Origin of the sequence: Bradyrhizobium sp. AUGA SZCCT0176 (assembly GCF_018130145.1) — a bacterium.
Classification (GTDB): Bacteria; Pseudomonadota; Alphaproteobacteria; order Rhizobiales; family Xanthobacteraceae; genus Bradyrhizobium.
Window position 1 is genome coordinate 113,661 of sequence record NZ_JAFCMB010000012.1, and the last position, 57,671, is coordinate 171,331.

General features: G+C 59.3%; 47 protein-coding genes and 4 pseudogenes (1 of these 51 only partly in view). 27 read left to right on the forward strand and 24 right to left on the reverse strand.

From position 1 onward, the window contains the following. Positions 1-251 precede the first annotated feature (251 nt). Both JQ600_RS25075 and JQ600_RS25080 read left to right on the forward strand, forming a co-directional pair. Positions 252-503 carry a hypothetical protein gene (locus tag JQ600_RS25075; RefSeq protein ID WP_212392059.1) on the forward strand — a complete coding sequence of 84 codons (252 nt, stop codon included), beginning with the start codon at positions 252-254 and terminating at the stop codon, positions 501-503. Further along, complete coding sequence (locus JQ600_RS25080) at positions 484-2,034, forward strand: long-chain fatty acid--CoA ligase (RefSeq protein WP_212392060.1); 1,551 nt, start codon at positions 484-486, stop codon at positions 2,032-2,034. Before JQ600_RS25075 ends, JQ600_RS25080 begins: the two co-directional genes overlap by 20 nt. A gap of 110 nt (positions 2,035-2,144) precedes the next feature. Here the strand turns inward: JQ600_RS25080 and JQ600_RS25085 are convergent, their stop codons facing one another. Together JQ600_RS25085 and JQ600_RS25090 are read right to left on the reverse strand one after the other, a co-directional pair. Then, positions 2,145-2,354 (reverse strand): cold-shock protein, encoded by a 210-nt coding sequence (locus tag JQ600_RS25085; RefSeq protein ID WP_192735591.1) that lies wholly within the window; start codon positions 2,352-2,354, stop codon positions 2,145-2,147. A gap of 175 nt (positions 2,355-2,529) precedes the next feature. Next, positions 2,530-3,294 (reverse strand): helix-turn-helix transcriptional regulator, encoded by a 765-nt coding sequence (locus JQ600_RS25090; protein ID WP_212392061.1) that lies wholly within the window; start codon positions 3,292-3,294, stop codon positions 2,530-2,532. 246 nt (positions 3,295-3,540) lie between these two features. On the opposite strand from JQ600_RS25090, the gene JQ600_RS25095 reads away from it, so the two are divergent. The 3 genes from JQ600_RS25095 (at position 3,541) to JQ600_RS25105 (ending at position 8,871) form a co-directional block, all read left to right on the forward strand. Then, positions 3,541-5,763, forward strand: a complete 2,223-nt coding sequence (locus JQ600_RS25095; protein ID WP_249136087.1) for a marine proteobacterial sortase target protein — start codon at positions 3,541-3,543, stop codon at positions 5,761-5,763. A gap of 118 nt (positions 5,764-5,881) precedes the next feature. Continuing rightward, positions 5,882-6,451, forward strand: coding sequence for a class GN sortase (locus JQ600_RS25100; RefSeq protein ID WP_212392063.1), 570 nt, complete (start codon positions 5,882-5,884; stop codon positions 6,449-6,451). A gap of 197 nt (positions 6,452-6,648) precedes the next feature. After that, the gene (locus JQ600_RS25105; protein ID WP_212392064.1) at positions 6,649-8,871 is read left to right on the forward strand and encodes an acetate--CoA ligase family protein; all 2,223 of its coding nucleotides are present in this window, start codon (positions 6,649-6,651) and stop codon (positions 8,869-8,871) included. Positions 8,872-9,039: 168 nt separating this feature from the next. Here the strand turns inward: JQ600_RS25105 and JQ600_RS25110 are convergent, their stop codons facing one another. Then, positions 9,040-9,801 (reverse strand): trypsin-like serine protease, encoded by a 762-nt coding sequence (locus JQ600_RS25110; RefSeq protein WP_212392065.1) that lies wholly within the window; start codon positions 9,799-9,801, stop codon positions 9,040-9,042. 114 nt (positions 9,802-9,915) lie between these two features. Between JQ600_RS25110 and JQ600_RS25115 the strand changes: the two genes are divergently transcribed. The 4 genes from JQ600_RS25115 to recQ all read left to right on the forward strand — a co-directional run bounded on the left by JQ600_RS25115 (position 9,916) and on the right by recQ (position 14,933). Next, positions 9,916-10,548 carry an HAD-IA family hydrolase gene (locus tag JQ600_RS25115; RefSeq protein ID WP_212392066.1) on the forward strand — a complete coding sequence of 211 codons (633 nt, stop codon included), beginning with the start codon at positions 9,916-9,918 and terminating at the stop codon, positions 10,546-10,548. Positions 10,549-10,656: 108 nt separating this feature from the next. After that, positions 10,657-11,607 carry a MoxR family ATPase gene (locus tag JQ600_RS25120; RefSeq protein ID WP_212269384.1) on the forward strand — a complete coding sequence of 317 codons (951 nt, stop codon included), beginning with the start codon at positions 10,657-10,659 and terminating at the stop codon, positions 11,605-11,607. Between the two features lie 5 nt (positions 11,608-11,612). After that, on the forward strand, positions 11,613-12,989 hold the full coding sequence (locus tag JQ600_RS25125) for a VWA domain-containing protein (protein WP_212392067.1): 1,377 nt from the start codon (positions 11,613-11,615) through the stop codon (positions 12,987-12,989). Positions 12,990-13,070: 81 nt separating this feature from the next. Beyond that, the gene (gene recQ / locus JQ600_RS25130; protein WP_212392068.1) at positions 13,071-14,933 is read left to right on the forward strand and encodes a DNA helicase RecQ; all 1,863 of its coding nucleotides are present in this window, start codon (positions 13,071-13,073) and stop codon (positions 14,931-14,933) included. A 15-nt stretch (positions 14,934-14,948) separates the two neighbouring features. On the opposite strand, the gene JQ600_RS25135 is transcribed toward recQ, so the two are convergent. After that, positions 14,949-15,962 carry a 1-aminocyclopropane-1-carboxylate deaminase gene (locus JQ600_RS25135; RefSeq protein ID WP_212269381.1) on the reverse strand — a complete coding sequence of 338 codons (1,014 nt, stop codon included), beginning with the start codon at positions 15,960-15,962 and terminating at the stop codon, positions 14,949-14,951. 160 nt (positions 15,963-16,122) lie between these two features. Here JQ600_RS25135 and JQ600_RS25140 point away from each other — a divergent pair, with 160 nt between their 5' ends. After that, on the forward strand, positions 16,123-16,587 hold the full coding sequence (locus JQ600_RS25140; protein WP_212392069.1) for an Lrp/AsnC ligand binding domain-containing protein: 465 nt from the start codon (positions 16,123-16,125) through the stop codon (positions 16,585-16,587). 24 nt (positions 16,588-16,611) lie between these two features. Here the strand turns inward: JQ600_RS25140 and JQ600_RS25145 are convergent, their stop codons facing one another. The 3 genes from JQ600_RS25145 to JQ600_RS25155 all read right to left on the reverse strand — a co-directional run bounded on the left by JQ600_RS25145 (position 16,612) and on the right by JQ600_RS25155 (position 20,469). Then, a complete protein-coding gene (locus JQ600_RS25145) occupies positions 16,612-17,880 on the reverse strand; it encodes a S1C family serine protease (RefSeq protein ID WP_212490134.1) in 1,269 nt (422 codons plus the stop codon). Positions 17,881-18,058: 178 nt separating this feature from the next. Next, positions 18,059-19,051: a tripartite tricarboxylate transporter substrate binding protein gene (locus JQ600_RS25150; protein ID WP_212392070.1), complete on the reverse strand. Its 993-nt coding sequence runs from the start codon at positions 19,049-19,051 to the stop codon at positions 18,059-18,061. 155 nt (positions 19,052-19,206) lie between these two features. Further along, positions 19,207-20,469, reverse strand: coding sequence for an MFS transporter (locus JQ600_RS25155; RefSeq protein WP_212392071.1), 1,263 nt, complete (start codon positions 20,467-20,469; stop codon positions 19,207-19,209). A 187-nt stretch (positions 20,470-20,656) separates the two neighbouring features. On the opposite strand from JQ600_RS25155, the gene JQ600_RS25160 reads away from it, so the two are divergent. Continuing rightward, entirely contained in the window at positions 20,657-21,679 is a 1,023-nt protein-coding gene (locus JQ600_RS25160) for an MBL fold metallo-hydrolase (protein WP_212392072.1), read from the forward strand. Between the two features lie 6 nt (positions 21,680-21,685). Continuing rightward, on the forward strand, positions 21,686-23,074 hold the full coding sequence (locus JQ600_RS25165) for an MFS transporter (protein ID WP_212392073.1): 1,389 nt from the start codon (positions 21,686-21,688) through the stop codon (positions 23,072-23,074). 952 nt (positions 23,075-24,026) lie between these two features. On the opposite strand, the gene JQ600_RS25170 is transcribed toward JQ600_RS25165, so the two are convergent. Further along, complete coding sequence (locus JQ600_RS25170; RefSeq protein ID WP_212490135.1) at positions 24,027-25,682, reverse strand: recombinase family protein; 1,656 nt, start codon at positions 25,680-25,682, stop codon at positions 24,027-24,029. A 131-nt stretch (positions 25,683-25,813) separates the two neighbouring features. Between JQ600_RS25170 and JQ600_RS25175 the strand changes: the two genes are divergently transcribed. The 7 genes and pseudogenes from JQ600_RS25175 (at position 25,814) to JQ600_RS25195 (ending at position 30,562) form a co-directional block, all read left to right on the forward strand. Then, positions 25,814-26,014, forward strand: coding sequence for a hypothetical protein (locus JQ600_RS25175; RefSeq protein WP_212390669.1), 201 nt, complete (start codon positions 25,814-25,816; stop codon positions 26,012-26,014). Positions 26,015-26,593: 579 nt separating this feature from the next. Continuing rightward, positions 26,594-27,709, forward strand: a complete 1,116-nt coding sequence (locus tag JQ600_RS25180; RefSeq protein WP_249136090.1) for an acyltransferase family protein — start codon at positions 26,594-26,596, stop codon at positions 27,707-27,709. 178 nt (positions 27,710-27,887) lie between these two features. Continuing rightward, positions 27,888-28,592 (forward strand): hypothetical protein, encoded by a 705-nt coding sequence (locus JQ600_RS25185; RefSeq protein WP_212390667.1) that lies wholly within the window; start codon positions 27,888-27,890, stop codon positions 28,590-28,592. Positions 28,593-28,805: 213 nt separating this feature from the next. Further along, positions 28,806-28,946 (forward strand): annotated as a pseudogene (locus JQ600_RS37625) (methyltransferase domain-containing protein); the annotation flags it as partial. Between the two features lie 33 nt (positions 28,947-28,979). Next, positions 28,980-29,318, forward strand: coding sequence for a hypothetical protein (locus JQ600_RS25190; RefSeq protein WP_249136076.1), 339 nt, complete (start codon positions 28,980-28,982; stop codon positions 29,316-29,318). 518 nt (positions 29,319-29,836) lie between these two features. After that, positions 29,837-29,998: pseudogene (locus JQ600_RS37630) on the forward strand (phage integrase central domain-containing protein); the annotation flags it as partial. Positions 29,999-30,013: 15 nt separating this feature from the next. Continuing rightward, positions 30,014-30,562, forward strand: coding sequence for a tyrosine-type recombinase/integrase (locus JQ600_RS25195; protein WP_409410667.1), 549 nt, complete (start codon positions 30,014-30,016; stop codon positions 30,560-30,562). A 316-nt stretch (positions 30,563-30,878) separates the two neighbouring features. Here JQ600_RS25195 and JQ600_RS25200 read toward each other — a convergent pair whose 3' ends face one another. Both JQ600_RS25200 and JQ600_RS25205 read right to left on the reverse strand, forming a co-directional pair. Then, positions 30,879-31,664, reverse strand: a complete 786-nt coding sequence (locus JQ600_RS25200; RefSeq protein WP_212390662.1) for a hypothetical protein — start codon at positions 31,662-31,664, stop codon at positions 30,879-30,881. Between the two features lie 39 nt (positions 31,665-31,703). Next, complete coding sequence (locus tag JQ600_RS25205) at positions 31,704-32,333, reverse strand: hypothetical protein (RefSeq protein ID WP_212390661.1); 630 nt, start codon at positions 32,331-32,333, stop codon at positions 31,704-31,706. 441 nt (positions 32,334-32,774) lie between these two features. Between JQ600_RS25205 and JQ600_RS25210 the strand changes: the two genes are divergently transcribed. Continuing rightward, complete coding sequence (locus tag JQ600_RS25210; RefSeq protein WP_312011071.1) at positions 32,775-35,750, forward strand: adenylate/guanylate cyclase domain-containing protein; 2,976 nt, start codon at positions 32,775-32,777, stop codon at positions 35,748-35,750. Positions 35,751-36,022: 272 nt separating this feature from the next. On the opposite strand, the gene JQ600_RS25215 is transcribed toward JQ600_RS25210, so the two are convergent. Together JQ600_RS25215 and JQ600_RS25220 are read right to left on the reverse strand one after the other, a co-directional pair. Next, the gene (locus tag JQ600_RS25215; protein WP_212390659.1) at positions 36,023-36,883 is read right to left on the reverse strand and encodes an SDR family oxidoreductase; all 861 of its coding nucleotides are present in this window, start codon (positions 36,881-36,883) and stop codon (positions 36,023-36,025) included. Between the two features lie 126 nt (positions 36,884-37,009). Beyond that, positions 37,010-38,668 carry a tetratricopeptide repeat protein gene (locus JQ600_RS25220; protein WP_212390658.1) on the reverse strand — a complete coding sequence of 553 codons (1,659 nt, stop codon included), beginning with the start codon at positions 38,666-38,668 and terminating at the stop codon, positions 37,010-37,012. A gap of 483 nt (positions 38,669-39,151) precedes the next feature. Between JQ600_RS25220 and JQ600_RS37635 the strand changes: the two genes are divergently transcribed. After that, on the forward strand, positions 39,152-39,673 hold the full coding sequence (locus JQ600_RS37635) for a septal ring lytic transglycosylase RlpA family protein (RefSeq protein ID WP_212390657.1): 522 nt from the start codon (positions 39,152-39,154) through the stop codon (positions 39,671-39,673). A 126-nt stretch (positions 39,674-39,799) separates the two neighbouring features. After that, positions 39,800-40,323 (forward strand): annotated as a pseudogene (locus JQ600_RS25230) (amidohydrolase family protein); the annotation flags it as partial. 719 nt (positions 40,324-41,042) lie between these two features. Here JQ600_RS25230 and JQ600_RS25235 read toward each other — a convergent pair. The 3 genes from JQ600_RS25235 to JQ600_RS25245 form a co-directional block, all read right to left on the reverse strand. Further along, positions 41,043-41,213, reverse strand: coding sequence for a hypothetical protein (locus JQ600_RS25235; RefSeq protein WP_212390656.1), 171 nt, complete (start codon positions 41,211-41,213; stop codon positions 41,043-41,045). 104 nt (positions 41,214-41,317) lie between these two features. Further along, positions 41,318-42,748, reverse strand: coding sequence for a citrate transporter (locus tag JQ600_RS25240; protein ID WP_249133683.1), 1,431 nt, complete (start codon positions 42,746-42,748; stop codon positions 41,318-41,320). A gap of 247 nt (positions 42,749-42,995) precedes the next feature. Continuing rightward, complete coding sequence (locus JQ600_RS25245; protein ID WP_212467971.1) at positions 42,996-44,003, reverse strand: ABC transporter substrate-binding protein; 1,008 nt, start codon at positions 44,001-44,003, stop codon at positions 42,996-42,998. 568 nt (positions 44,004-44,571) lie between these two features. Between JQ600_RS25245 and JQ600_RS25250 the strand changes: the two genes are divergently transcribed. Further along, positions 44,572-44,946, forward strand: a complete 375-nt coding sequence (locus JQ600_RS25250) for a hypothetical protein (protein ID WP_212000754.1) — start codon at positions 44,572-44,574, stop codon at positions 44,944-44,946. 334 nt (positions 44,947-45,280) lie between these two features. Here the strand turns inward: JQ600_RS25250 and JQ600_RS25255 are convergent. The 6 genes and pseudogenes from JQ600_RS25255 to JQ600_RS37640 all read right to left on the reverse strand — a co-directional run. Further along, positions 45,281-45,514 (reverse strand): annotated as a pseudogene (locus JQ600_RS25255) (IS110 family transposase); the annotation flags it as partial. A gap of 113 nt (positions 45,515-45,627) precedes the next feature. Further along, positions 45,628-46,095: an MAPEG family protein gene (locus tag JQ600_RS25260; protein WP_192739743.1), complete on the reverse strand. Its 468-nt coding sequence runs from the start codon at positions 46,093-46,095 to the stop codon at positions 45,628-45,630. A gap of 30 nt (positions 46,096-46,125) precedes the next feature. Then, positions 46,126-48,036, reverse strand: coding sequence for an adenylate/guanylate cyclase domain-containing protein (locus tag JQ600_RS25265; protein WP_212390654.1), 1,911 nt, complete (start codon positions 48,034-48,036; stop codon positions 46,126-46,128). A gap of 234 nt (positions 48,037-48,270) precedes the next feature. Next, complete coding sequence (locus JQ600_RS25270) at positions 48,271-48,804, reverse strand: hypothetical protein (RefSeq protein ID WP_212270005.1); 534 nt, start codon at positions 48,802-48,804, stop codon at positions 48,271-48,273. A 25-nt stretch (positions 48,805-48,829) separates the two neighbouring features. After that, positions 48,830-49,177, reverse strand: a complete 348-nt coding sequence (locus tag JQ600_RS25275) for a hypothetical protein (RefSeq protein WP_212270006.1) — start codon at positions 49,175-49,177, stop codon at positions 48,830-48,832. A 396-nt stretch (positions 49,178-49,573) separates the two neighbouring features. Continuing rightward, the gene (locus JQ600_RS37640; protein ID WP_249136077.1) at positions 49,574-49,984 is read right to left on the reverse strand and encodes a hypothetical protein; all 411 of its coding nucleotides are present in this window, start codon (positions 49,982-49,984) and stop codon (positions 49,574-49,576) included. Between the two features lie 1,160 nt (positions 49,985-51,144). On the opposite strand from JQ600_RS37640, the gene JQ600_RS25280 reads away from it, so the two are divergent. Both JQ600_RS25280 and JQ600_RS25285 read left to right on the forward strand, forming a co-directional pair. Beyond that, entirely contained in the window at positions 51,145-51,651 is a 507-nt protein-coding gene (locus JQ600_RS25280; protein ID WP_249136078.1) for a hypothetical protein, read from the forward strand. A gap of 784 nt (positions 51,652-52,435) precedes the next feature. Beyond that, the gene (locus JQ600_RS25285; RefSeq protein WP_212490136.1) at positions 52,436-52,759 is read left to right on the forward strand and encodes a hypothetical protein; all 324 of its coding nucleotides are present in this window, start codon (positions 52,436-52,438) and stop codon (positions 52,757-52,759) included. Positions 52,760-52,789: 30 nt separating this feature from the next. Here JQ600_RS25285 and JQ600_RS25290 read toward each other — a convergent pair whose 3' ends face one another. After that, positions 52,790-53,272: a hypothetical protein gene (locus tag JQ600_RS25290; RefSeq protein WP_212392161.1), complete on the reverse strand. Its 483-nt coding sequence runs from the start codon at positions 53,270-53,272 to the stop codon at positions 52,790-52,792. A 1,010-nt stretch (positions 53,273-54,282) separates the two neighbouring features. On the opposite strand from JQ600_RS25290, the gene JQ600_RS25295 reads away from it, so the two are divergent. Both JQ600_RS25295 and JQ600_RS25300 read left to right on the forward strand, forming a co-directional pair. Further along, complete coding sequence (locus tag JQ600_RS25295) at positions 54,283-54,522, forward strand: hypothetical protein (RefSeq protein WP_212490137.1); 240 nt, start codon at positions 54,283-54,285, stop codon at positions 54,520-54,522. Between the two features lie 33 nt (positions 54,523-54,555). After that, the gene (locus tag JQ600_RS25300; protein WP_212270011.1) at positions 54,556-54,846 is read left to right on the forward strand and encodes a hypothetical protein; all 291 of its coding nucleotides are present in this window, start codon (positions 54,556-54,558) and stop codon (positions 54,844-54,846) included. 704 nt (positions 54,847-55,550) lie between these two features. Here the strand turns inward: JQ600_RS25300 and JQ600_RS25305 are convergent. Then, positions 55,551-56,735, reverse strand: coding sequence for a cytochrome P450 (locus JQ600_RS25305; protein WP_212490138.1), 1,185 nt, complete (start codon positions 56,733-56,735; stop codon positions 55,551-55,553). A gap of 442 nt (positions 56,736-57,177) precedes the next feature. Continuing rightward, positions 57,178-57,671, reverse strand: partial view of an ABC transporter substrate-binding protein gene (locus tag JQ600_RS25310; RefSeq protein WP_212490139.1) — the 3' portion only. The gene runs 409 nt beyond the window's last position; 494 of the gene's 903 nt are visible here — the last part of the coding sequence; its start codon lies beyond the right edge, outside the window — the gene reads right to left on this strand; its stop codon occupies positions 57,178-57,180.

The following is a 57,671-nucleotide window of genomic DNA, read 5'->3' on the forward strand; positions in this document are numbered from 1 at the left end:
CTCCAAGGGGGTGACGGCGACAACGAGCCCGGCCCGACCGGGGAGAGCACGATATAAGCCGTAAAGCCATTGCGCAGGGAATGTCGGATGCCTCCGCTGCCCTGTATGTTCGTGTGCGCACTTTTTTGCACAGTTTGCACACGAGACCGCGGGTGCAGCGCGCACCCGGCATTCCCTGCACCCTCTGTTTGGAGGGTTAAGGAAATTCGATAGCAAGCCTCGGTCGCTTCGCGACGCGAGATCGCGAAGGTGTGTCTTCCGTCATTGCGAGCGAAGCGAAGCAATCCATTCTTCCTTTGCGCGGCGAGATGGATTGCTTCGTCGCTACGCTCCTCGCGGTGGATGGAGCCCGTCGCCCGCCCGAATCGCCCCACCCCAGCCACTCCACGCAAGACAACATCCCCTATGACCGCTCATCTGCTAAACAGAATGCCATCAAGCAAAACCAGCGGCGCAAGAACCGCGCGACGTCAGGAGGAAACCTTGTCCGTCCGCTATTATGACTGGATCGCCCATTTCGGCCGCCGCACGCCGGATAAAATCGCGGCGATCGACCTCGCCAGCCAGCGCCGGCTTTCCTATGCGGAGTTTGATGCGCGAATCTCGCTGCTCGCCACGCATCTGCGCGACAAACTCAAGATCGCGCGCGGCGACCGGGTCGCGGTGCTGGCGCTGAACACATCAGATACGCTGGAAGTGCAGTTCGCCTGCTTCCGGATCGGCGCCGTGTTCCTGCCGCTCAACACCCGTCTCACGGTTCCCGAGTTGCAGTACATTGTCGGCGATGCCTCGCCAAAAGTCATGATCCACGACACCGATCTTGCCGAGGTCGCGCTATCGGTCGCCAAACTCTGCAACGTTTCATCGGCACTGCTGCTCGGTCCCGGCGGCTCCTATGAGGCGGCGATCGCGGCGTCAAAACCGCTCGATCGCGCGGAGATGGTTACGCTCGATGACATCTCGACCATCATGTACACCTCGGGCACCACGGGCCAGCCGAAGGGTGCGATCATCACCCACGGCATGACGTTCTGGAATTGCGTCAATCTCGGCGGCCCCGCGTATATCTCGCCGTCGTCGGTGCTGCTCACGGTGCTGCCGCTGTTCCACACCGGCGGGCTGAATTGCTACACCAATCCCGTGCTGCACGCCGGCGGCACCGTACTGATCATGCGCGCGTTCGATCCTGCTGTTGCACTCCAACTGATTAGCGACCCGTCTCACCGCATCAACCAGTTCTTCGGCGTGCCTGCGATCTACCAGTTCATGTCACAGCATCCGTCGTTTGCTGCGGCCGATTTCAGCCGGCTCGTGATCGGCGGTGTCGGTGGCGCACCGATGCCGGTGCCGCTGTTGAAGATATGGGAGGCCCGCGGCGTCGCCCTGCAGCAGGGTTACGGCATGACCGAGACCAGCCCCGCGGTGCTGACGCTCGACAAGGAGGACGCCGCGCGCAAGGCCGGCTCCTCCGGCAAGCCGGTGCTGCATACGGAGGTGCGGATCGTTCGCCCTGATGGGTCAGACGCCGATGTCGGCGAACTCGGTGAACTCTGGGTCAAGGGACCGAACGTCACGCCGGGCTACTGGAATAGGCCGGACGCCAATCGATCATCCTTCACCGACGGCTGGCTGCACACCGGTGATGCCACGCGCGTCGACGAAGAGGGCTTCTACTACATCGTCGATCGCTGGAAGGATATGTACATTTCCGGCGGCGAGAACGTCTATCCGGCCGAGGTCGAGAGCGTGCTGCATCAGTTGACGGCCATTGCCGAAGCCGCCGTGATCGGCATCCCGAACGAGCAATGGGGTGAAGTCGGCATGGCGATCGTCGCGATCAAGCCCGGCCACACGCTTTCAGCCGACGAAATCCACGCGCATTGCCAGGCCAATCTGGCGCGGTTCAAATGCCCGCGGCTGATCGAGTTCGTCGATGCCCTGCCGCGGAACGCAACCGGGAAGATTCACAAACCCACATTGCGAAGTAATTTCAGCGTGTCGAAGCCGACCGACAAGGAGGCCATTGCCTCGTGATCGCGCCGACAAACGAAAAGCCCGCCGGTTCATCACCGGCGGGCTTTTGTCTCAGAGGCTGATTAGAGGATCCCAGTACATCCGTGGTAATCCGTAATCAGCGACAACCTTTAGTCGACGCGAAGGTTCTCAGCGCTGGTCTTGCCGCGCATCGGGTCCTTCTTCGCTTCGAACGAGATCTTCTGACCTTCGTTGAGCGAGCTCAGGCCTGCGCGTTCGACAGCCGAGATGTGAACGAACACGTCCGTTCCACCATCGTCGGGCTGAATGAAGCCAAAACCCTTGGTCGCGTTAAACCACTTAACTGTTCCGGTAGCCATGTAACTATCTCCAAGATGCGCAAATGCGCTTTGCTCACACGACCTCCGCGTGAGCTTGATCCGATTTCAACGATGTCTTGGGGATGGGCCGGTGTCGGCGTAGTCAACAAGGCAAACGACAATTCGAATAGGTGGGATATAGGCGACGATTGTGGCAAATACAAGGGCGCAACAGTTAACCGGGTAAAAACATGGCAAACGGCTCGTCGATTGTTCGTCGCAGACGTTCGCGATACAGCGCATAATTGGCATTATCGGACGAAATGCGCCCAAAACTCGGGTTTGCGACCATCTTGATCGGCACATACGCGATCGGAGCGGCAATCGGCGTCAGCATGGAGCCGCGCCCCGCCAGCAGCGTGGTGATGATGCCGTACATTTCGCCAGAAATGGCCACGCGCGCCACCGTGATCAGACGATGCTGACCGTTCCGGTTGGTGACGAGATAGATGTGGCCGGACTGGTTCGGCACCGCGACTTCGCCGAATTGGGTGTACAAGGCATCCTGCCGCTCGCCTTCGTGGAACACGAGCGACGAGGCCGCATCACTCCAAACAATCTCGGTACGGTAGGCGAAGATCGCGTCCTTGTCGCCGAACGACGGCCGTATCGTGACATAGGCGCCTTCAATCCACGCCACCGCGCGGCGCGAATAGGCGCCCAACCCATCCGGCGCGATGTCGCCATTGACCGGCGCGGCCGGCGCCGGCGCGTCAGGCGTCTTGCGCAGGGATACGCCGAGCGCCTGTTCGAGCCGGACCGTGGTCGCGAGCGTGAACGGACGGCGGCCCCCGAGCACCTTCTCCAGCGTCGAAAGACTGAGTTTTGCGAGCTCGGCCAGCGACTGGCGGGAGATGCGGCGGCGGGCGATCTCTTCCCGAATGGTATCGGCGATCTGCCGGCTTTGTTCGGCGGAAAGCTGCTTGTCCGGCGTCGGCATCGTCACCCCTGTTCGGCCTGTTTGGGCAGTCTACCAGACGCACAATCCATCACAAACCCGCACAAAGCCGCCCCTGCCGTGGCGCACGGCGCTGGCGTCGGGCTGAACAATGCCGATCATTCCGCTCGCGCCAGTCAGCGCGTTACCGGAGATTCCTTCCCACGACGAACACGTCGCACGGGAGTGAAGGAAATGACGATCTGCGGTGAAATCCAGCCCGACAGGCGTGCGCGCCTGTCGCGCAAAATGCGCGTAATACTGTTCTTCGCCTTTGAAGGCGCCGCCGCACTCCTGATCGGATTTGCGGCCTTATTTTTGAGTTTGCCGGCCTGGTCCGCCGAGCGCACGCAGACCGCCTTTCTCAAGCCAGGCGACGCCCGCTCCGGCTCGCTGCTGCTGAAGACCGAGGACGGCTACGCCGACGCCTCGCGGCTCGGCATCGATGTCGATATCACCGTGTCCGGCCCCACCGTCCGCGCCCGTGTCACGCAGGTTTTCCGCAACCCGACGCAAGACTGGGTCGAGGCGGTCTACGTCTATCCGCTGCCATCCGGCGGCGCCGTCGATACGCTGAAGATGGTGGTCGGCGACCGCGTCATCGTCGGCGACATCAAGGAGCGGCAACAGGCCCGCATCATCTATGAGCAGGCGGCACGTAACGGACAGAAGGCGGCGCTGACCGAACAGGAACGGCCGAACATCTTCACCAATTCGGTCGCCAATATCGGTCCCGGCGAAACCGTGCTGGTGCAGATCGAGTATCAGGAACCGGTGCAACAGAGCGGCAATGAATTCTCGCTGCGGCTGCCGATGGTGGTGGGGCCGCGCTACAATCCCGCACCCGTTGTGCAGAGCGTCGACTTCCGGCCCGGTGGCGGCGGCTGGGGCGCCAGCAAATCCGATCCGGTGCCGGACCGCGACCGCATCTCTCCGCAAGTGCTCGACCCCGCGACCAACGCGCCAGTCAATCCGACCACCATCACCGTGCGGCTGCAGGCCGGCTTCCCGCTCGGCGAGATCAAGAGCCATCATCACGCCATCAAGACCGAAAGCCCCGACGGCAGCACGCGCATTATCAAGCTCGCCGAAGGCGCGGTGCCTGCGGATCGCGATTTCGAGCTGACCTGGAAGCCCGCCGCGGAGAAGGCGCCGTCGGTCGGCCTGTTTCGCGAACATGTCGGCGGCAATGATTATCTGCTCGCCTTCGTGACGCCGCCTTCGGTCGAACAGAACGACAGGAAGCCGCTGCCGCGCGAGGTGATCTTCGTGATCGACAATTCCGGCTCGATGGGCGGCGTCTCGATCATCCAGGCCAAGGCCAGCCTCACTTACGCACTCGCCCGCCTGCAACCCACCGACCGCTTCAACGTGATCCGCTTCGATCATACCATGGAGATGCTGTTCCCGGCCTCGGTGCCGGCTGACCGCGAGCGTGTCGGTCAGGCCACCGCGTTCGTCGGCGCGCTGCAAGCCAATGGCGGCACCGAAATGGTGCCGGCGATGCGCGCCGCGCTCAGCGACACGGCCGCCGGCGGCGATACCAACTATGTCCGTCAGGTCGTGTTCCTGACCGACGGCGCGATCGGCAATGAGCAGCAATTGTTCGAGACCATCAACGCGTTGCGTGGCCGCTCGCGCATCTTCATGGTCGGCATCGGCTCCGCGCCAAACACCCATCTGATGACGCGCGCCGCCGAACTCGGCCGCGGCGCCTTCACCCATATCGGCTCGGTGGAACAGGTCGAGGAGCGCATGCGCGGGCTGTTTTCCAAGCTGGAGAATCCCGCGGTGACCAACCTCACTGCCAAATTCTCCGATGCTGCGGCCGACATCACGCCGTCGGCGATCCCGGACCTCTACCGCGATGAGCCGCTGATTCTTGCCGCCAAGCTCGACAAGCTGGCCGGCTCGGTCGAGATCAAGGGCCGGATCGGTGACCGTCCGTGGGTGGTGACGCTTCCGCTGGCGAATGCGGCCGAGGGCAAGGGCCTGTCGAAACTATGGGCGCGGCGCAAGATTACCGATGCCGAAGTTGCGCGCACCACGCGGCAGGAGAGCCCGGAGGATGCCGACAAGACCATCCTCGCGCTCGCACTCGATCATCAACTGGTGACGCGGCTGACCAGTCTCGTCGCGGTCGACAAGACGCCGAGCCGTCCCGAAGGCGAACCGCTGAAAGTCTCGGAACTGCCGATCAACCTGCCGGCCGGTTGGGATTTCGCCAAAGTGTTCGGTGAACGCCCGCTTCTGCCGGTCACGCCGATGGAACGTCGCGCCGAGGCCGGCGAGGCCAGGGTTCAGGTTGCGGCATTGAAACGCGCGGCCCCTGCGGTCACGGCGGCGCCGAGCACGGTCCAGCTCCCGAAGACGGCGACCGACGCCGAGCTGAAAATGATCCTGGGTGTGATCTTCCTCATATTCAGCTTGGTCCTGTTCGCGTTCAATCGGCGCCAGGCGTTGATCCCCTGACGCCCCCTTGACGGAGGAGGCCCCCCAAGCTCCTCCCGAATGCGCGCGCGGCCCTCCGTCCCCCAGGGTCGCGCGCGCGACTTTTTTCGAACCGTCATTGCGACGAGAACACCGAAGAATGCGCCGCTTCATCCTCCCTCTCCTCCTCGCCGTCACCGGCCTCATCCTGTTCGGCCAGGGCGGCTACATCCACGCCAAGGCGTTGTTCGCGCAAATCCTGCTCGAGCGCGCCTTCACCGAAACCATCGCCACCGGCCGCGAAACAAAACCGTGGTCATGGGCGGACACCTGGCCGGTGGCCCGCATCGAAGTAAAGCGGATCCATGCCAGCACCATCGTGCTGGCGGGCAGCAGCGGCCAGGCGCTCGCGTTTGGGCCGGGTCATGTCGAGAACACGCCCGATGCGGGCGAGCGCGGCGTGGCGGTCTACTCCGCGCACCGCGATACGCACTTCCGCTTCCTGCAAAATGTCGTCATCGGTGACGAGATCGACGTCACGCGCCGCGACGGCAGGAAATTCCGATATCGCGCGGATTCGACCTCGATCGTTCGTTTCGACGCTTCGGGCATCGATCCGTTGCGCGACGGATATGAGCTGGTGCTGTCGACCTGCTGGCCGTTCGAGGCGTTGACGCCGGGGCCGGATCGCTATCTCCTGCACGCCACCTTGATCGGGCCTGTTCCCTGAGTTCATCCGCCCGTCAATCCCGGGGCGACGATGAATACTCCGCCTGCCGGGATATCGTGCGCTGTGCGAAGGGCGCTATCGGGCCAACGCGTGTTGCCACCCTCCTCAAGTCTCAATAAAAAGAATGAAAACGCATGGCCGAAGCGATCGCACGATCGCCGTCCGCCAAAGGAAACAACAAGGTAAGGGCACGCTCCATGGAAGCTCGGGTAGTCAACGCGTCGCATTCGGCCGAAAACTGGTCGCCCTCGTCCGACGCCAGCGACATCGTCAAAAGCATCCATGCGATGCTGCACCCGCGCAACATCGTCCTGGTCGGCGCGACCGACAAGCCCGGCAACTACGCCGAGCGCATCTGGAACAATCTGGTCCAGTACCAATACAAGGGCAAGCTGTTCCCTGTTAACGCCAAGCGCGAAACGATCTGGGGCGTGCCCTGCTACAAGGATTTCGCCAGCCTGCCGGAGAAACCCGACCACGTGCTGGTGCTGGTGCCGGCCCGTTTCGCGGTGCAGGTGATCCGTGACGCAGCGGCGGCCGGCGCGCGTTCCGCCACCATCGTGACCTCAGGCTTCAGCGAGTTGCAGGACGCGGAAAGTCAGCGGCTGGCGGTCGAACTGAAAGAGGCGGTGCGTGAAACCGGCCTTGCCGTGACCGGCCCGAATTGCCTCGGCAATCTGAGCGCGGGCGAAAACCTGTTCACCAATATCGATGACCGCATCGTCACCATGGAAGCGGGCCCCGTCGCGATCGCCGGGCAATCCGGCGCGATCGTGATGGCGATCCGGCAGGCGCTGGAAGATCGCGGCGTGGGCGTCGGCTACATGGTCACGACCGGCAACGAGACCGGGCTCGAGACGCCGGACCTGATGGCCTATTTCGCGGCCGATCCTTCGATCCGCGTGATCGTGGTCTATCTCGAAGGCGTGCGAAACACCAAGGTGTTCCGCGAGGCCTGCAAGGCCGCACGCGCCGCCGGCAAGCCCGTGATCGCGCTCAAGCTCGGCGCCTCCGAGGGCGGCCGTGCGGCTGCGATGGCGCATACCGGCGCGCTTGCCGGCTCCATCCAAACCTTCGACGCGATCTCGACCCGCGAAGGCGTGATCCGCGTTCGCGGCCTCGACGAACTGATCGAGACCACCGAATGTTTCGTGCATGCCGAACCGCCGAAGAGCAATCGCCTCGCCGCGGTATCGCTATCGGGCGGCAAGCGCGGCCTGCTGATCGACGCGTTCGATTCAGCCGGGCTCAACTTCGCGCCGCTGAGCGCGGACGCGACCGAGAAACTCACAAAGATGCTCGGACCGGGCAGCATCGTCGGCAATCCGCTCGACGCCGGATTTGCCGCCGTGGTCGATCCATCCGTCTACATGCAGTCGATCAAGATCATGATCGACGATCCCGACACCGATATCGTCATCATCGACGCCGAACTGCCGAAGGCGCCGCATGAACTGCGCGAGCGCAATCTGCGCATCGTCAACGACATGGCGGGCGCCGCCAGCAAGCCCGTGGTCTACATCAGCGCGATGTCGATCGGCTTTACCGAGTTCACCAAGGGCTTGCGCAAGTCGCTGCCGAACATCGCGGTGATGCAGGGCCTCGACCGCGCGGTGGGCGCGATCAAGTCGTTGATCGAATATGCCTCGCTGCGCAAGGTCGTGCCGGAGATCGCGTCGAGTTCGAAGGCTTCCGCCCGTGCCGTGCTGGAGAAGACGCTAAGAAGCGCCAACGGCGCCGCGGCGCTCGACGAAGTCGCCTCGAAAAAACTGCTGAAGGCCTATGGCATTCCCGTCTCAAAGGAAGAGATCGCGCAGACCGCGGCGGACGCGGTGAAGATCGCCAAGAAGATCGGCTTCCCCGTCGTCGCCAAGGTGGTCAGCGCCGAGATCCTGCACAAGTCGGACATTGGCGGTGTCGTGCTGAACATCAACAATGCCGCCGAGGTGAAGAAGGCGTTCAACGACATCACCGCGCGGGTCAAGAAGCTGAAGAACAAGCCGAAGCTCGAAGGCATTCTGATCGCGCAGCAGGTCAAGTCCGACCTCGAACTCGTGGTCGGCGCCTCGCTTGATGCCGAGATGGGCCCCGTGGTGCTGTTCGGTACCGGCGGCGTCGATATCGAACTGATGAAGGACGTGGCGCTTGCCGGCGCGCCGCTCGATGCCGACGAGGCGAAGCAGTTGATCGGCAAGACCAAGGCCGGCGTCAAGATGAAGGGCTATCGCGGCAAGCCCGCGCTGCACGAGGCTTCCGCGGTGAAGGCGCTGGTTGGGCTATCCAATCTGATGGCGGACGCGGGAACCCGCATTGCGTCGATCGACGTCAATCCGTTCCTGATCAACAGCAAGCTCGGCGTCGCCGTCGACGGCCTGATCGTGCTCAACAACGCCGCGGCCAACAAGGCGGCGGGGCATTAGCTTCTCATGTCCCGGACGCGGTGCAGCGTTCTTCACGCTGCTCCGCCGAGCCGGGACCCACTCTCGGTTCAACAAGGTGGACCCCGGCTCTGCAGCGCCATAGTGCGTCGAAGACGCGCGTGAACGCGCTTATGGCGCGCTGCCCTGCGTCCGGGGAACACAAATAAGTTAAAGGCCCGCGCCCCATTGCCGCGCGGTCTGCACCAGCCAGTCGCGGTAGAGCGTCAGCGGCGTGACGCCGGTGAGCCCGCCGCAACCGGCCGAGCTATTGGGCCCGGTCGACCAGCTGACGACGCCGACGATGGCCGGACCTGATTGCTTGTCCTCGAATACCGGCCCACCAGAGTCTCCAGTGCAGGCGCCAAGCCCGTCGCGGGTGCCCTGGCTCACGGGATCGACTAGCCGAATCTGCAGCGTCCCCGGCCTGCCGGTTGCGACCAATCCGGCGGCGCGGATGGTGCCGCCGCTCTTGCCGTCGCCGCGCGTCGTGACGCCGATGCCGGCGATCGTAAAGCGGCTGCCGACGATGATGGGAATATTGGGCATGCCGAGCGTCGACGGCGTCTTGCCTTTGACGGCTGAATCCAATTGCAGCAGTGCCACATCGGCCGTCGCCCGGTGCGCCAGCATCGCCTGCATCTTGAAGCCGGGATGAATGGCGACGCTCTTGACGTCCTGCAACGACGGCTGCTTGTCGGCGCCATATTCGACGATCTTGTAATCGGCACCGGGCTGCACGCAGTGTGCCGCGGTCAGCACGATTTTGGGCGCGATCACCGCGCCGGTGCAGAAATTGCCGCGGGAACCGACAATGGTGACGACCGAACGACCGACGCCGTCGGCAGATGGCGCGCCACCTCCCACGATGGCGTAAGCGGGCGCGACCACTAGCAGCGCAAGACTGGCAATTATTCGAGCGAGGACTTTCATGGCCGCATGCAATACCCCGCCCAACCGACATCGCCAAGCCGCGGATCGGACTGGCCCCGAAGGGCATTCCGTGTTAGCCGCTCCCCCGTCGCGTATTGATATGGCGGGGAAATAATGGTCGAGGCGGTGATCTGGGATTTCGGCGGGGTGCTGACCACTTCGCCGTTCGAGGCATTCTCGCGGTTCGAGACCGAACGCGGGTTGCCCGCCGACATCATCCGGCGCACCAACGCGGCCAATCATCTGGAAAACGCCTGGGCGAAATTCGAACGCGCCGAAGTCGACATCGAAGCCTTCGATGCGCTGTTCGCGACGGAATCGAAGGCGCTGGGCGCCGAGGTCCGCGGCAGGGATGTGTTGCCTCTGCTCTCGGGCGATCTGCGCCCCGAAATGGTCGAGGCGCTCAAACGCGTGAAGGCCAAATTCAAGACCGGCTGCATCACCAACAATCTTCCGGCCAACGCGATCGGGAGCCGCAGCGGCCGGTCGCTCTATCTCGCCGAGGTCATGGTGCTGTTCGATCACGTCATCGAGTCCGCCAAGATCGGCCTGCGCAAGCCCGACCCGCGCATCTACCAGATGATGATCGAGACGCTGCAGGTCGATCCCAAAAACTGCGTCTATCTCGACGATCTCGGCGTCAACCTGAAGCCGGCGCGGCAGATGGGCATGACCACGATCAAGGTGCTCAATGCGGCGCAGGCGATCACGGAGCTTGAGGCCGCGACCGGGCTCACATTGCGCTAGGCGGAATTAGCCGAATTTGCCGTCTCCGTATGACCAAACGAGGCTTGTTCTTTGCCGGGAACGCAGGCAGAACACTCTGAAATCCAGTGAATTTCGGAGTTGAAACCCGTGGCTGAAAAAGGGCCGACCGCCTCGATCGAGGCAGTGGAAAGCGGCCTCGCCGCGCAGGGCTATATTGCGAGCCGGCAGATCGCGACCGCGGTCTATCTATCGCAACAAATAGAAAAACCCATCCTGGTCGAAGGTCCCGCCGGCGTCGGCAAGACCGAGCTTGCGAAGGCAATCGCGGCGTGGCGCGGGCTGAAGATGATCCGCCTGCAATGCTACGAGGGCCTGGACGAAGCCAAGGCGCTCTATGAGTGGAAATACGCCAAGCAGCTTCTGTACACGCAGATCCTGAAGGACAAGCTCGGTGAAGTGCTCGGCGGCGCCGAAACGCTGCATGACGCGCTGGCGCAATTGCATGATTTCGGCGACGTGTTCTTCTCCAAGGAATTCGTCGAACCGCGGCCGCTGCTGCAGGCACTGGAACAGCCGGCCGGCTGCGTGCTCTTGATCGACGAAATCGACAAGTCGGATGCCGAATTCGAATCGCTGCTGCTGGAAATCCTCAGCGACTTCCAGGTCACGATTCCGGAACTTGGCACCGTTACCGCGGTCGCCGCGCCGACCGTGATCCTGACCTCGAACAGCGAACGCGATCTCGGCGACGCGCTGAAGCGGCGCTGCCTCCATTTGCACATCGGCTTCCCCGAACAGAAGCTGGAGGAGCGCATCGTCGAAAGCCGGGTGCCCGGCATCTCGCAGACGCTGCGCAAGCAGATGGTCGGCTTCATCCACGAGGTTCGCTCGCTGGACCTGAAGAAACTGCCGTCGGTGAGCGAGACGATCGATTGGGCACGGGTGCTGGTGCTGTTGCAGGCGCCCGAACTCGGCAGCGAGATCGTCAAGGATACGCTCAACGTGCTGCTGAAGTACGAGGCGGATATCGAGGCCACACTGCCCCAGGTATCCACCTTCATCGCCAAGACATCGCGGCAGAGCGTCGTCTTCGGATAAAGCGGATGAGAGAAAACCTGCATCGCTTCTTTCGTGCGGCGCGGGGCGCAGGCGTCAGGCTCTCGCCGGCCGAAAGCATCGATGCGATGCGCGCGGTTTCCAAGGTCGGCTTCACCGACCGCACCGTGCTGCGCGACACCTTCCTCCTCACGCTCGCCAAGACCCAGGACGAGAAGAAGGCGCTCGGCGCGTGCTTTGATCTGTTCTTCGATCAGCCCGAACCGTCGCAGCCGCCGCCCGAAGACAGCGAGACGGATAAGTCCGACACGCAAGACCCCGGTGCGGCATCCGACACGCAAGGCGACGCCGATGGCGGCGACCAGGCCCAGGATCTCGGCCAGCTTGCGCAGATGCTGCTGTCACAGGACCGCAACGCGATGGCGGCTGCCATCGCCAACGCTTCGAATGCCGCATATTTGTCCGACATCCGCTACTTCACGCAGCGCGGCATCTTCTCCGGCCGCGTCCTCGACCAGATGGGCATCCAGCGCCTGCGCGACGACCTCGACGCACTGACGGCGACCAACCCCGCCCTCGCGGAACGGCTGCAGGCGGCGCTGGACGGCTTACGTGACACCGTGCGCGAGACCGTCTCGCAGGCCTTGATGCTGTATGGACGCGAGGAAGCCGAGAACCTGCGCAACGAGATTTTGCGCAACGCACCGCTGTCGCGGATCGAGCCGCGGCAGGTCGCGCAGATGCGGGTTCTGATCCGCCAGATCGCGCGCCGCCTGCGCGAGCGTTACAGCAAGCCGCGCAAGCGCCAGCGCCGCGGCCATCTTGACGTGCGCCGAACCATCCGGCGCAACGCCGCATGGGGCGGCGTGCCGTTCCTCACCGCCTGGAAACGACGCCACCGCGACAAGCCGAAGATCATCGCGCTGTGCGACGTTTCCGGTTCGGTGGCGCGGGTGTCGGATTTCTTCCTGCTGCTGATCCACAGCCTGCACGAAGTGGTCTCGGATGTCCGCTCGTTCGCCTTTTCCGGACATTTGATCGAGGTCAGCGACATCCTGGAATCCAAGTCGCCGGAAGAGGCGATGGCCGAGATCATGTCCAAGGTCGGCTTCGGGTCGTCGGATTACGGTAATTCCTTTGCCGATTTCGAGCACGAATGGATGAACGCCATCACGCCGCAGACCACGGTGATCATTTTGGGCGATGCCCGCAGCAACAACCTCGATCCGCGCGCGGATATCCTGCGCCGTATCGGCGAGCGATCGAAGCGGCTGGTGTGGCTCAATCCCGAAGGGCGCATGGCCTGGGGCTGGGGCGACTCGGAAATGCCGCGTTATTCGACCTTCTGCACTGTGGTGCGGCAATGCGCGACCGCGCAACAGTTGGAACGCGCAGTGTCGGATATCGTGGCAAGTTACCAGTAGTTCCACCCTCGGACGCCGGAATCCTGTATTGTTCGTCTCGCGCACCCGATTCCCGCCTGTTCACCCCGTTTTGAAGCCGATATGGAAGCAGCCCTTAACCGCAAGCCGGACAAAGCCCCTGACGCGTTGTCCGTGCTGAACTCCGTGTTCGGCCTGCCGGCCTTTCGGGGCGAGCAGGAAAAGATCGTCCGTCACGTCACGGACGGTGGCAACTGCCTGGTGCTGATGCCGACCGGCGGCGGCAAGTCGCTGTGCTATCAGCTGCCGTCATTGTTGCGCGCAGGCTGCGGCATCGTGGTGTCGCCGCTGATCGCATTGATGCGCGACCAGGTCGCCGGCCTGCTCGAAGCCGGCGTCAAGGCCGCGGTGCTGAATTCGACGCTGTCGTATGAGGAAACCAATGCCGTCGAACAGCGGCTACTGGCCGGCGATCTCGACGTGCTTTACGTCGCGCCCGAGCGGCTGTTGACGCCGCGCTGTCTCGGCCTGCTTGCGCGCGCCAAGATCGCGCTGTTTGCAATCGACGAGGCGCATTGCGTGTCGCAATGGGGGCACGACTTCCGCCCCGAATATATTGGTCTATCCGTCATATCAGAGCGTTTCCCCGATGTGCCGCGCATCGCGCTAACCGCCACCGCCGATGACCTCACGCGCCAGGAGATCGCCGAGCGGCTCAAACTTACCGATGCGCCGCGCTTTGTCGCCAGTTTCGACCGCCCGAATATCCGCTATGAGATCGTTGACAAGCAGAACGCGCCCGCCCAGCTCAAGGCCTTCATCAGCGAGCGACATGCCGGCGACGCCGGCATCGTCTATTGCCTGTCGCGCGCCAAGGTCGAGGACACCGCCGCGGCATTGAACAAGGCCGGCGTGCCGGCGCTGCCGTATCACGCCGGCCTCGACGCCGGTCTGCGTTCCCGCAACCAGGATCGCTTTATCAACGAAGACGGTGTCGTGATCGTCGCCACCATCGCGTTCGGCATGGGCATCGACAAGCCCGACGTGCGCTTCGTCGCGCATCTCGATTTGCCGAAGAGCATCGAGGCCTATTACCAGGAGACCGGGCGCGCGGGCCGCGACGGCAAGCCCTCCAGCGCCTGGATGGCCTATGGCCTGTCCGACATCGTGCAGCAGCGCCGCATGATCGACGAATCCACCGGCTCGGACGCATTCAAGCGCGTGTCGGTCGGCAAGCTCGATGCGCTGGTCGGCCTCGCCGAGACCGCGGGCTGCCGGCGCAGCCGTCTGCTCGGCTATTTCGGCGAAGCGGTCAGCACCGGCAATTGCGGCAATTGCGATAATTGTCTTTCACCGCCACAGCTTCTCGACGGCAAGGTGATCGCGCAGAAAATATTGTCCTGCGCCTATCGCACCGGACAGCGCTTCGGCGCCATGCACCTGATCGATGTGCTGGTCGGCCGCATGACCGAGCGTGTCACGCAATTCGGCCATGACAAGATATCCGTGTTCGGCATCGGCGCCGAACTCAACGAGAAGCAATGGCGCGCCGCGATCCGGCAAGTCGTCGCCATGGGCCACCTCCACGCCGACAGCGAAGCCTTTGGCGCCTTGAAGCTGACGGAAAGCGCGCGCGGCGTGCTGAAAGGTGAGACCGAGGTGATGTTGCGCGAGGCGCCCGCCGGCACCCGCGTTCGCGCCAGCCGAACCAAATCAAGGCGCGGCGATCTGGCGCCGCGGGCTACCGGAGAAGGTGCGCCCGCCGATGCAGGCCTGCAGGCCGCGCTGCGGGCCTGGCGCTCCGAGATTGCGCGCAAACGCGGCGTGCCGGCCTATGTCGTGCTGCACGATTCGACCATCGACGGCATCGCCGCTTCACGCCCGGCGACGCTGAACCAACTGCGTAACATCCCCGGCATCGGCGACAAGAAGCTCGAGCACTATGGCGACGAGTTGATCGCGCTGGTGAAGGCCGCCGAGCACTAAGCACTCACCGCCGCGTTAGCCATTGCGGAACGTGTAGGCGTACCCGTTGATCGCGGGCGCGCCGCCGAGATGGGCGTACAGCACCTTCGATCCCTTGGGAAAATAGCCCTTGTTCACGAGATCGATCATGCCCTGCATGGATTTTCCCTCGTAGACCGGGTCGGTGATCATGCCTTCGAGCCGCGCGCAAAGCCGGATTGCTTCCTTGGTCTCTTCCGAGGGAACGCCATAGGCGGGATAGGCGTAGTCTTCGATCAGCACAACGTCGTCCTCGACGATCTCCTTGCCCAGTTCAACCAGGGAAGCCGTGTTGCGGGCGATGTCGAGCACCTGGGCCTTGGTCTGATCGGGCGTGAACGAGGCGTCGATGCCGATCACCTTGCGCGCGCGGCCGTCCTTGGCAAATCCGACCAGCATGCCTGCATGGGTCGAGCCGGTGACGGTGCAGACCACGATGTAATCAAAGGCGAAGCCGAGTTCCTTTTCCTGGGCGCGGACCTCTTCAGCGAAACCGACATAGCCGAGCCCACCATATTTGTGCACGGACGCACCGGCCGGGATCGCATAGGGCTTGCCGCCCTTGGCCTTCACGTCTGCGATCGCCTCTTCCCAACTCTGGCGAATGCCGATGTCAAAACCTTCATCCACCAGCTGGACGTCGGCGCCCATCACGCGGCTGAGCAGGATGTTGCCGACGCGGTCGTAGACGGCGTCTTCATGCGGCACCCAGCTTTCCTGCACCAGGCGGCATTTCATACCGATCTTGGCCGCGACTGCGGCGACCATGCGGGTGTGATTGGATTGCACGCCGCCGATCGAGACCAGCGTATCGGCGTTGGATGCGATCGCGTCGGGCACGATGTATTCGAGTTTGCGCAGCTTGTTGCCGCCGAACGCCAGTCCCGAATTGCAGTCCTCGCGCTTGGCGTAGAGCTCGACCTTGCCGCCGAGATGCTGCGTCAGCCGCTCCAGCTTCTCGATGTGGGTCGGCCCGAATGTCAGCGGATAGCGTTCGAATTTTTCCAGCATGCGTCATCCCCGTTGATGTCTGATCTTGCGGGAACGCCTATCATCAGACGACGGAAAGGTGCTCTCTAAGTTGTCACCATATTTCGGCTGATTGGTTGCCAAGATCGTCCAGAATGTTAGTTTTCGTCCAGCATCTGGCTTATTTATGAAAGATTCTTCCGTGAGCAACCGACTGGACCGCATCGACCTCAAGATGTTGCGTTTGCTGCAGAATAATGGGCGGTTCAGCAATGCCGAACTGGCCGAAGCGGTCGGGGTCAGCCCGGCTACCTGTCATCGCCGCACCCAGCGCCTGCTCGACGACGGCTTTGTCAGCGCGGTCCGCGCCATGGTGGCGCCGCGCAAGGTCGGCAAGGGCGCGCTGGTCATGGTCGGCGTCGTGCTCGACCGCTCCACGCCGGAAAGTTTTGCGTCGTTCGAGCGGGCGATTGCGCAACTGAAATTCGTTCTCGACTGCCATCTGGTGGCCGGCGATTTCGATTATTTCCTCAAGATCCGCGTCGGCGACATGGAAGATTTCAACCGCATCCATGGCGAGCAGCTGATCGCGCTGCCCGGCGTGCGCCAGACGCGAACCTTCTTCGTCATGAAGGAAGTCGTCGACAACGCGCCGCTGGATTTTTGAGAAGGCGTTTTGGCGAGGAGCGGATCACTCGTTTGATTTTTTCGCGCTCGCGCTCTGTTCGGTCGCCGTGCAGGAAATCAGCAGCGTGAACGCCCTTGCATTGCGCGCGATGTCGGACGTCTTCAGCTCGGCCTTTGCCTCGACGGCGGTCTGGTAGGGCACGACGCTGTTGTCCAGGAAGTCCCGCAGCGCGCCGGTCTTGATCGCGAAATTGATGTTCTCGGGGATGTTGCCGGTGGCCCTGGCAACTTTCAACGCATTGAGTTTTGCTGCCACCATTCCGGCGATCGTGCCGCTGGTGTCCAGCAGCGGCCCGCCACTGTTGCCGGGCTGAACCGCCGCGCTGATCTGCAGGAAGCGGGTATCGTTCATGATGCCGCTCAGGGAACTTACAATCCCGGTGGTTACCGTGAAATCGGAGGACAACAGGCCGTGGAACGGATAGCCGATGGCAACGACGGTGTCGCCCGAATGGATCGCCTTGCCCCGAATTGTCGCCACTTCCTTGAAGGCGCTCGGCGCCTGCAGCAGTGCGAGATCGTTGGTTTCATCGCTCGAAACGAGACGCAGCTTGAGCGGAGCCTCGCCGGTCAAATTTCCGAGGATGTCGCCAACGCAGCCATTGATCACGTGCTGATTGGTGACAACGTGCCCGGTGGCGCTGACGACGAAGCCGGTACCCGTTTGGTTGACAGACCTGCCGCCCTTCGGCGGCGCTGCGTTCGGTTGTGCCGGCCCGGCCGCCGCGACTTGCTTCGGGGCGACCGCGAACTCGCCGGCGGCAGCAACGCCGCCTTTCTTGACGGTAGCCACGCAATTGGCGAGCGCGGGCAACAATTGCGCGGTCTGATCGAGCTTGAACTGGAAAAGCTGCCCTTGCGTAAAGGCCGTCATCGTCTTGGCCTTGCGGAATTGCGCAATGAGCGCCGAGTTATCCGGCATCGGCACCTGGAGCAGCTTGTCGGAGAGCGGAACGCCATGGACATTGAACGGCGTCTGACCATCAAACGTCAGGACAATCGGAAATGCCTGTCCGTTCGCAAACGCCCATCCTTCGCGGGCAAACCCCAGACTCCATCCCGCTTTATTGTCGATCGTGACGGCAAAATAGATGCCGCTGGCGTATTGCGCCCCCGCAGCGCAATGCGTGAAAGCGCCGCTCTGGTCGTGGGTATAGGCTCCGCCCTTCCAGTTACCGACATTGATCGTGCCATAGGGGCCGCGGGCATCCGAGGTTGAAAGCGTCGCAATCAGGCAGAACGCGGCAACAATTCCTTTGATTGCAAATTTCATTTCAATCCACTCAAATGAGCGTCCATCATAAGAGGCGTTGAAATCAAACCGCAAGCGCCCGCGCCGCGTCACCGCGACCGGCGCGCGGAGTGCAGTCCAAAGCCCCGCATGTTCCTATTTTGTTCTTTCAACTCCCGCGTGTCAATCCGGAAATTGGCCGCCTACAAGGCACAGCGTCCTACTTCGCTTCGCTCGCCTTTATTCCCGAGCTTTCAACGAGCTTTGCCACCCGTGGCAGGTCGGCGGCGAACAGGCGCGCATGGGCCTCGGGCGTCAACTCGTTCTCAGGAAATGGCAGGGTGCCGAGTTGCGTCAGCTTCTCCAGCAGCACCGGGTCAGCCAGCGCCTTGCGGAGCGCCGAGTTCAGCGCGCCGACGGTCTCCTTGGGCGTGCCCTTGGCCACGTAGAGCCCATGCCACATCGTGTAGCTGACCTCGGGCATGCCGAGTTCGGCGGTGGTCGGCACGTCTTTCAACTGTTCAAGCCGCTTTGGCGACGTAATGGCGATGCCGTGCAGCGTTCCGGCCTGAATCTGCGGCAACGCATTGGTCACCTGATCCCACAGCAGATCGATCTGCCCGGCCAGCATATCGCCAATGGCCGGACCTGACCCGCGATAAGCCACGACGGTCGGTTTGAAGCCGAGCACATTGCCCATCATCACTGCGCACAAATGACTGTTGGTGCCGATGCCACCATGCGCGAAGTTCGCCTTGTCGCCCTGCGCCTTGATCCACGCCACATAATCCTTGGGTCCCGCGCCGGGAATAGACTTGCGGCCGATCAGGACCATCGGCGCGTTGTTGACGAGGCCGACCGCCTCGAATGCGGTTGCCGTGTCGTAGCGCAGATTGATGAACAGGCTGGGCGCCGCCAGCAGCGCGACGTGATTGATCAGGATGGTGGAGCCGTCAGGCGCCGATCGGGCAACACGGTCGTTGGCCAGCGTGCTGCCGCCTCCGACCACGTTCTCGATGATGACAGTCTGGCCAAGCGTGCCCGACATCCGCTCGCCGATGAGACGTGCCACGGTATCGGTGCCGCCGCCTGCCGCATAAGGCACCACCAGCGTGATAGTCTTGGAGGGCGATTGCGCTTGGGCCTGCGGCACAAGCGCGCCAAGCAAGAGGCCAAAGCCCGTAAGCGCGCTTCTAAAAAGCCGATCGATCACAACGGCGTCCTCCCTGGTTTTTCTTGTCATGCCGCATGTTTGCGGTCGTGCACGCGCTTGCGAAGCCGCACTGCAGCAAGCAGCGCCGCCTCGCATGGCGTCAGATCATGCTGATTGTGCGTCAGCAAATCAAATACAAAGCGATGCGGGAATTCCTAGTGCGCCGGGCTCAATGTCGGGCGCTGATAGCGAAGCCATATGACGGCGGCGGCGGCGGCCAGCATCAGGAGAACCGAAAACCAGTTGAGCGGATGCCAGCCCCAGCGATCCTGCAGAAACCCAGCCATGAAGCTCGACGTCGCGGTCGTGCTGAAAACCAGGAGATCGTTGAGCGCCTGGGTCTTGCCGCGCTCGCTCGGGCGGTAGCAGGTCGTCACGACAGTAGTGGCGCCGACGAACAGGAAATTCCAGCCGACGCCGTTGACGGTGAGCGCGATCCGGAAATTCCATTCGCTCAGCCCGGCGAGCGCGGCAGCAACGCCGGCCAGCATCAGCATGACGCCCCAGGCCATCACAGTCGTGGCGCCGTACCGGTTGATCAGATTGCCGGTGAAGAACGACGGCACGAACATGCCAAGCACATGCATGAAGATGACCCAGTGGGCTTCCGCGTGCGGAAACCCGCAGCCGACGATGGCCAGCGGCGAAGCGCTCATGATGAAGGACATCGTGCCGAACGCCAGCATGCCGGCGATGACTGAGGCGATGAAGCGCGGCTGGCTGGCAATCACCCACAGCGGACGCGGAGGCGCTGAAGAGACGGCTGTACCCTCGGCAGCGGCCGAAGCCGCGACCGAGGGGAAGGTGATGAAGGACATCACCGCAAAGACGATCACATGCAGACCGAGAATGGCGGCATAGGTCGCAAGATACAGCGGCATCACCAGATCATGCGTCACGCGCACGAGGCTGGGGCCGATGACCGCAGCGGCGACGCCGCCGGCCGTGACCCACGAAATCGCCTTGGCACGGTAATGGATCGGCACCAGTTCCGCCGCGGCAAACCGGTACATCTGCAGGCAGGCTACCGCGTAGCCGAGGATGAGACCGCCGGCACACATGACGGCAAAGTTCGCGGTGTATAGTCCGGTGCACATGATGATGGCGCCGGCCATGCCGAACAGCGAGCCGACGCGAAAGCCGATGCTGCGGCCGACCCGCTGCATGAGGAGCGCCGCCGGGAATACCCAGATCATGACGCCGAGGTGCTGCATCGTGACCGGCAGGTTGGCGAACTCTGGATGGTGATAGAAGGTGATGACGGACAGCCCCGTCGCCGCAAACATCATGGTGTTGCAGGACTGGCCGACCGCCTGGCAACAAGCCAGCAGCAGGAGATTGCGACGTGCGCGCCGGTCGAGGTCCTGCGCGGGATCCGCTTCCGGCTTGAGTCCTGATTGGGGGTTCAGTGCGTCCATTATTGTTCTTGCCCAACTGACCTCGGGGCGCCGCGCGTGACTGCCCGTCACCTTCTCTAGGAAAAACGACTGTTTCTCAAGGGCCGGGTGGAAGATTTTGCTGCCTGCAGCCGCATGGGAGGCATGAAAATCCCTTCGGCGTTGCTGCCCCCGCGAAATCGCGTAAGCTCCGTGGCAGGGGAAACGAATGTCCGATGATCTGAAATTCACGGTCCAGCGCCCGCCGGCCTATGGCGAATTGACCGACGTGCTGCCCGGATTGTTCTGGGTGCGGCTGCCGATGCCGACGATTCCCAATCACGTCAATTGCTGGCTGCTCGACAACGGTCCGGGATGGACGCTGGTCGATTGCGGGCTGAACACCGACGACACGTTTGAGATCTGGGACAGGCTCTGGCGCGGGCTATTGCGCGCCCGTCCGTTGCAGAACCTCACCTTCACGCATGCCCATCTCGATCATTTCGGCCTCGCCGGATATCTGGTGAAGGAAATGAAATGCACGGTGCGCATGCCGCTCGCCGAATGGCTCAGCGGCTGGAAGATGTGGCATGAGCGCGAAGAGGCTCCGGACGAGCATTTTGCCGCCTTCATGACGCGGAACGGCGCTTCCGACGAGGACGCTGCCGGGATCATCCAAGCGCAGCGCCCATCGAAATATCTTGGCCTGCGGCCGCCGCGCGAATTCATTCGCATCCGGGACGGCGATGTGATCGCCATGGGGCAGCGCGAGTGGCTGACGATCACGGCGGGCGGCCATTCGCCCGAACATGCGATGTTCTATTGCGAGAGCGACAAGCTCCTGATCGCCGGCGACCAGATCCTGTCGCACATGGCGCCGTCGGTGATCGTGCCATCGGCGCAGCCGGAAGCCAACCCGATGAAGGAGTACCTGGAAGCGCTGACGCGGCTCGAGGCGCTATCACCGGATACGCTGGTGCTGCCGTCGCACGGCCTGCCGTTTCGCGGACTGCATGCCCGGCTCGCCCAGCTGCGCGAACATCACCAGGCGCGGCTCGACGACGCGGCATCCGTCGTGTCAGGCAAGACGAATGCGTTTGCGATTGCGCAGGAAGTATTCCCGCGGGTGCTGTACGCCAATCCGCGCCATGCTTTTGGCGAGTCGCTTGCGCATCTGAACATGCTGGCTTCGATTGGCAGATTGACGCGCGATGTCGATGCTAATGGTGCGATCACCTTCGCACCGGCGTAACACAACGTGCCATCAACACCCGAACCGAATCCTTCCAACCCATCAGCCGGCCTGCTCCACTCGAAGGGGTGGCAGATCGCGATGATCGGGCTGGGCACGGCGACGGCGCAGCTCGACACGTCAGTCAATATTGCCTTCCCTGCCATCACCCGCGGCTTCGAACTTTCGATCGGCGACATCCAGTGGGTGGTGATCTGCTACGTCTTGACCTACGCCAGCCTGCTGTTGGCGCTCGGGCGCATCGGCGACACCATCGGTCACGCGGTCGTCTACCGGGCCGGCCTGATCTGCAGCGCGGTGGCGTTGCTTCTGGTCAGCTGTGCGCCCGGCTACGGCGCGATGCTGGTGTTTCGCTGCCTGCAGGGGATCGGCGCGGCACTTGTGATGAGCTGCGGCGTGGCACTGGTGACGTCGCTCTACGGCGAGGAGCGACGCAGCCGGGCGCTCGGTGTTTACACGATGATGATGGCATTGGGCTGGATGCTCGGTCCCCTGCTCGGCGGCGCTTTGACGGCGATCTGGGATTGGCCGGCGGTGTTCTGGTTCCGAATTCCGATCGCGATCGCGGCACTGCTGCTGTTGCGCGGCCTGCCCGCGGCCCCGCCGCGCCTGACAAGCGAACGCTTTGACATTCCAAGCGGCATCGCATTGGCGCTGGGCCTGGTGACCATGCTGATGGCGATCAACCGCGTCAGAGAGTTCTCCGCCGTCTGGCTCGGATTGCTATCCGTCGTGGCGTTTGCAGGCTTTGCCTTCCGCCAGTCCCGCGCGGAGCGACCGATCATCGCAATGGACATTCTCAAACTGCCGGGCTTTGCGCTGCTCAACTTTGTCAGCGTGCTGGCCAATCTCGCAGCCTTTTCGGTCTGGCTGCTGGTGCCCTATTATCTGGCGCGAATGCCCGGTTACACGCTGACGGAGGGCGGCGCCATCCTGGCCGCTGGCGCGGCCGGCGCTGCACTGGCAGCGCCGATCGGCGGTCGCCTCACCGGGCGGCTCTTCTCATCGGAGCGACTGGCCATCGCAGGTGCCGCCATCATTGGCGCCGGGCTTCTGCTGCTGGGCGCATGGACGGCGCAGACCCCGACTGCACTGCGGGTGACGGGGCTGATCGTGCAAGGTATCGGCCTCGGCCTGTTCCAGCTCGCCTATTCTGATATCGTGACTGCAACACTTCCGCTGACGGAGCGCGGCGTTGCGGGCAGCCTTGCGCTCCTCACGAGAACGCTGGGCACCGTGACCGCGGCGTCGGTTTTCTTTCTGGTGTTCGAAATCCTGCAAGCGACGCATGGCTTCTTTGAAGCCTTCCAGCAGACGTTTCAGCTGGCAGCGGTACTGGCATTTGTCGCGGCGGGGCTGTTGACGCTTGCACCGCGCAAGATCGGCAAGGCGTAGGCCACGCTCAATCCGGCGACACCAGCAGCCACGCCAAATAGCCGTAATAGCCGGTCGCGCCCAGCGCGATTGCGAGCGCAAGGCCGGCGATGATATCGGTCGTGGCAGACTTCGACGCCTTCATCCGCCAATAAGACGAATGCTCCGGCGTTGGTTCCTCGGCATTGCCTGCGCATCGCGGAAGAATCAGCCCGCCGTCGCTGCTCCGCAGCTATGGCGCGGCACCCACTGTCGCTTGCGCTCATCGCGGGCATGCCGCGCCGAAGCGAAGGCGGCTGGCGGAGGGAGAGGAACTGGGATCGAACCTTCTCCAAGCAGCCTAGAGTAGCCCATAGGATGATCCAAGCGGGCCGTTGTGGGCCAGAGGTGCCTTGTCCAGTCCGCCCCCGCCCAGACTCAGCCCAAGAGATGGGCTGAAACGGCCCGATAGCCTGCGGGGGGGGCGGACCCAGGAAGCCAGCGGCTTAGCTCCCGGGCATCGACTTTGGAGACCCCAAGCCCTTCCCGAGCTTTCCGATTGGCCTGACCAGCGCTCCCCCGGTGGCGGGATCAGGCGGCGCATCGAGCGAATGGAGGCTGCCCTCCGACCTTTGGTTCCCTTTTTGGATCGCGGCCATCAGACTCTGATCAAGTGCCCAGGAGCGGCCTTTATCAGACGGCACGAGACAAGGCTCGGCCGCTCTCCTAGACCACCACGGAGCACGGGGCCACACGGCCCCTCTGCGGGGAACCATGGAGACCCGGTAAAATTTCTGTAAATCGTAAAATTCCACTTGCCTCGTCGGGCAAATCACTGGTTTATGAAGCGCTGGTCTAGCAGTCGCATACGGAGCCAGCTCAATGTCTGAACATCTCGATAGGTCTTCAGAATTAGTCGAAATATCCAAACTCAACGGCAGCTTCAAAAGGAACTATGGAACATTAATCGGCGCTTATCTGTATTTGCGCTCCGTCAATGCCGCGCGCGGACAGTCTTTCTTTTGGACCGGGTTGGCCTCGGTGGCTTTTTCCGTTGCGCTTGCCTGGCTGGCGAAGCACGGCTTGGCTTGGTTACGCGTCGGATGAGTGATTTCACCAGCGCTTCGAAACTTGCAAAACTCTCCGGTCCACGACGCACGCGAGCCATTTCCGTAAATCTCGTTAACGATCCCGTCATGTCCGTGGTTCGAAGCAAAAGATAGTCGAGCACAGCTTCATTCCGCTCTCCCAATCTGACCGCGATGATCCACCCTTCAGGCGTACCGACCCGACGCTTGATGGACCAATGCGGTGCGAACGTTTCCTGCTCTCCACCACGCCACCGCGCCAAGAAAAAGGACACACCCTCCTTATTCACGACCAAGCAATCCGAACCGCTATCGAATGCGAAGCGGACGAATGCGTTTCGAAACGCATCTGCTAACTGCGCGGCAAGCCCAGCAAACAGGTCGAGCCACCGTTGCCGGGTATCGATGTGGTTGCAGTCCCGCTTGGACGTATAGCCCACGAGGCCATACGCTTGGCGCAGGCTGCCGAAATGATCAATGTAGGTTTTAGCGCAGGGAACGCCCACGGTTGCGTTGATAATTGCTGGACTAAGGCGCCCTCGCTTCAGCAGCGTTCGACGCAGGCGCGTCAACATCTCTGCCTCCGAAATATCAACGCGGCGATCTAAGATCGTCTTCTTTACCTTGAAGAACACCTCTGGCTGAACAATCGGTTCGAGACAGCCCTCGCTCCTGATCCAGAGATCTGGCGGGTTGCGTACCTTCTTCTCTCGTAGCTTGAACGATTGACGGTTGTAGACGAGATTTCCGATGTAGTTTTCGTTCCTGAGAATTCTACCTATTTGAGCGCGATTCCATGCCTCTTTCGAGTTAGTGGGTATGGATTTCCGATTGAGTTCTCGCGCAATGGCCGTTTCGGACTTCAACTCCAGGAATTGCTGGAAGATCCACCTCACCACCCCGACCTCGTCGGCTGCGCCGGGCCTCAGTCTGATATGGTCGGTGATGAGATACTTGCGGTCGCCATCGTTCAGTACCCCCTTTGACTGCAGCTTCTCATCGACCAATTCTCGCCGCAGAGCGTAGCCTCTCGGGGCGCCGAACCTGAATCCCATTCGCACGAAGCGGCAGACACCCGCGTGCACTTTTACAGATAGCTCGCGGCTATATTCTGCTGCCATCACCCTCTTAAGGTTCTTGACGATGCTTGAGAGCATGCTGCCATCATTGTCGAACTGCTCGGCGCAATACGCTACTTTAATGCCTGCTTTTTTACAGACGTACTCGTAGTGAGCGCTTTCATCAACGTCCTGGAAGCGTCCCCATCGACTTACATCGTATACAAGTACGTGCGCAAAGTCGGCGTGCCCGCTGCTAACGTCATCGAGCAGCTGCTTCAAGCCAGGCCTGTTTTTTAGCTGAAGTCCGCTTTCACCTTCGTCGGGGTAGGTTCGAACAATCGTCAGATCATGAGCATGCGCATATGCCCCTATGACAGCGGCCTGATTCTGAATAGAATATCGCTGCTTGTCGGTGGACATGCGAACATACTGTGCGGCACGATGGCCGCTTTGTGATCTCGGAAATTGGACGTTTCGAACCACGAGCGCATTGGCTGCCATTGTATGGCTCTGCTTTGCAAAATCGCCGTCGGCACTCTGCACCGTGGCGGAATGGCGTTTCCTGGCCGTTATGAAATCGCGCCAATATTGACCTCAGTTAGTGCTAGTCTTTCGGAATATTGGAGGCATCAATGTCAGACCAGGCTGTCGAAATTCTCATCACCAACGCGATCCACACGGCCTTCATAAAGTATCCCGAGGGTGATGGTGGCCCGAACCTCGACTATGAGTGGATCGCGCCGGACCAGAGCACTCACATCGCCAGAGCGATCCTTCAGGATCTCGCGGCCAACGGATACCAGATTGTGAAAAAGGTTGCCGGTGCCCGTTAAAAATGAAAATGCCAAGATTACGGCCGGTGCCATCACTGCCGTTATTATCGTCGCCTTTCTTGCGGTGATTGCCCTCGGCTTTCTTTGGATACCGCCCCCACTATAAATGCGGGTAGGTTGGCTGGCAGCGCCTCGAGCACGAAGACATGATGCCGGCGAACCGCGACCATCCCCGCCGCCGGCGTCGCGCGCGCGGAAACTTGAACCATTTCGCTGCCAGCCACAGTTCACGGATCGGCCGGCCGAACACCCGCACCGCCGCGCCACAGCCACAGAAGGCACGTGAGGGGCATCCTGCCGGATGGGCGACGATTTAAGCGGCAACGCGCTGCAACGGCTCACCGGCGCCCCTGACCGCGCTGACGGCCCGCGATTCAGCCGCTTCTTCACGGTATAGAGTTCGGAATTCTCGATCGCGGCAGGAGCAGCAGCCACAGGCGCCGGCGTCTTTGAAATGAGACTTGCAGCCATAGGTTCTCACGCGCGAAAGCACGTCCTCTGCGTCAAGAGAGTAGGATTTTTGCGAACTGGGGGTTTTCTCGGGGAGGTTGTTGATGCTAGGACCGTCCCCTTATGGGAATGGTCAGATTTCTTTTGGCGCTATGCGTGGTTGTGACTCACTCACCGGGGAGCACAATTTTTGGGTTCACGATGATGAACGGCATTACTGCTGTTCAGTGCTTCTACGTGATCTCAGGTTTCCTGATCACGATGATCCTCAACGAACGTCCGGAATACCAGAGCCTCGGCAACTTCTATCTAAGCCGGTATCTCCGCCTTTGGCCCGTCTATATCCTGGTCGCCGGTCTGACGCTTTTCTTCTTTCAGCAGCCCACATTTTTCTCTCAACTTCCTGCGCTGGTGAATTGGCCTACCTATGTCTGGGTGCTTTTTTCGAACCTGACAATATTGTTCCAAGACTGGTTCGTTTTCCTGAAGTTCAACAACGGCTCACTATCATTCACGCCGGCATTCGAAGCTTTAACCGGACCGCAACCATACTGGTTTGAGCTTATCCCCCAGGCATGGACGCTAGGGATTGAGCTGACGTTCTACGCCATCGCACCCTTCGTATGCCGCCGATGGTGGGGGGCTGTGGGTTTGTTATTGTTTGGCCTTTGCGTTCGGCTTGTCGTTGGGATGTACATCCCGACCAACGGCGCCTGGCTTTATCGCTTTGCGCCATCTGAAATGATGATGTTCGGAGCGGGCGCTGTTGCATACTTTGTCGGAACGATTGTCTGTCCCAGGTTACCGCGCACAACGGTTGCGCTAGGCAGCATCGCTATACTCTGCTTTATCTATCTTTCATTCTGCGACGATTCTGCGCTTAATCCCATGTTCGAGGGACTGAGTGGAGGTGGGACGAGTTACAAGCTAAAGCTTGTAAATTATCCTGTCTTGCTTTTGTTGGCCTGCACCGTGCCCGCCCTATTCTACGTCACAAGAAATATACGCCTTGATCGAATGCTCGGCGAGATGAGTTACCCTATCTACATCAGCCATATCTTCGTCTTTAGCCTGATCAATACCTACCTGCCGGCAAGCTGGCAGAAGGGTAATGCGCTGTACGTACTGTCGGTCATCATCGTCAGTTGCGGGATGGTTATATTCATCACTGCCCCAATTGACCGATATCGGCGGCACCTATCCAGTCCAGCGCCCCTGGTGCTCGGGACTAAAGTACCCGCATGATTATAGCTCTGACCGGCCGCGCACGATCGTCGCGACTAACCGCCGCGCAGATCAAATCCATCGCTGGCGCCAGAGCGTGCTCCGGCCTGGTTTCACGCGTCAAATCGCACCCTCTCCGTTAATGAAGAATTGGGAATTCTGCGTTTTTGGGGTATTCGCTTTACGGTTGCAATGATAAATGAACCAAATGCGTCAAGTTACGGCGATCATCAGCATCTTGTTGTCAGTGGCCGCCCTCGCAGGCGTCAGCGTGCTAGGTTTCGCGTATGAAAATCTGCGACGCCAGATGGCCGGCATCAGCTCCGACTTGGCGAGGCTGCCAAATCCTTCCGCCAGTCACGAGCACTTCGAAGCCCGCCTTGCCGTCATCCGATCGCAGATCTCGCGCGTGCAGAAACCCATCATCGTCATGGGAGACTCGATCGTTGAAACGGCCTTTCTTCCGGCTTCGATTTGCGGTCACCCCGTGATCAATGCTGGGATCGGCGGCGCAACCATTGGATTTTTCGTCCGGTACGCGGAAGCGATTGTGAACAATTCCGGTCCGGTACTCGTTGTCATGTCCGTCGGCATAAACGATGCGGTCTCCCATTTGCCTGAAGCATTTCGCAATGCTTACCAGGCCACTTTGCAGTCGCTACCCGCTCGCCACATCGTCTTGGCCATCACCCCTGCAAGAGCGCTGAACGTCGAGCCATTGAACGACGTGATCCGTGAGATCACAGAAAACGCTGCTATTGAGCTTCCCGGCCTGCATGAGGGAATGACAATCGATGGAATTCATCTCGATCAGAGTGGTTATGCAATTTGGAACAATGCCGTGCTCAAAGGCGTCGAGACGGCGTTGTCGTGCTCTTCGCCAACCCCTCTCACTGATCGCTAGGTTCTCACTCCCATGAGAGATGTTGTTACTGGTTTCTATGTTGACGTTCTTGAGCGGCTGATTGCGGCCGGAACCATCTCAATCTCCGATAGTGTGCTAGTTGTCTGCGGCGGGCCGCTAGACGAACGCGTCATGAGAAGAATCGGGTTTTCCGATTTTAGGGTCACCAACCTCGACGCCGGAATGGCGAACCATCGGTAGGACGCAGAGAACCTTGCCTATGAGGACGGATCGTTTGACGTTGTGATCGTTCACGCCGGGTTGCATCACTGCTACTCGCCACACCGCGCCCTGCTTGAGATGTATAGGGTGTGCCGAAAGTGCGCCGTTGCCTTTGAGGCGCGCGATAATCTTGCAATGCGGATCGCTGTCCGGCTCGGACTGACAATGGACTACGAAATCACCAGCATTGTTGACGGCAAAGGCGGTGTGGCCGATACAGGAGTTCCCAATTTCATCTACCGATGGACCGAACGAGAGGTGCTGAAGACGATTGTCAGCTTTGATCCTTCGCGCGTTCCAAGCATAAAGTTCTTTCACGATCTCCGCATTCCAGTCGCAAGGTTCACGGCGAGCGGCAATCGATGGTTACGTGCTGTTGGCCTTTTAATCGAGCCCCTTTCAAGGCTGATCGCTGTAACCGCGCCTAGCCAGTGCAACGAATTTGCCTTTGCGATAGCGAAAGACGGCGGCAAGCAGCCGTGGATACCTACAGAATCCGCATGATGTAGTCTTCAATGCCACGATCCGGATGCGATGTCGTCGATCGACGCGGCCGGCGATGAGCACAGGCACAATCCCCATTGGAGAGGCAGACGTTACTTCGAACGATAGGCTTGGCGGTGCGCACAATGTGCAGCCGACATCGTCTGCAAGCCGCAGGTCAGGCCGGACTGCGCCGGGGAGTCGCCGGCGCTCGCGGGCACCGAGCGGGCATAGTTTTGAAGTTGCGCTGTTCACACCGATCGGCAACAGCCGAAAATTGTCGATGGTTCAATGTGCGAATTGCGAATACCCATCGGGACGATGGACCCGGAAATGGGACCGCAGATCGAAGCCTTGAAGGCGCAAGTGGCGGCGATTGACGAAATGCTCAGCCGGATTGCCCTGGCGCTCCAGGATTAGCGATGGCGCGCCATCGGCGTGAGTGGATTCGCGTATGCGATGTTATGGAACGTCGATGTCGGCTTTGCCTCAAACACGCCCACTGTTAGACACCCGACCATGTCCGTTATCCGGCGCTCGGAAAGCTGCCGGTCGCAGCGATCGACAAGGCGTTGGTTCTGAAAGCGATCGAGCCGATCTGGTACAGCAAGACGGAGACGGCGAGCCGGGTGCGCGGCCGTATCGAGGCTGTTCTCGATTTTGCGAAGACGCGCGGCTATCGCAGCGGAGAAAATCCCGCCGCATGGGACGGCAACTTGATCCACGCCCTACCCGCGCGCAATACAATTGCGAAGGTCGAACATCACGCCGCGCTGCCCTTTACCGAGATGCCCCACTTTATGTCTCAACTGGCTGCCCGCGAAGGCATAGCCGCGAGAGCTTTGGAGTTCACAATCCTAAATGCCGCCCGGACCGGCGAAGTCATCGGCGGCCGCTGGCCTGAGATGAATCTGGATGCGAAGCTGTGGACCGTCCCGGCCGGACGCATGAAGACCAAGACAGAGCATCGCGTGCCCCTAACGAGCCGCGCGCTCAAAATTCTGGAAGCTCTCCCGCGTGAGGGAGATTTTGTGTTCCCCGGCAGCCGCAAGGGCGTTGCGATCTCAAATATGGCGATGGCCGAGGTACTGAAACGGATGGGCCGACTCGACATTACCGTACACGGCTTCCGATCAACGTTTCGAGATTGGGCAGCGGAGCGGACCGGCTATGCGCGTGAGACATCCATTCAATACCAGAGAGCCTATTCCACAAAAGACATGCGTTTTGATTGTTGGGACGGCACCGCCTCCGCGTTTCAATAACCCAAAATCGCTGAGAGGTGACGATTTCGATTTCTTTTATGGTTCGGAAGATAACTACATGTGGGAGCATTTGGATAGAATTGCCGAAGAAATTGATGGTGCAAAGCCATTTGGTCAAGCTGAGACAGTCACGGACGGCAAGCTCAACGCATCCGGGCTCGAACGGCTAGACTTTGCCCTTTGGCAATCCGGAGCTATAAACTTCTAGCAGAGGAACCGAAGGCAACCGCGGAAAACCGGTTGAAACATGAAATTTCGTAATCAAGGGTAGAAGGCACGCCTGGGCCCTTCGGGCACACTCAGCGGCTGGAATCCGCTACTGCTGCGGGTCCAACGGATCGGGCGCGGTGGTTTGCTGCGTCAGTAGTATTATATTCAGTATGAATGTGCCGTCGAACTCATCATTGGTGTTGTCGGTCTGTCTCTGAGCGTTAGCGATCACGCGTTGCGTTTCCTCGATGGTTTGAAAGGTGATCTTTGTGAAATCATTATCGTCGAGGGCAGATGAAATGGCGGATCTTATGGCAGCATGATTCTCTGGCTGCAGGTCATGCGCAAGGTACCAGCGCCAACGTCGGACAAGCTGTCCATGCTTCTCCAGGCCGAAACTTATCCTATCCGAGAGGGCGAGATTTGCGAGGTTCGGATTCTGACTGAATGTAACGGTGAAAGTGCCCCCAGCGCCAACTGCCGATATGCTTGAAATAGTTGTTCCAGCGGGAAATGTTCTTCGGTTGTCTAGATTCCGAAACGACGCATTCGCTTGGATGTGGCCCGGAATATTTGTGCGCCCCGGAGGAAGTTTAAACCCTATCCTGTTGAGACTGCCTGCAGCCGGTAGTACTTGCACCGTCATTGTAGCGCTAGGGTAAAGTAGATCGTTTCCATTATTTGGCCACGTTGCCGCTGAGGCATACTGTGCGATGAAGCCGTCTGATAAAGTCAGTAGGTTAACGCCAGGGTTTCTAAAGGCAGCGCAAAGGTTTGTTTGAGCACCGTCGATGTTGTTCGCCCAAGACCGTGCTGTGCTTAAGGGATCGAACCGATTGTTGAACAGTTTTGCGAGCCGCTGTGTCCCTTTGGTTTGAATCAGTCCGCCCATATTTCCCTCCCCAATTGACACCTTTTGAAAATAAAAAGCCTATTCCTCCAATTCAGGACTGTCATCTGAAATCAATGCGAAGGCCTCTAGCGCGCAACTTGGCATGCCCTGGCCGAGGGCTCCCGAGCGCAATATGGAATATCGGCAATCCGGCGACAGATCGGGTTCGTCGTCCTCGATCTGGCTTGCAATAATTCCATGCAATTTCACGATCTCCCGAGCTGCCCTCAACGTCGCTTCACACGCACGTGGTCCCCAAATTTGCGGCATTGCAATACTGGCTGCCCAATAGTCCGCCTGACCTTGCCAGGTCATCCACGGCATGGCGGGATCGTGTGGCAATCCGCCTAAATGATGGCCCGTCTCGTGCGCCAGCATCAAAGTCAATCCGTATTTCGTAATGGCCTGATGACGCACAAGGCCGCCATAAACCCGAACATATCGGGCTGGACCGAGCCGCCAGGCCTGGGCATTAACTGTCGGAGATTCCCAAAACAGCTCGTAAGTTATATCGGGAAAGCCCTGACCGAATTGGTCCAGCAGCCTGAGAGCAAGCGCTTTCCGTCGCAGGCGAGCACGTTGACTAAGCTGAATCTGTTCGACAGGCCAATTCAAGAGGCTCATACTCATCCACTCCAGCGCGCGCCGAATTTCGGCAATAGACAGCACGCTCGTTCCCTATCGACGATCAAGCCAGTCGGCTCATGCGCCGCACTCCCATGCAACTCCTATAATGCATCGGTCCGGCTGGTTGATTGTAGGCAGCTCTGGAGCCGGGGCATAGTATACACTGCTGCGGCGCAGCATAGAATTGATGCGGGATAGCGTTATAGCTATCCTAACTGCAGGCTCCTGTCGCTGCTATCTGAGAGGCTACAGATGCAATGTCTGCGTTGCGGTTGCCAGAACAAGGCGACCAATGAGTATTGCGAAGGATGCGGGGCTACCCTCGGAATTGAGTGCAGCGCCTGTGGTCACCTCAATGGACCGACCGCTCGCTTTTGTGGGCGATGTAGCGCTGTCTTGAAGCCAACATCCGCGCAGATATCAAATCAATCGTGGCAACACGTCCTGAAATCGCTCCAAGCGAAGGGTGGAGAACGCAAACACGTGACGATTCTGTTTGCCGATATTCGTAATTCTACCGGTCTTATTGATGGATTGGGCGATCCCGAATTGGGAATGAAACGTCTTCAGCCCATTCTCGACCTAATGAATGAAGCGGTGGTTCGCTATGATGGCGTCGTCAACAAATCTCAAGGTGACGGAGTAATGGCGTTATTTGGTGCGCCACAGCCTCATGAGGATCATGCGGTTCGTGGCTGTCTCGCAGCTTTAGCAATGCAGGATGGAATGACTCGCATTGGCGATCGTGATTTGCAGATCCGAGTCGGAGTTCACACCGGAGAGGTTGTTGTTCAGGCGATAGAGCATGGGATGTATCAAACCTATGATGCAGCTGGCGCAAATGTGCACCTTGCGAGCCGAATGGAGCACCTCGCAGAAGCAGGCAGCATCCTGATTTCCCGCGAAACGTTTGTCGCTGCGAAACAGTTTGTCGAAGTTGAGCCGCTAGGGCCGCAATCTGTTCGTGGGATCGCGGCACCCGTTGAGGTTTTCAGGCTAAAGGGACTCCAACATGCTCCATCGAGCGGAGTTTTTCGAAGTGGAATACGGCTCAGTCCGCTCACAGGTCGGTCGGAGCAAAACTCTGCTCTTTTGTCCGAGCTAGCCCATACGATGAATTGCGATGGTCGGGTCGTCGGTGTTGTCGGCGAGGCTGGAATCGGGAAAAGTCGCCTCTGTTTCGAGTTCGCCGAAAGCTGTCGGGGCAGAGACATCCGTGTGTTTGAGGCTCGCGTCTTGGCGCACGGTAAGGCCACCCCATTTCAGCCGGTACTAGAATTGTTGCGGGACTATTTTGGACTGCGAACGAAAGAATCGGCAGACGTCTTACGCAATCGAGTCCGTGATAGGTTAGCAGCCCTCTCAGTTTCGGAGCAATTTTCGCTCATACTGCTGGAGTTCCTTGGACTGGGCGATCCGCAGCACCCGGCTCCCAAGCTCGATCCAAAGGCTAGGAAAACGCAGCTCCTCGATTTTGTAAGAACTCTACCTCGTTCAGGAAGTAGTGTCGTCATCATTGAGGATTTGCATTGGATCGATTCAGCCAGTGAAGAATTTGTCGAGGCACTAGCCGATGCCGTAGTCGGCACGAAAACACTTTTGGTCCTAAACTTCAGACCCGGCTTTGTAGCCCCACTAATGCAGCGATCGCACTATAGACAGATCAGCATGCCGTCGCTGGGTCCCGCGGAAGCGATCTCTCTTCTGCAAGATCGTCTCGGCAATGATGCATCATTAGCGTTGTTGACTAGAAATATCGTTGCGCGTGCCCAGGGCAATCCATTCTTTATCGAGGAGCTAGTCAATGCACTCGTGGAGCGGGGCGACTTCGAAGGAGAGGTGGGAGCTTACCGACTGAAAGGCGGCATCGATGCTATCCCGCTACCCGTCACTGTGCAGGCAGTGATCGCAGCTCGAATTGATCGACTTGAGGAGACTGTAAAACAGGTACTTGAGGTCGCTTCAGTGATAGGTCGAGAAATCTCGATCCCTGTTCTAGACTCCGTATGCGGCTTGGATCAATCAGGGCTTTCCCAGGCAGTTCAACGGTTGAGACGGTCAGAGCTGCTCTACGACGTTCCACCCTTCGAGCAGCGGCTGGTCGCATTTCGTCATCCCCTCATACAGGAGGTTGCTTATCGATCGCTACTTCAGGACCGTCGAAGGGAACTCCATTCAAAAGTGGCGCAAGCAATCGAGACGCTGTTCAAGGATCACGCCGACGAGAGGGCTTCTCTCTTGGCATATCACCTAGAGCAGGCGGGCGAGAATCTCAAAGCAGCTCAACAGAATATGCGAGCGGCGGTTTGGATTGGCACAAACGATCCAAGTCAGGCACTGCGAATCTGGAAGAAGGTTCGCGAGTTGTTGTCGGATCTGCCATCGTCTCAACCGATAGACTACCTAAAGATGATGGCCTCCGGTCAAATCGTAAACTTTGCCTGGCGCGAAGGAATTCCGGCGCACGATGCTCTCATTTACTTCGAGGAAGCTAAACAACTGGCGCTAGCCCTGGGCGATACCCGGGCCAATGCGCTGATTCACGCCGCTTACGGAAGGATGATAGCAAACGGCGGATCGGCAGATGAGTATGTCGAAAAAATTCGAGAAGCCAAATCGATCGCCGATCAAGGCAACGATCCAAGCGTTCAAATCACGCTCAACGCCGTCCTCTGTCACGCATTGCGGCTCTCAGGCCAGATGATCGAAGCGTTGCAGATGAATATCGAGGCAATGGACCGGGCGAACGAGATCGTCAAATTCGACCGACAAACACTCGGTTTCGACATTGACATATGGCTGACTGTGATGCGTGGCCAAACCCTCGTGATGCTAGGTCGAGGGGAGGAAGCCCGCCCGTTCCTTGATCGCATCATTCAGTTAGACAGTAGCCAAGTTGACGCTACTAATTACGGCATTCCGAGTTGGGCGTATGTAGACCTGGCCTGGGCTGAGGGAAACATCGGACTGGCTCAAGAGCATGCCGACCGAGCGTTTTCTATCGCTGTGAAAGCCGGTAATCCCTACTTGAGAGTCTATGCTCAGGCCTGTCGTGGTGTTTCTCATATCGTGGCGGGCAGGCTCACTTCAGCCGTAGAAGACTTGTCCGAGGCCCTCAGCTTTGCTCGATCGCGAAAGGCCGGTCTAGAAAATGAACCTCGTATTCTGGCCGATCTAGCTAATGCGCTCAGACTGAGTGGCGATACTGCAAATGCCCTCAAAACTGTTGATGAGGCGATCAAGGTTGCGACTGAGCGTCATGCCCGAGTGCCCGAGTGCATGGCCCGTATTGTTCGCGCTCATTTGCTCACTAGCGATCAGCAAGCCGAAGGGGCGCAGGAGCTAGAAGCTGCCAGAGTGATAATGCTACAGACTGGCGCTATGCTCCTTGAGGCTTTTCTGAACGAGACAGGTGTTCGGCAAAGCGGCTTCCGCCAAGTATCGACTAAGGTCAGCTAAGCGGACGGTAAGAGAGGTAATCGCCCAGAAAATCCGCCACGAGGGTATACACCTCGGCAAGATTATGGCGAGCGTACGGTCACGTGGATGAGGTTGTCGGCGAAGAGAGCTATCTTTACTCCATTTGGATTAAAGTCGACTACGTTCTTCTGCACGCTAACGCGGGCGATGGAAGCGCCAACGGACGCGCCTAGGTAAATTGTTGCCTGACGAAGCCTGATATCTGCTTCGGGTCATTCGCGTCGATTTGACCGTCTACTTTCACCGTGCACTCAAAGAGTTACGTCCAAGCCGAACTCTCGTTTGACCATCAGCTTGTATTCATCGTCACTGACGCCGCCAAGGGCGACCATTTCTTCATCTGTTTTGCCCGCACGCCACTTGAGGAACGGTGCCGCATCCGGGCCGACCGGATAACGAAGCTGCCAGCTATCGCCGTCTACTATTTCGCATATTTTTTCGCCCACCACGTATGGCGAGGTTGGCTTGGTTAGCGACGCAGCGAACAAGGCCCTTTGACGTCGGGCATGCGGGTAAGGACTGTTGGCGGGCGCTGGCTTCGCCTTGGAGAAAATCGGTGTGGCGATGACTCCCGGCTCTATGATCGCTACGCGGACATTGAACGCCTTCATTTCCTGCGCGAGGCACTCGCTTAACGCCTCAAAAGCAAACTTGGACGCACTGTACGCTGCCGCCGGAGTGAGTGCCATTCGGCCAGCGATCGACGTTACGTTGACGATGCACCCCTGCCGACGTTCGCGCATGCCTGGTATTACCGCTTTAATACAACGCAGCCCGCCAAAAAAATTCGTCTCCATGACTTCGCGGAACCTGGCTGTCGATGCCTCCTCCACAGATCCGCCGCCGCCCACGCCTGCGTTATTCACCAGAACGTCGATGCGGCCGTGCTCCGACAATACCTTGCTGATCGCACTATCAACCGAAGCGTCCTCATCAACGTTAAGCACAGCTATTGTTACTGGGAGCTTTTCTTCAGAGACAATTTTCTGAAGTTCGGTAGACCCGTCCAAATTTCGCATGGTCGCAATAACTTTGTGGCCGCCACGCGCGAGCGTGACGGCGGTGGCCAATCCGATGCCGCTGCTAGTGCCAGTAATCAATGCGATTGCCATTCTCGCCTCCCTGAAAGTGCAGCAGTCAATCTGTCTAATCCCGAAACATGGAAGAAACCTTCGGTTGGAATCTTGCGAACTCACGGTCCGTTGGCGGGGTCTCCTATGCAATGGTGCCGCGAACGGCTACGCGTCCGCCACGTCCATCCGACGGCAGAAGCAGGACGCCCCTATTGGATTCTCCGCACGCGCCTGCGCCAAGTCGAGCCGCTGCTTGATCAGAGCCGTCTCGACCTTTTCTCCGCGACGGACCAGGCATTCGTGCAGGCCGTGCAACGACCACAGATTATCTGGGTGCTGACAGGCGCGGCTCAGTTTGCCGTCAAGGCCGAGATCAGAGCGATACGCCTCCTCGGCCTCCTCGATCCGTCCCTGTTCGAGGAGAAGTGCCCCGAGTGCATGACGAGTCGGCTGCATCCATCCCCAAGGCTCATCATAGGGTAGCGAGTCGCTGAGCTGGACTGACCTGCGCAGGTGGGCGAAGGCTGCGTCATGGTTGCCCTTTCGATATTCCAGTTCGCCATTCAGCATCGCCTCGGCCACGCTCAGCAGACTGACGACAGTATTATTGTGTACGCGGCGGCTCTCGGGCACCCGGGTCTTCGTCGCCATGAACAACGCCTTCTCCATCTCGGCATCGGAGACATTGCCAAGAGCCGAATGAGCGACCGCCTTGGCGTAGTGCATCATGGCGACAACCGAGCAGTAAAGCTCACGATCTTCCGGTAGCCCTTGTTCGATGATTTCGCGCCATTTGCCGAAGCGCACGAGGACGTGCTGCTTCATCGTCAGGTAGCCCTCGAGGAAATCCGCCATCGGTGGCGACTCAATGCGCAACACCGCCTCCGGAATTGTGGCGATCAGTTCTTCGGCCGCCGCGATTGCGGGTTTGTACTGGCCAAGAAACATTGCGCCATAGATCGCGAAGTGGAAGTCGTGGATGACGTAGACCAGATAGACACCCGGATCGTCGGAATAGGCGAGGAACCTGCGGTCGGTCGCCAACGCCTTCTGATTGTGTACAAGGACGTCATTGTAGTGCCCACACAACACGTCGAGATGCGTCGGCATGTGGATGAGGTGACCGGAGTCGGGGACGATCTCGCGCAATCGATCACCGGCCCGCAGTGCCCGCTGCGGAAAAGGCGACATCTCCATCAGGTGGACATAGAGATGCAGCAGGCCCGGGTGATCCCATGCAGCCGGAAGTCTGTCGAAAGCGTATTCCAGCACCGCCCTGCATTCCTCGGTGCCCGCGCCCTCCGCAGGCGCGCCGGAGGGCAGGTCCCACATCTGCCACGGTGTCTCGTTCATGATTGACTCGGCAAAGACCGCTCGGACCTCGAGATCGTCAGGAAAGGCATTGAAGACCTTGCGCATGACCCTGGTGTAGGCCTTGTCCCATGGCGCCATATCCTCGATCGCCTCGCGCTGGGGATAGCGCGCAGTGAGGGCCTGGATCATTGCCCGCTCGAGCGCGCTTGCCTTCCGGGCGTGCGCAAGCGCTTCCTGCAGGGCATCGTAAGATGCCGACAGCGCCATCTGTCGGCCATGCGGGTCATAGCGGACCCAGGGCAGGTTATAGTTGGGCCCCGAGGCATAGCTTACGCCCCAGTGCGCCATGGCGCATTCGGGGTCGTGCTTCAGCGCCTTCTGAAAGCACTTGATAGCCTCGCCATGGTTGAACCCAAAGAGCCAGTTGAGACCTCGGTCGAACCAAAGCTGGCTATCGGGCGACGACGTGGTGACTTTGCGGCTATACGGACCGAGATCAAAATAGGTCATGCCCATTTCTCCCTTCTCCATGATCGCTTCTACCTTGAGCCGCGTCGCTGAGTGGTTCGGGATGCAGCGGCTGGCTTGGTGTCGCTTAGCCTAGCGCTTTTCCGACGGGACGACGAATGAGAAAAATCGAGCGCCCGCGAACTTCTGCTCTCCCCCTATCACCGGAAGCGCCAGGCCCGAAAACTGCCAACAGATATGCGCGTGCAGTAAGGCCGGGAGCAATGCCTAATTGATGGAAGGATCTAAATTGTCGCGCCTAGTCGCGGTTGATCTAACTCTCACTCCCTCGCCGTGGATCAGGGAGCAACAAACTCTCACTTAAGCAATACCTCGGAAATAGGCGTTTGTTGCTGCGGTGCGCCTAAAGCACCAAACGTATGAGTTGGAAGCATCGGTATATATCCCTTCATCGCCCGCATGACAGGAACAGAGCCTCAACAGCTTGCGTTATTCATTTGTACTATTTGTTTGTGAGGCCGTCCCATGCGCCCTATTTTTGGAATAGTTGCAATCGTATCAGTACCGGTTTGGTTGTGCGTAAACGTAGATTCTGCTTCAGCACAGACCTTTCTTGATCGATGGTCTATCATTCCAAAAGCGCACGCAGAACCGGCACCCGAGGCACAGGACCAGCCCAGACAGGATCCTCCGCGTGAACGACCCCCGACCGGAGGGGAGACGGCTGGTCGTCCGGAAGAGCGCTCAGCCCCTCAATCTTCAAACCAGTTTTTTTCTGGAAAAGCCTCTTACTATTCATATCCGACAGGAAAAACAGCGAGCGGTGCCCCGTTCATTCGGAATTCAATGACCGCTGCCCACCGCAACCTACCGTTCGGCACAAGAGTTCGTGTAACTGATCTTGCGAGCAGCAAGTCGGTAGTAGTTCGTATCAACGACCGGGGACCCTGGGTTCGCGGCCGCGTCCTCGACCTTTCGCTCGGTGCTGCGCGCAGTTTAGGAATTACAGACCGCGGCGTGGCCCAGGTACGCGCTGAGGTGCTTTAGCTTTTGTATGCTAGGGTGGCAGCAAGGAATGGAGACACAAATTAGCAGGAGATGAGCCGGGGGTACGTCATCCTTCGAAGCAGTCTCCACTATCGAGCGCACAGGACCGAGCATCTCAGGGTTCGCTTAAAGTGTATCGAACACGGCTTCCTGATGGACGAAGCCACCGCCAACCTGATCGCCGACAAGGGTGTTTGGCTCAGCATGCAGCCGCTCCCCGAAGGCTTGAGGCTGGGCTTTCCGGTGGGCTCCGTCCAGCGAGCCAAGGCAGATGAGGTCTGGCCCGGCATCGCCCGGTCCTACGAACTGGCGAAGAAGTACAAGATCAAGGCCGCGTGGGGCACTGATGTGCTGTTCTCCCAGGCGCTGGCACAGCAACAAGGAGCAATTCTGGCCTCGCTTACACGTTGGTACACCCCCGCCGAAGCACTGGTCATGGCGACATCGACAAACGCGGAACTGCTGGCGCTGTCCGGCAAGCGCAATCCCTATCCCGGCAAGCTCGGTGTAGTGGAAGAAGGAGCGCTCGCCAACTCCTGCTCGTCGATGGTACCCCGCTAGACAACATCACGCTTGTGGCGGACCCCGCGAAGAACTTTCTCGTGATCATGAAGGATGGAGTTGTTTATAAGAATACGATTCCTAAGTAACGAACCTCGCGCGTGACCGATGGCTCACACGAACGCAAGCAGCAGCGCTAAAATTGGCACTGTTGCCTACCGGAGAGACAGCCGCGCTGCGCTCAACGCCAAATTGGACCTTCAACCGATAGCGACTGCAAGGATACCGCCTCCTTCAATGCGTCGAGAACTGCGACGCTATCGAGCAATAGCGTAGCACCCTCGATGAGACGCAGCTCCTACGCTGGAACCATGCCGAAGCAGTCATGCACCATTGGCAGCACCACAAATCGGCCCCCGCGCCGCGCCACCTCTCCGAGCCGAGACCCTAACCTCAGGAGATCACGAGCAAGTCAGGTGGAGGTCGCGCGATTTGCTTCGAGCAGAGCATGATCAAACGCGCCGGTCAGGCGATGCGCGAGCATTGGTCAAACGACGTCTAAAAGCTCGCCGCTATCGCGCTCGCCGCCGCCCTGCGCAACGAGCGCGATCTGTTTGAACCGCTTCCTGCCTTACCGAAGCCGAAACCCGCACCACCTGTGCGGCAGGCACACGATCAGCAAATGCTGAACCTATCACCCTCGAACCCGTATGAGGGAGCACCTTTCGTCGTCCCGACCGCGACCCTCCGTGGTGGGCGGCGGCGGCACGATTGGAGCGCGCTATTCGTGCGCAGGTGAAGACTACCGTCGACGGGTCCCCGTTTTTTCCCAGCTTATCCTGATAGCCCGCGCGATTGCCGAGCGCGGCTAACCCGGAAGAAAGGTCGCCTCGTGGCGATCCACGAGAACTGGACGCGCGGTACCTTCCGGCTCGCGGTCGTCGCGCTGCGCGCCGACGTCCGCAATGAGGCCGACGTGCTCGCGCTGCTGCGCGCGCCGCCGCCGATCCGTCTCAACGCCGTCAACATCGACGAGCACGCTGCCGCATACGTGGTCCGCTCCACATTAACGGACGTCGGCGGATTTGCGAGGCACGTCCGTTTTGTGCCAAAAGCCGACATCATATCCGCGCTAGGCCCGCCTTACGGGCGGCCAGCCACTCCCATCTGGATAGTCACATCCAGCGCAACACGCTTTTTGTGTGGAGCGTCAGGATTCCAACCAACAATGGTAAACATCACGAAGAAACCAACAATATACGCTACAGCGACAAACCAGCCGTGCCGCAGCCACCGGCCCACCGACTTGGCCTCAGGGTACATATTGGCGATCGCGACGCCCGCAGACGAGCCGAACCAGATCATCGATCCGCCGAAGCCCACGGAATATGCAAGAAAACCCCAGTCATAGCCGCCCTGCTTGAGTGCAAGTGCCGTCAGCGGGATGTTGTCGAACACGGAAGACAGGAAGCCGAGCCCCAGAACCGTTTGCCACGAGGCCCCCGGCAATTCCTCGACCGGCATAAAGGACGCATTGGTGACAAGGGCCAGAAGGAAGACCGTGCCCTTGAACGTTTCCGGCATGATCGCCCAATCCGGCCGACGCAGCGGCGCGGCCGCGAGAATGACGATCCACACCGCAAGTCCGATCACGGGGACGGCATCGAGCACCGCCGGAAATTTCAGGTTGGCGATGACGTTGGCCACAATGGCGATGGTCAGGATTGCAGCGACAATTCCCACATAGGTCCAATCGATGTGCCGGCCGCGCTGCGCATCCTTCTCTATTGGAGAATGGCGGTGTTGGATCAATGAGGCTGGTATCCCGTAGATCAGGAAGCCGGCGACGGCGGCGACGTAGGCCTCGACGACACGAAGCGGGCTGATGCCGTCGATCCACATCATGGTGGTGGTGGTATCGCCGACGACGCTGCCAGCGCCGCCAGCATTGGCGGCCGCAACGATGGCGGCAAGGTAACCGATATGTACTTTGCCCTTGAACAAGTGCCGCGCCATCGTGCCGCCGATCAGGGCCGCGGCAATATTGTCGAGGAAGCCCGACATCACGAAAACAATGGCAAGCAGAACCAGACTGCCGCTCCAGCCGTTTGGCAGGAACGCGGGCATCGCGTCGGGGATTCGGCTGTTCTCGAAATGCCGCGACAGGACGGCGAAACCCATCAGCAGAAAAAACAGGTTGGCGAGGATCACCCATTCGTGGTGAAGCTGGAGCATCATGCCGATCAGGCCCGTGCCTTGTCGGAAGCCAGTAAATACGAGCTTGTAAAGTGTAACGGCCACGAGCCCGGTCAACGCCACCTCCAGCGTCTTGTGGTGGAATACCGCTACACCCAGCAGCGTCAGGCCGAACAGAATGAAATCAACCGGAATGCCGAACAGGAAGACCGGCTGAGCAGAATACGGGCCAGTTGTGGATGCTGCCGCGGCTGGATTTGCGAACAGGACGGCTGCCAGGGCCACCCCGGCTACAAGAAGCAGCAGGGGCACATTCAAGGGCCGCCCGGTGAGGGATTCGGCACGAAGGATTTCATCGTCTGACGGTCGACGGTTCATTGGGCGCGCGCTTTCCGCGTGGCGGCCCGACCATCGCTTGACCTGTCACTGCCACATGCAGCGAGCACCCGACCACCGTTCTACACGCCAACCGAAAGAAAGCAATGTGTGCCAGAGGCTGATGTCCGCTAAGGGTCATTCGCGTCGTTTTGACCTTGCCCGTTCACTTTCGGTCTTCCCCGACAAGCGGACATTCTCCTGGTCGGTCGGCATGTCTCAAAGGTGCCAACACCGGACCTGTGCATACTCACTCAATTACCTTATCGGCACTCGCGACGAGCGCAGGAGGTACGGAAAGCCCCAGCTGCTTGGCTGCCTTGAGGTTGATGGACAACTCAAATTTGGTTACTTGGTAGATCGGGATGTCACCGGGCTTTGCTCCTCGGAGAATCGCGTCGATGTTGTTGGCGACGCGCTTATACAATTCGATCAGGTCGAAGGAATAGGCCATTAAGCCCCCGGCCTCGACGGGGGCAGGATGCGTAAAAATCGCCGGAAGCTTCGCGTCGCCGACCAACTTAGCGACCAAAGTGCTGTTTTGATCGACCTCAGGCGAATCGAGGACCATGACCGCATTTGCACCGTCGCGGGAGATACTCTCGATCGCCGCCCGATAGTCTGCTTCGCTGGCACCAATTTCCAGTAAAGACACCGCGAGAGGGAGGCCTGCCGTTTCGGCCGCTGCGCGGATTCCGGGACCGGTGACTGGCCCATGCCATTGCTGTCGAAGACCGAGACAGCCAAGTTTTGACATCGTCGGAACCATCTCGCGCAACAGTGCAATCCGTTTTCCGTGAATGGATGGACCGGCGTCGATGCTGGCTCCCGTGAAATTGCCGCCCGGGTGAGCCAGACTTTCGGCGAGCCCTTGCCTAACAGGGTCGCCAGTTATCACTACGATCGGAATACGCGATGTTAGCTTTTTGAAAAAGACTCCGCCAGGACCAACGACAAGGATGACATCCGGGTTACTTCGAACGATTTCCGTCGCCAGCGCTTCGGGGCCGGACGTGTTTTGCTCTCGGCCGTAACTTTCGACCTTGAGGTTTTGTCCCTCGATCTGCCCCAACCGCCGAAGTTCAGCGAATAGAGCTGGGGAAACTTTGCTTTCGCTATGCTCATGCAAGTCCGCGCTTGGCTGTGATGGGCTGAAGATAGCAAGACGCTTGCGATTGGTGCTCTGCTGTGCCGCCGCAGCGAGCGGCCATACGACCGCCGCACCGCCAAGAAGACTGATGAAATCGCGCCGTCTCATGCTGCCCTCCAAGGAGGCTCAGGACCACGCTAAATCCAGGTCGAAGCATACCACATCGCGGCATGGGAGTCCGGGAGTTGGAGGCGCAAGATGTCGAGCGCGGCAACCCGCTATTCTGCGTTGCGCCATGACCGCTAAGGGTCAAACTGAGAAGTCCAAAGCTGGCCTTCGGGAAGTCGGCTTTGCCCTCAACAACGGACTTCGTCAAAGGCTGTCGGCATGTCTCAAATGTGCCAAATGCAGACATGCCCACTCGTGCCGCACAAAAGGACGGGGCACGCCGTGGGGTGCTTCAATTGTCCTTAGGCTTGCTAACGGGAGGCCGTCAGCGTCGTAAACCGCTCAACTCTCCCAGGAAGCGCTGCTATCTGTAATGTCGTATGTAGTGAGAATGAATTTTGCTACGATTGATTCATCGATCGCAGGTATTGTTCGCGATCAAAGATCGTGTGCATGTCGCCGGTCGGGTGGTCTACCTCATGAGCTTGGAGCCCGATACGCAATCGCTCAGTGGATAGCGCTACACGTCGGCCTTGACCGAGGGCACCCTCAAGAGCGCAGGATAGCCATGTTGCGACAAACGATGAAATGCGCACTCCTGGCGTTGGCCCTCTTTAGCAGCGCCGCCCTTCTTCTTGCCATCACCCGCGGCGTTGACGGCGGCGAAATCCTCGTCCGAATGATCGTTGTGCTTCCGTTGCTCATTGTGGTCGCCACGATCACCACGGCTATTATCTACGGGGTTGCCGCGGGCGGCGCTGCGCTCGCCAAGCAATCTCCGCTTGTTGCCGCCTCGATTTCAGGGATTTTGGGTTGGATCGCCGCAAGCGGCGGCTATCAGTCTTTTTGGGGGCTCGGCGGATATAGCGACCTTATCCAGCCCGCCTACGCCATCTCACTCGTTGCCCCCTGGCTTATCCTCGCCCTCAAACAACGCCGTTAATACGATCAAGCAGCCTTAAGGCGGCTCGCGGTGATCTGGCGGACCGCGCGGGATTCGAGCCCGCAACACCGCTCTAGGCGGTTTCCGGCAAAAACAGTTCGGAGTGGCCCGACATGTGTTCCCGCCATGCGAGTATCACCTCGTCGGCGCGCGGCTGGGCAGCGTTGCCGGGACCTCGATGCCAAGTTGTTTTGCCGTCTTGAGATCTATTACCAGTTCGAACTTGGTAGGCTGCCAACCTGCAGTTCAGAGGGCTTTTCGCCCTTCAATATCTGGCCGACATAGACACATGCTTGCCGCCGTGTGTCCGGCAAATTGGTGCCGTAGGCGACAAGGCCGGCGGCATCAACCGCACCGTATGACCCAGCGCCTGCAACTCACGGGACCGATGGTGCGATGAGGCACACGCCTCGATCCCAACCAGGCACGGCGGCAATTTCTCAAAGAACGCCAGCACGAACCGGCGCTTCAATTGACGGCGGATCACTATCTGACCGCCAGCATCAACGCCGTGAACCCGAAAAACTGATTTCGCAATAACCAGTCCGATTGTCGTGATCGTCTGCATAGATAGCTCATCCAGATCGCGGGAGCCCTATCAGCCCCGAGTCCGTGGCACTCGCGTGCCGGCTGGAGGAGCCGTCCGCAGCATCAAAGCGGACTCACACGCCGCGCCTAAACTTACCAACCTAATGCGGCGACCAACGTCCGGCAGGTCATGAAGATCAGGATTAAGGAGCCGATGGTCCAGAAGGTGGCGCGTGTGTCATGAGTCTGCGCTGTAAAGTAAGCGGCAAAATGCAATAGTCGCGAAATTACGTAACCATAGAAAAGCAAACGGGCCAGCAGCAATGATGGCTCGGTCAAAACAAAAAGGAAGCCGGCTACGAGGAAAAACGGAAGATTCTCGACGTCATTCAACAAAATCCGCCGGATTCTCTCAACGCGCTCGTTCGGCTCGAGCTGCTTTGGATTGGGCTCGGGGTTGAGGCGTGTCTTCCTGAGGTCTTCCGGTGAGCGGAAACCGCCCTTCTCTTGTGTCATCCGAAGCACCGTCAGCCAGGACATGCTAACGGCTTTAAGAATCATGATCGTCGCCGCGATGACGTAGGTAGCGAACACCGGGTCTTTCAGATCTAGCTTGTCCATATTCCTCGATCCAACGGCAAGCGAACGTGATCAATGCAACAGTCCGGCTCTGTCCAGGCCATCGGCAATCCTGCGGACATCATCCCTATTTACAAAGGGCTGCCGCTCGTAGTGATTTTTGAAAGTATAATGCGGGTTAATCTCCATCAGTTCGCGCCAGACGCGCTGGGCTTCCTCGATTTCTCCGAGATGGCCAAGGGCCGATGCAAGAACGGCCCGGGAAAAATCCGTCTTGGGTACCATCAGGATACGATGCTTCAGCAATGCAGCAGCCGTTTCGTATTTGCCCGCAAGGAGATTGGCGACACCGAGCAGATGCAGGGGCTGCTGCGTGTAAGTAGGGTCAAGTCGCATAGCCTTTTCGATCAGAGGTATCGCTTCCAGCGGTTGCCCCGAAAAGATGTAGATGTTGCCGAGGCACAAATAGGCTTCGGTTGAATTTGGGTTGAGGGTCAACGCGATTTCCGCCTCGGACTTTGCCCGTGCAAGGTCTGCCTCGAAAGTCGCGACGAGTGCCGCAACGGACCGCGCCAAGAGCTCTTGAGGGTCCTTTTCGATCGCCCGATCTGCGGCTTGCTTTGCCTGCCGGAGCGCAGTGTTCGAATCCGCGGTCCAACGGTTTTGATGGTTGAGCACGTAAGCAAGGGCGAGCGCCGCATAGGCCTGCGCATAGTCGCCATCCAGTTCGATCGCCCGGAGCAAGAAATCGCGTGCCTGTTCGAACACTTCGCGGCTCTGCGTTTTGCCGATCGCGATCAGATCGCGCCCGCGAAGGAAGCAGTCGTAGGCATCGATATTGCCGGTGCCGCTGCCCGCGACGCGGGCCTTTTCGGAGGGGCTCATGGTTACCTTTAGCGCCTCGACGATCCGGCTCGTAATGTCGTCCTGAACTTCGAACAGGTCGGACATATTTCTGTCGAAGCGTTCGGCCCAGAGGTGTGCGCCAGTTGCGGCGTCGATCAGCTGCGCTGTGATCCGCAGCCGAGCCCCAGCACGGCGTACAGAGCCTTCGAGCACCGTGCCGACGCCGAGGTCGCGACCGACGGCGCGGATATCGACCGCGCGCCCCTTGTAAGTGAAGCTGGAATTCCGCGCGATGACCGTTAGCCCAGAAATCTTCGATAGGTCAGTAATGATGTCTTCACTGATCCCGTCGGAGAAAAACTCCTGTTCCGGATCGCCCGACATGTTCGTGAACGGCAAGACGGCGATTGACGATTTCCTGATGTGGGGTGCCGGGTTGGGAGTATGGAACGTTTGGACGGTCGCGGCTGCATCTCGGGGATGCCAGGTCCAGATGTGAATTGGACGGTCGATATTCTTGGCGTGGATTTCGCCGCCGTCTCGAAAACTAACGTCAACCCGCTTGCCGATGCTTTCGTGGACAACGGACGAGACGCAGATGCCGCCCGGCTCAGCAAGAGCCTCCAGGCGTGCGGCGATGTTGACGCCATCGCCGTATATGTCATCGCTCTCAAGAATGACATCACCCAGATTGATGCCGATTCGAAGCACGATAACAGCCTTGGGCGCCTCTTCGTTTGAGATCGCCACGCCCGTACGCTGCACCGCGAGCGCGCAATTCACGGCATCGATGACGCTACCAAATTCAACGAGCGTACCGTCGCCAATCAGCTTCACGATGCGCCCGTTATGGACGGCGATCGCCGGATCAAAGACAACCTCGTGGTGCCGCTTGAGCGCAGCCAGTGTGCCGACCTCGTCTGCCCCCATCAGACGCGAATAGCCAACCACATCGGCAGCAAGGACTGCTGAAAGCTTGCGATTGACGCGAGGCTCAATCATGAAATTTTTCTCTAGAAACAGCGAACTTGCCAAAGAAACCGCGATACATGGCTTAAGCCAGATGGCGTATCCTGGAAGGCGGCCAAAAATAATTCCAAACGGCATATTCTTAGCCTGATCTGAGGGTTCGCTCAATGTCCCTTCCGGGTCAAACTCAGAAATCGGGGCGGGTAACTGAGAAGTCTCCTTTGCCCTCAAGAACGGACATCGAAGCACCCAGGCGCGCGTGCGTTGCGCTACGCTTAAAGAGTTTCGTGCCGCGCCGCAGCAAGCAAACAAATGGCCCGACGATATTGCACGTCGGGCCATTCAAGATCATCCGCTCTTCAGATAGGCAGCGTCTCTTTACTTTTTGAGACAGTTCGATGCTTACTTGGCCGGATCAGGTCGCGAACTTCCAACAGTAGACGGTATTTTGTACTCGCCGCGGAGTTCATCCCACACGGCCGTGTCACTGACCTGCACGACGTGGTACTCACCGCGGCCCGTGATCCCTGCATATTTTCCCGTGCCTCCAGTGAACTCGAAGGTACCGCGGAACTCTTTCGGTTTGACGTCTTTCAAGACGTACTTGGCAAAGACCTTGGATCCATCGGCCTCTGTGAAGGTTTTATGGCCGCCGCTGGAATTGCCAACATCCGTTAGATCAACCACCTGATAGCGGGCTTTGTCGAGGAAGGGCTTGCCGTCGGCATTGAACACGGCGCCGTCGAATTCGGTGACCGACACCGTATGGTCAGCCCGGTCTTCCAGCTTAACGCTCTTGTTGGACAAGGTGACCAGAACGGCTCGACCGAACCATTGACCCGCTTCTTCAGCCACGGCCGGGGCAGAGGCCGCCGGGACTGCCAAGGCAAGAACAACACAACCACACATCCACGATGAATTGAGATGATACCTCATGGTTTCCTCCCAGATAGGTTGCGGGTTAAACGTTGTCGAGCAAAGACCTCCATGCTTGAGTTTCCAATGTGTCTATTAGACGCGTATCGCCATGCATCAATAGTCCACTGTGCTGACCTACATTCCCGTGCAACGACCAAATCGGCCAGCGCTTCTTGAGCAGGCTCTCCGCCTTGACGCGCGCAGGTAAGCCGCCCTGATACTTCTCGACATAGTCGAGCAGCCGCGCGGTGCCGATCAACCACGTTGCCTGCTTCGGTTCGCCCCTGCGGGCGGCCTCATCATTCCACCGGCAGATAGTTTGACCACAAACTTCGCAAATGGTCGCTGCCTGCGCGGTGGTCAGCAAGCCGCCATTGGCAATCTGATCCATTACGTCGCCTGATGGCGGCTTCCACCCCAAATCATCTGCAGCTGCTGATCGATCATGCGTTCAAAGTAACGGTCTATAGTGCGGATAAATTTCAGGTGGCCAATCCTTAAAGATCCTGGATCGATCTCGGCACGCGCATTTCTCGCATTTTTTAAGACGCCTGATTTGAATATTCACTAAAAAACCGACGGCGGCTTCCTTAAGCTGATTCCGAAATTTTTAATAAATTCGGACCAGCCTCCCCTCAGCGGCAGGAGGTGTATCATGCATAATCATGACTTCGTGTCTGACGGATTTCTCGCGCTAATCGTAACCGCCCTTGTGATGTTGTGCTCAGGTTGGCTCGTTCTCGCGTTTAGCTAAGGCCCCGGAGCGATCCGGGGCCTTTTTTGTCCATCAGACGTTAGCGGTCTCATACCGAGCTGCAGGTTGAGACGCTCGAGGCTTTTCCTCGATTGGGCTTGCAGGCAATTGCAGTACGGTAGCCCTCTGCCCCGCAGCGAGGTCAGTGACAAGAACGATTGTACCGTTTGAGAATTCCAGCGCGTCGTGATGTTGGTATGGCTTATTGAGGTTTATTTGGCGAAAGCGCGCGAGTCGATCGCCGATGCTCTTGCAAAACATGATGCCATCAGTTTGAGCGTCATTCTCGAATGCTATCTCGGTCCCAGGACGAAGGCAGACCGCGACTTTCGAATCGTCTGGGCTCGCAAAGCCGTGAGTCCCAGTAGAAAAGTTGGTCGAGACCAACGTTTCCGCGACCACCGCGGGTCGTGTCGCGACCGCATGTAAGCTGTAATCGCACATGGATGCGCCTCCTATAAAGCGTCACCCCCAAATCACGAACCTCCAAACCGATTTGGTTGCGAGGTGCGATGATGGGGGATCAGTAGATTCCCTATCCCTCCGGGAGTCGACCTAAGAAACATTAATTCGGCGAGCCCCAGAGGCCTAACCGCCCGGACCGCGCGTTGAGGAGCCGATCCCACTGCCGGACCAGCGAATGCTGGTCGTCGAGCATAGCGGGGCCCCACCATGATGGCCCGCATCGGCGTCATGCGGGCGTTGAACCGGAGCACCGCAGCGAGGATAAGGCCGCAATGAAAAATAAGCCTTGCGTTCGTTCAACAGGACGCGCTCAAATCATGGCAATAGAAGAGAGGCGTAGTGAGTGGGAGAACGGCGATGGGCGCAATTGGAGCGGTTTTTCAGCCCGAGCTAATCAAATTGATGAGGGCAGTCCTTGACGATGCCACGGCAATACTCCCCGAGGCAAAGCGCACGTCGACGATGAAAGCCGAAATCGCGTCTAACATTCTTGCATGTGCCGCGAAAGGCGAGCGGGACCCGATAGCGCTGAGAATGGCTGCACTCTCGGCCATCGTGGAGTGTACTCACTATTCGCACGATATCTCTCCGGAGCGCAGGTTGGTCTAAAACATAAAAAGCCGCCCGGGCATGACTCCGTGCGGCTCCTTACGCGACTGCCGGTTTCCCAGTTCCGTCGCTGCTGCCATAATAACCGTCGAGTGGTGCCACGGTTCCGGTGTGTCGCAAGAAAAGCCCGCCGGGCGTGAACCGGCGGGCTACATATCGCGTCGATATCCTCAGCGCTCAGCGTCTCACGGACTAGCAGCGCGGCCGCTACGCGCTGAATTGCTGCCCGGTGATGCCTTACCAACCTTCGGGTTGTCGCTCGCATGCGGGGCTCTCTGCGTTCCCATTGGTCGGGAGTGATGTTGGCGTCGCTGGTCTCGGACATCCAGTCGATCTGATATCTATCGTCCCTTGCGCAGTTGCCCGATGGCTTGGAACAACTGTTCGCGCGTTGTGTCTGTGGGGAAGTAAAGCCCGCCGGTGCTTTCGGCTGGCATAGGTGTGCTATTCTCAGAAGTAACCTGACCCATGACTTACCTAATAGTTTGGGCCAGGCCTGTCGCGGTGTTCCTAGCACCTCGGCGGGCCGCTTGGTTTTTAAGCAGATTTATGGTACAACCAAATATATGAAAAAATCAAGTGCGGTTGCACCAAAAAGGCGCGGTCGACCTGCTATCAAAGGTGGCAGAGATCCACATATTGCTGCCAGGATGCCGCCCGCCCTGATCGCAGCGGTTGAGGCTTGGGCAGAAACCAACAAAACCAGCCGCTCTGACGCCTTCCGTCGGCTGGTCGAGTTGGGGCTCACTGTAAAGGCGAAACCGAGGCCAACCGGGCGACTTAGCGCCGCTCTCGTTGCGGACTTAGCCGTTGAGGCAATCGACAGCTTGGGGACGAAGGTCAAAGCGCCTGCGCGGCCGGCCGGCAAGCCGGGCCGGAGGTTGCGCGCTCAGGAGCTTGCCACGAAGGCGATCGAAAAGATTATCGATCCCGCGGCGGCCTCTGAAGAACAAGCCCAGCGCAGGCGGCGGCTAACCAAGGGGCCTCCGGAGTTTCGTGAGGCTCGCCTTGATCAGCCGAAGGCGAAGGGGAAGTGAGCACGGCGGGCAACGACGATAAAAGCCCGCTTATCGATCTCGTTAGCTGCATCGTATGCAATCAAACAATGAGGCTCGAAAAAAGCTCCCCCGACGCTGAAGGAATTGACATCATTCAATATCGCTGTGACCTGTGTAACAGAATTGAGCAGGTGCGATTATTGCGCCGAAGTCGAGTTTCGACGGACTGATCCAGCGATTTGCCAACCCCTCAGGATCTGCGCACGGGACGCGCCGACCGCGAAACCATCGATCGAGGGGGTTTGGCGAGGGTCAGCTTCGCCCCGCTTGCAGTATATCGCGCTCGTTCCGGAGGAACGTTTCCCTGGTGCTGCTTGTTGAACATCAGGGGCGTTTGGAGACACAATGCAGGAAGAGTGCAATTCTAGTCCGGATCTGGGATTGGGTACGACTGTGCTAGCGATAATGGGTGCAACTGCGTTGGTAGCTGTTCTCTTTCTATTATCACCATGGAACGTCTCCCACATCGCATCGCAGACAAGTCCGCGGACGTTGTACGTGGCTGTACCAACGCAATAGATGAACAAGAGAGTGGTGCACAAAAAGCCCACGCTAGCGCCGGTCAGCACCAAGGCCGCCGCTTCGGACAGAAAGTCCCGCTGCACATCGCCAAAGTGGCAGCACTCGTTATCGGTGGCCTGATTTGATTTCAGCCGCCCTCTCGGCCTGTTCCCTAGGGAACAGCGCCACGAGAACTTATCCGTCAATGTCGCAATCAGCCGAGGCAATGGTGCCCGGGAGAAAAAGGAACCAGGAGAGCGACATGAAATGGGATTACCAGATTGAGGCAGCCGAACGCTCCGACTGCTGGCACATCTTTTATGGTGACGTTCAGGTCGGCACGATCGCGGTCCAGTCAGGGCTGCCGGTCAAGGCCAAGCAATGGAGATGGGACGTCGGCTTCTACCCGGCATCACATCGCGGTCGTTCCCGTAGCACGTCAAGTTTCAACGAGGCGCGGGCCGGCTTTGAATCTGCCTGGAAAGCCTATTTCCCGCGATGCACCGAAGGTGACTTCATCGAGTACCGGCGCCAACGCGCCTGGACGGCATGGAAATACGCTATGCACGGTCGCGACGAGCGATAGCGAATTCCGTAGCTAGCCATCGTGGGGCGGCTAACGTGACCGCCGCTTTCGTCCCGCATTAGGTGAGGATTTGACTCGTCTCTGGATGCCGATCAAGCGCATCATCGTGGATCGCTGAGAGATGGGCTGTGGTGCAGCCACTTCGGGCACATGTTGACCTTCAGACGGCGGCGGCGAAGCCTCGGGCGTCGGTTCGAGGTGTGCTGTAACGGATGCCGGCATAAACTCCGCAGTAATGGAGGGTGTTTCGGACATCGCCGAGGCTGGAGTTTCGAGTGACAATAGAAACGCCCGGCCCGCGTCGGTAATCTGCCAACCGCCACCATCGACAGTCACGAAATGCGAACCGAAGATACTTAGGCCAGGCGCAAGCGCAGCTAGCCGCTTGGTTCGATCGGTCCAATCGGGGCCACTGGAAATGAGAATAGAAACCTGTCGCGTGAGTTCGGCGAGCGTTGCTCGCCCATCAACTTGACCGGCCAACACCTTCAAAACCGTGATCTGAAAACTCACGTGCAGTCTCGCGCGCGCCCCGGATAAAAACAAAAAGCCGCCTCCGGGACGATCGGGGGCGGCTTTTCGATTACGCAATTACAAGCCCGGTAAGGCGACGATCAGGGTGGCAATTATTGGTGAACAAGAAGTTGACGAATTGAGCTAATCCCAGCTTTTCGGCCGTTAGCAGACTGCAACCGGAACCGGCGCGTTCCGGTCGCCGGCGGGTCTTGCTCCGCCTATGCGACACAGCTCTCAGGATAAAATTAAGCGTCGACTTGAACTTTGGGCGCTCGAAGCCGTCGCTCATCGATGCAGCGATCCTTCACACATCGGGGATCACGTAGTCGTCTTGGTCACGCTGAGAGATCGGCCACAGATCGAGCTACCGTTTAGTACCAGCGTCCTCGGCCGTACCAGCCGCCGCCGCCAAGCAGCAGGACAAGAAGTACAATGATGAGAAGTGTGGTGGTATCCATGCGTCTTACTCCGCCTGCTGCATAATTGCGCAGCTTGGAATTCTAGCTATGACAACGTTTAGCCGGTGGTCTCGGTTCCAAGACCTCGCGGGGCGATGGGGTTACGTTGGGCAGTATTCGCTATTCCGCGACCAGGCATGCGGCGCCATGCGCTGGCGCGCCGCTGCGTAACCTCCGACAAGCGAAACCATCATTGCGAGAAAATCATAATGATCATGAATACAAATACGAGCGCACTCGCGGCGACCCCATAAATTAGATCGCCGCGTTCGCGTTTCGTCATGCTTTTGGATCCCAAAGGTCAGGTCCCTCTCTCCCAAGAGTGGCCATACGACCGGTTGATCGACCGTGAAAGGATGGCTTGAGCTACGGGGTGTTCCGCCCGTTGAACAGCCGCGGCGATTGGGACGCCGTGCGAATGCCCAGCCTAAATCGAGGGTCGCGGCTCTCGCAAGTGGAACTCAAATTGCTCTTGCTCTGTTAGGTATGGGCCGCGCGGCTTCCCAACCATTCAAGGCCGGCGCACCGTACAATTGCCGAGCCAACCCTATGCCCAAGATCCGCGTTTCAATGCCGGAATTGCAGCGCCGAGCGTTGTTAGAAGTTAGAAAGCAGCCCGGCTGTCATAACGTCCAGGAAATAGCGATCAATCGTGTTGCAAAGCACGCTGAAAATAACTGGTCGCTCTGTGTGCTCGCAGCGGGCGCGGCAGATGCCAATACCGCCGCGCGCGCGGCGGTTCACGTCCAAACTATTTTGCGCCGGGACTATGATCTGCTGACGGATTGATCTGTAGGTCCATAAAAGGAAGGCGGAGATCAAATGGACCACCGCTTCACATTCTCGATATTCACGATTGAGATCAACGGCAGGCCAACGCTTGCGCTGCAAGCTAAGAGGCACAAGGACGCGGAACGTCTTTGCGAACACGGCCGGTTACGCACAAAGTTGAGTACAATCACGTCTCATGGCACCCCGTTGTGCGATGCCAGCGCCACGATGAAGGTCAGGTTGGCTACTGCTGAAGAAGCAGTTCTTTATCGGCAAGCAACGCAATCGACCGAGCCATCAAGTGACACTAGCATCGTGTATCTTGTGGATCTCGATGGATAGGCCAACTTTGGACCAAACATTAGCAGGAAGAAGAAAAAGAGGGCCGAAGCCCTCTTTCAAGATTGGTACCGACGATAGCCCCGATGGTATCCGTAGCCGTGACGTACATAGGGGCGGCGGACGACGTAGGCCCCGCGCCGATACTCGGGCCTTGTGCGGACGCAACCGCGCGGACCGCAGACCACTGCAACGCTCTCGACGTTCGAAGACTGGAACTGTCCCAGGGGGCCAGCGGCATTGCTGAAGCGGTTCCGGTCGAGAACGCTGCGCCACCCAACGTGGCCAGTGCGAGAAGTGCGAATCTAAGTTTCATCAGTTTCCGCCAGTATAGTCTCCGCAGGAAGCGTAGAGGGTCCTCTGTGAATGAAGGATGAGTGCGAAGATTAAATCGCGGTAATCAGCCGGCAACTGAAGAGTCCGCTCTTGCTTCAACAGCGCGGACATCTAGGGCGTGACCGGTGGACGACCGCTTTGCTGCGCATTACGGACTCAACTCGGACATCGAGCTAGGTCCGAAGAGTGCCAACATGCGACATCTCGATGTTATTCAATCACCTCGCCAGCTTGCGCGGCCAGGACCCGGCGAGAGCTGATCTATGCGAAGAACCTGCCGCGCAACTCGCCGGCAAGCTGCTTGCGGGGAATTGCGGACGATCTGCGGCAGCGGATGAGGCAAAATAAAACGCCTCTTCCTCGCGCCGTTCCTATTGCAGGAGAATCGGCAGATTGAGCGGGCCGCGGAAACCGAATCCGTGCCAGCGCACGCCCGCGGGATCAGGCAAGGTCATGTTGGGGAAGCGCTCGAACAGCATGGGCAGCAGGATCGCGCCAACGGTTCGCCGCGACAGGTGCGCGCCCGCGCAGTGATGCGGGCCGTTGCCAAAGGCCTGGTGAGGATTGGGCTCACGCAACCCGTAATAGTTTTCGCCATCGTCGAAGACGTCCTCGTCTCGATTGGCCGACGCCTGGATCGTCATAACGGTGTCGCCTTTCGGGATGAAGCAGCCGCGGATCTCCGTGTCCTCCATAACGAGCCGCGAACTCGCCTGGATCGGCGCCACCCACCGCACCCCTTCCTCGAAGGCGGAGCGCCATTTGTCGCCTGCGCGCACGGCGTCAAGCTGATCCGGATTGGTGAGCAGGCCGTAGAGGATCGTCAGCAGGACGTCGCGCGGCTCGTTGATGCCGCCGCCGATCGCGATCTTCACATTGGCGATCATCTGGCTTTCCGGAATCGGATTCTTCGCGTTCACCATGAAGGAGAGCGCTGAGGAATCCGGTTCGGCCCGCACGCGTTCGGCGTTGGCGCGAATACATTTGTCCATTTCCGCATTGGCGATGTCGGTCGCATCGAAAGGCCCCGGCGTCCAGCCGAAATTGCCGGCGCCGTCGATCAGCGTCTGCGACCATCGCTGCATGTCCTCATCGTTCGCGTCCGGAACGCCCATCGCATGTGCCAGAATCCGTGCGGCAAGCGGTCCTGCGAGACCGGGAAAGAGATCGACCACCTCACCGCGCGGCAGCCGGTCAAGATACGCCGCGGCCAGTTTCGCATACAGCGGCGCCCAGACGGATTCGATCGTCTTTGGCATCAGGGCCGGCATCATCGCCATGCGTTCGGTCCGGTGCTCGTCATGGTCCTTGCGCATCAGCGTATGCGCGAGAAAGGCGCGCTTCATGGGCGTGTTCGGGTCGTCGGAGCTGAACAACGCCGCGTTGTCCTTCACGTATTTGGTGTCGACGGCCTTGGTGAGGAAGGTGCGGCCTACGGATTTGACCCGTAATACGGGTGCTTCGCGTCTCAGGCGCCGGTAGATCGGATAGGGATCGCGCGAGAGCTCTTCGATCGTGATGGTCTCGTCCAGGGGGGCCAGGCACACGGTCGGCATGGGGTGATCCTGTTGGTTGTTGGCCAGCATGTGCCGAGGCGGAGCATATTGGCAGCCGAGAAACAGCGCAATCCGGCATCCGCCGCACCGGCAGGCGCGAAGCCGGCACGCTCCTCCGCCGCGCCGGAACCGAATGAGAGAAGAATTCAGGACCAAGCCTGATTATACCGGGAGAAAAACCGGCATCGACAGGGACAAATCGCGCCGTTGAAGGTAATGCATGCGAGCGACGACAAGCCTGCTCCCTAGCGGATTTGAGGAAGAGGGCGTCACCTTTTGGCTATCCGCGCGAGCGCGTGTTCCGGCAGGCGGCCAGAGTCCGTTGTGGGTCAAACTGAGAAGTCCGGGTTGGCCACCGGGAAGTCGGCTTTGCCTTCAAGAACGGACATCGACAGACCGGTCCCGTTGGTCTGGTTCGTGCCATCAACGGAAGTCGGTCCCCTCATTCGATCACCTCGTCGGCGCGGGCAACGAGTGTCGGCGGCAGATCAAGCCCGATTTGTTGGGCGGCCTTTGTGTTGATGATAAGCTGAAACTTAGTGGGCTGATAAAAGGGAATTTCGGCGGGATTTTTGCCTCGCAGTATTTCGGCGACCTGGCCTGCCGCGTATCGAAACGCATCGAGTAAATCGATACAGTAGGTCATAAGCCCACCCGCTACGGCGAGATCGCGGAACGGATACATTGTCGGTATTCGAGCGCTCGCGGCAAGGCTGGTCAATGTTTTGGCATTCGCATTATGGTCCGGTTCGTCGGAGACTAGAAGTGCATCTATTCGAGCGTTTCTCATCGAGGCGAACGCCGCTGCATAGGTCGCTTCGTTAAACGAATTTCCGATGTCCACATGAGTTATCGCAACCTTTGCCTGTTGCGCCGCCTCTCGCACTGCCGCGCCCGTCGGTCTGCTCCAATTGTCGGACGATGAGAGATACCCAA

What these genes read in the sequence shown, in the direction of transcription:
- JQ600_RS25085 (WP_192735591.1), bottom strand. Translation starts at nt 2,354, where the DNA reads ATGGCTACCGGAACAGTTAAGTGGTTTAACGCGACCAAGGGTTTTGGC.
- JQ600_RS25090 (WP_212392061.1), bottom strand. Translation starts at nt 3,294, where the DNA reads ATGCCGACGCCGGACAAGCAGCTTTCCGCCGAACAAAGCCGGCAGATC.
- JQ600_RS25095 (WP_249136087.1), top strand. Translation starts at nt 3,541, where the DNA reads ATGCGCGTAATACTGTTCTTCGCCTTTGAAGGCGCCGCCGCACTCCTG.
- JQ600_RS25100 (WP_212392063.1), top strand. Translation starts at nt 5,882, where the DNA reads ATGCGCCGCTTCATCCTCCCTCTCCTCCTCGCCGTCACCGGCCTCATC.
- JQ600_RS25105 (WP_212392064.1), top strand. Translation starts at nt 6,649, where the DNA reads ATGGAAGCTCGGGTAGTCAACGCGTCGCATTCGGCCGAAAACTGGTCG.
- JQ600_RS25110 (WP_212392065.1), bottom strand. Translation starts at nt 9,801, where the DNA reads ATGAAAGTCCTCGCTCGAATAATTGCCAGTCTTGCGCTGCTAGTGGTC.
- JQ600_RS25115 (WP_212392066.1), top strand. Translation starts at nt 9,916, where the DNA reads ATGGTCGAGGCGGTGATCTGGGATTTCGGCGGGGTGCTGACCACTTCG.
- JQ600_RS25125 (WP_212392067.1), top strand. Translation starts at nt 11,613, where the DNA reads ATGAGAGAAAACCTGCATCGCTTCTTTCGTGCGGCGCGGGGCGCAGGC.
- recQ (WP_212392068.1), top strand. Translation starts at nt 13,071, where the DNA reads ATGGAAGCAGCCCTTAACCGCAAGCCGGACAAAGCCCCTGACGCGTTG.
- JQ600_RS25135 (WP_212269381.1), bottom strand. Translation starts at nt 15,962, where the DNA reads ATGCTGGAAAAATTCGAACGCTATCCGCTGACATTCGGGCCGACCCAC.
- JQ600_RS25145 (WP_212490134.1), bottom strand. Translation starts at nt 17,880, where the DNA reads ATGAAATTTGCAATCAAAGGAATTGTTGCCGCGTTCTGCCTGATTGCG.
- JQ600_RS25155 (WP_212392071.1), bottom strand. Translation starts at nt 20,469, where the DNA reads ATGGACGCACTGAACCCCCAATCAGGACTCAAGCCGGAAGCGGATCCC.
- JQ600_RS25160 (WP_212392072.1), top strand. Translation starts at nt 20,657, where the DNA reads ATGTCCGATGATCTGAAATTCACGGTCCAGCGCCCGCCGGCCTATGGC.
- JQ600_RS25170 (WP_212490135.1), bottom strand. Translation starts at nt 25,682, where the DNA reads ATGGCAGCCAATGCGCTCGTGGTTCGAAACGTCCAATTTCCGAGATCA.
- JQ600_RS25175 (WP_212390669.1), top strand. Translation starts at nt 25,814, where the DNA reads ATGTCAGACCAGGCTGTCGAAATTCTCATCACCAACGCGATCCACACG.
- JQ600_RS25180 (WP_249136090.1), top strand. Translation starts at nt 26,594, where the DNA reads ATGGTCAGATTTCTTTTGGCGCTATGCGTGGTTGTGACTCACTCACCG.
- JQ600_RS25185 (WP_212390667.1), top strand. Translation starts at nt 27,888, where the DNA reads ATGAACCAAATGCGTCAAGTTACGGCGATCATCAGCATCTTGTTGTCA.
- JQ600_RS25190 (WP_249136076.1), top strand. Translation starts at nt 28,980, where the DNA reads ATGGACTACGAAATCACCAGCATTGTTGACGGCAAAGGCGGTGTGGCC.
- JQ600_RS25200 (WP_212390662.1), bottom strand. Translation starts at nt 31,664, where the DNA reads ATGGGCGGACTGATTCAAACCAAAGGGACACAGCGGCTCGCAAAACTG.
- JQ600_RS25215 (WP_212390659.1), bottom strand. Translation starts at nt 36,883, where the DNA reads ATGGCAATCGCATTGATTACTGGCACTAGCAGCGGCATCGGATTGGCC.
- JQ600_RS25220 (WP_212390658.1), bottom strand. Translation starts at nt 38,668, where the DNA reads ATGACCTATTTTGATCTCGGTCCGTATAGCCGCAAAGTCACCACGTCG.
- JQ600_RS37635 (WP_212390657.1), top strand. Translation starts at nt 39,152, where the DNA reads ATGCGCCCTATTTTTGGAATAGTTGCAATCGTATCAGTACCGGTTTGG.
- JQ600_RS25240 (WP_249133683.1), bottom strand. Translation starts at nt 42,748, where the DNA reads ATGAACCGTCGACCGTCAGACGATGAAATCCTTCGTGCCGAATCCCTC.
- JQ600_RS25245 (WP_212467971.1), bottom strand. Translation starts at nt 44,003, where the DNA reads ATGAGACGGCGCGATTTCATCAGTCTTCTTGGCGGTGCGGCGGTCGTA.
- JQ600_RS25250 (WP_212000754.1), top strand. Translation starts at nt 44,572, where the DNA reads ATGTTGCGACAAACGATGAAATGCGCACTCCTGGCGTTGGCCCTCTTT.
- JQ600_RS25260 (WP_192739743.1), bottom strand. Translation starts at nt 46,095, where the DNA reads ATGGACAAGCTAGATCTGAAAGACCCGGTGTTCGCTACCTACGTCATC.
- JQ600_RS25270 (WP_212270005.1), bottom strand. Translation starts at nt 48,804, where the DNA reads ATGAGGTATCATCTCAATTCATCGTGGATGTGTGGTTGTGTTGTTCTT.
- JQ600_RS25275 (WP_212270006.1), bottom strand. Translation starts at nt 49,177, where the DNA reads ATGGATCAGATTGCCAATGGCGGCTTGCTGACCACCGCGCAGGCAGCG.
- JQ600_RS37640 (WP_249136077.1), bottom strand. Translation starts at nt 49,984, where the DNA reads ATGTGCGATTACAGCTTACATGCGGTCGCGACACGACCCGCGGTGGTC.
- JQ600_RS25285 (WP_212490136.1), top strand. Translation starts at nt 52,436, where the DNA reads ATGAAATGGGATTACCAGATTGAGGCAGCCGAACGCTCCGACTGCTGG.
- JQ600_RS25295 (WP_212490137.1), top strand. Translation starts at nt 54,283, where the DNA reads ATGCCCAAGATCCGCGTTTCAATGCCGGAATTGCAGCGCCGAGCGTTG.
- JQ600_RS25300 (WP_212270011.1), top strand. Translation starts at nt 54,556, where the DNA reads ATGGACCACCGCTTCACATTCTCGATATTCACGATTGAGATCAACGGC.
- JQ600_RS25305 (WP_212490138.1), bottom strand. Translation starts at nt 56,735, where the DNA reads ATGCCGACCGTGTGCCTGGCCCCCCTGGACGAGACCATCACGATCGAA.